Origin of the sequence: Streptomyces sp. NPDC048612 (assembly GCF_043199295.1) — a bacterium.
GTDB lineage: Bacteria > Actinomycetota > Actinomycetes > Streptomycetales > Streptomycetaceae > Streptomyces.
The window spans coordinates 1-45,392 of the sequence record NZ_JBICVV010000038.1 but is presented as its reverse complement, the minus strand read 5'-3'; the positions used below and the strand labels follow the sequence as shown (position 1 = coordinate 45,392).

37 protein-coding genes are annotated in these 45,392 nt (G+C 72.9%); 20 read left to right on the top strand and 17 right to left on the bottom strand.

Annotated features, from left to right (window positions below; genetic code table 11):
• Positions 1-190: 190 nt before the first annotated feature.
• On the bottom strand, positions 191-559 hold the full coding sequence (locus tag ACGFN2_RS34380; RefSeq protein WP_362610331.1) for a VOC family protein: 369 nt from the start codon (positions 557-559) through the stop codon (positions 191-193).
• A 74-nt stretch (positions 560-633) separates the two neighbouring features.
• On the opposite strand from ACGFN2_RS34380, the gene ACGFN2_RS34375 reads away from it, so the two are divergent.
• The gene (locus ACGFN2_RS34375) at positions 634-1,194 is read left to right on the top strand and encodes a CGNR zinc finger domain-containing protein (protein ID WP_393366771.1); all 561 of its coding nucleotides are present in this window, start codon (positions 634-636) and stop codon (positions 1,192-1,194) included.
• Positions 1,195-1,198: 4 nt separating this feature from the next.
• Here ACGFN2_RS34375 and ACGFN2_RS34370 read toward each other — a convergent pair whose 3' ends face one another.
• Positions 1,199-2,539: a UDP-glucose/GDP-mannose dehydrogenase family protein gene (locus ACGFN2_RS34370; RefSeq protein ID WP_362610336.1), complete on the bottom strand. Its 1,341-nt coding sequence runs from the start codon at positions 2,537-2,539 to the stop codon at positions 1,199-1,201.
• 258 nt (positions 2,540-2,797) lie between these two features.
• Here ACGFN2_RS34370 and ACGFN2_RS34365 point away from each other — a divergent pair, with 258 nt between their 5' ends.
• Entirely contained in the window at positions 2,798-3,973 is a 1,176-nt protein-coding gene (locus tag ACGFN2_RS34365; RefSeq protein ID WP_362610338.1) for an acyl-CoA dehydrogenase family protein, read from the top strand.
• Between the two features lie 63 nt (positions 3,974-4,036).
• Here the strand turns inward: ACGFN2_RS34365 and ACGFN2_RS34360 are convergent, their stop codons facing one another.
• A complete protein-coding gene (locus ACGFN2_RS34360; protein WP_393366768.1) occupies positions 4,037-5,323 on the bottom strand; it encodes an LCP family protein in 1,287 nt (428 codons plus the stop codon).
• A gap of 274 nt (positions 5,324-5,597) precedes the next feature.
• Between ACGFN2_RS34360 and ACGFN2_RS34355 the strand changes: the two genes are divergently transcribed.
• Positions 5,598-6,152, top strand: coding sequence for an acyl-CoA thioesterase (locus tag ACGFN2_RS34355; RefSeq protein ID WP_362610342.1), 555 nt, complete (start codon positions 5,598-5,600; stop codon positions 6,150-6,152).
• Here ACGFN2_RS34355 and ACGFN2_RS34350 read toward each other — a convergent pair.
• The 3 genes from ACGFN2_RS34350 to ACGFN2_RS34340 form a co-directional block, all read right to left on the bottom strand.
• Positions 6,103-6,684 (bottom strand): VanZ family protein, encoded by a 582-nt coding sequence (locus tag ACGFN2_RS34350; protein WP_362610343.1) that lies wholly within the window; start codon positions 6,682-6,684, stop codon positions 6,103-6,105. The two genes, ACGFN2_RS34355 and ACGFN2_RS34350, sit on opposite strands and share 50 nt — an antisense overlap.
• A 47-nt stretch (positions 6,685-6,731) precedes the next feature.
• Positions 6,732-7,190, bottom strand: a complete 459-nt coding sequence (locus tag ACGFN2_RS34345) for a hypothetical protein (protein ID WP_362610344.1) — start codon at positions 7,188-7,190, stop codon at positions 6,732-6,734.
• Positions 7,191-7,278: 88 nt separating this feature from the next.
• A complete protein-coding gene (locus ACGFN2_RS34340) occupies positions 7,279-8,742 on the bottom strand; it encodes an LCP family protein (RefSeq protein ID WP_393366765.1) in 1,464 nt (487 codons plus the stop codon).
• A gap of 271 nt (positions 8,743-9,013) precedes the next feature.
• On the opposite strand from ACGFN2_RS34340, the gene ACGFN2_RS34335 reads away from it, so the two are divergent.
• On the top strand, positions 9,014-10,045 hold the full coding sequence (locus tag ACGFN2_RS34335) for a glycosyltransferase family 2 protein (RefSeq protein ID WP_362610348.1): 1,032 nt from the start codon (positions 9,014-9,016) through the stop codon (positions 10,043-10,045).
• A gap of 382 nt (positions 10,046-10,427) precedes the next feature.
• On the opposite strand, the gene ACGFN2_RS34330 is transcribed toward ACGFN2_RS34335, so the two are convergent.
• The 4 genes from ACGFN2_RS34330 to ACGFN2_RS34315 form a co-directional block, all read right to left on the bottom strand.
• The gene (locus ACGFN2_RS34330) at positions 10,428-12,134 is read right to left on the bottom strand and encodes an LCP family protein (protein ID WP_393366763.1); all 1,707 of its coding nucleotides are present in this window, start codon (positions 12,132-12,134) and stop codon (positions 10,428-10,430) included.
• A 67-nt stretch (positions 12,135-12,201) separates the two neighbouring features.
• Positions 12,202-13,971, bottom strand: a complete 1,770-nt coding sequence (locus tag ACGFN2_RS34325; protein WP_362610353.1) for an LCP family protein — start codon at positions 13,969-13,971, stop codon at positions 12,202-12,204.
• Positions 13,972-14,194: 223 nt separating this feature from the next.
• A complete protein-coding gene (locus ACGFN2_RS34320; RefSeq protein ID WP_393366761.1) occupies positions 14,195-15,433 on the bottom strand; it encodes an LCP family protein in 1,239 nt (412 codons plus the stop codon).
• A 162-nt stretch (positions 15,434-15,595) separates the two neighbouring features.
• On the bottom strand, positions 15,596-16,357 hold the full coding sequence (locus tag ACGFN2_RS34315) for a TIGR03089 family protein (protein WP_393366759.1): 762 nt from the start codon (positions 16,355-16,357) through the stop codon (positions 15,596-15,598).
• A gap of 129 nt (positions 16,358-16,486) precedes the next feature.
• On the opposite strand from ACGFN2_RS34315, the gene ACGFN2_RS34310 reads away from it, so the two are divergent.
• The 3 genes from ACGFN2_RS34310 to ACGFN2_RS34300 all read left to right on the top strand — a co-directional run bounded on the left by ACGFN2_RS34310 (position 16,487) and on the right by ACGFN2_RS34300 (position 20,430).
• Positions 16,487-17,824 (top strand): peptidoglycan recognition protein, encoded by a 1,338-nt coding sequence (locus ACGFN2_RS34310; RefSeq protein WP_393366775.1) that lies wholly within the window; start codon positions 16,487-16,489, stop codon positions 17,822-17,824.
• 371 nt (positions 17,825-18,195) lie between these two features.
• Positions 18,196-19,278, top strand: coding sequence for an NDP-sugar synthase (locus ACGFN2_RS34305; protein WP_362610361.1), 1,083 nt, complete (start codon positions 18,196-18,198; stop codon positions 19,276-19,278).
• 246 nt (positions 19,279-19,524) lie between these two features.
• Positions 19,525-20,430, top strand: a complete 906-nt coding sequence (locus ACGFN2_RS34300) for a DNA-3-methyladenine glycosylase family protein (protein WP_393366757.1) — start codon at positions 19,525-19,527, stop codon at positions 20,428-20,430.
• 18 nt (positions 20,431-20,448) lie between these two features.
• On the opposite strand, the gene ACGFN2_RS34295 is transcribed toward ACGFN2_RS34300, so the two are convergent.
• Genes ACGFN2_RS34295 through ACGFN2_RS34285 form a run of 3 tightly spaced genes read right to left on the bottom strand, consistent with a single transcriptional unit; the run spans position 20,449 to position 23,276 of the window.
• On the bottom strand, positions 20,449-21,780 hold the full coding sequence (locus ACGFN2_RS34295) for a coenzyme F420-0:L-glutamate ligase (RefSeq protein ID WP_393366755.1): 1,332 nt from the start codon (positions 21,778-21,780) through the stop codon (positions 20,449-20,451).
• Positions 21,777-22,733: a 2-phospho-L-lactate transferase gene (cofD, locus tag ACGFN2_RS34290; protein ID WP_362610368.1), complete on the bottom strand. Its 957-nt coding sequence runs from the start codon at positions 22,731-22,733 to the stop codon at positions 21,777-21,779. Before cofD ends, ACGFN2_RS34295 begins: the two co-directional genes overlap by 4 nt.
• Positions 22,734-22,766: 33 nt before the next feature.
• Positions 22,767-23,276: a cysteine dioxygenase gene (locus ACGFN2_RS34285; protein ID WP_393366752.1), complete on the bottom strand. Its 510-nt coding sequence runs from the start codon at positions 23,274-23,276 to the stop codon at positions 22,767-22,769.
• A gap of 716 nt (positions 23,277-23,992) precedes the next feature.
• Between ACGFN2_RS34285 and ACGFN2_RS34280 the strand changes: the two genes are divergently transcribed.
• The 4 genes from ACGFN2_RS34280 (at position 23,993) to ACGFN2_RS34265 (ending at position 29,921) form a co-directional block, all read left to right on the top strand.
• Positions 23,993-24,256 (top strand): WhiB family transcriptional regulator, encoded by a 264-nt coding sequence (locus ACGFN2_RS34280; RefSeq protein ID WP_003983763.1) that lies wholly within the window; start codon positions 23,993-23,995, stop codon positions 24,254-24,256.
• Between the two features lie 2 nt (positions 24,257-24,258).
• Positions 24,259-24,393 carry a hypothetical protein gene (locus ACGFN2_RS34275; RefSeq protein WP_362610372.1) on the top strand — a complete coding sequence of 45 codons (135 nt, stop codon included), beginning with the start codon at positions 24,259-24,261 and terminating at the stop codon, positions 24,391-24,393.
• Positions 24,394-24,570: 177 nt separating this feature from the next.
• The gene (locus ACGFN2_RS34270; RefSeq protein ID WP_393366750.1) at positions 24,571-28,335 is read left to right on the top strand and encodes a glycosyltransferase; all 3,765 of its coding nucleotides are present in this window, start codon (positions 24,571-24,573) and stop codon (positions 28,333-28,335) included.
• Positions 28,332-29,921: a DUF5719 family protein gene (locus ACGFN2_RS34265; RefSeq protein ID WP_393366748.1), complete on the top strand. Its 1,590-nt coding sequence runs from the start codon at positions 28,332-28,334 to the stop codon at positions 29,919-29,921. Before ACGFN2_RS34270 ends, ACGFN2_RS34265 begins: the two co-directional genes overlap by 4 nt.
• Before the next feature lie 34 nt (positions 29,922-29,955).
• On the opposite strand, the gene ACGFN2_RS34260 is transcribed toward ACGFN2_RS34265, so the two are convergent.
• Positions 29,956-30,414, bottom strand: a complete 459-nt coding sequence (locus ACGFN2_RS34260) for a metallopeptidase family protein (RefSeq protein WP_362610379.1) — start codon at positions 30,412-30,414, stop codon at positions 29,956-29,958.
• Between the two features lie 259 nt (positions 30,415-30,673).
• On the opposite strand from ACGFN2_RS34260, the gene ACGFN2_RS34255 reads away from it, so the two are divergent.
• From ACGFN2_RS34255 to ACGFN2_RS34230, 6 genes are all read left to right on the top strand, one after another.
• Complete coding sequence (locus tag ACGFN2_RS34255) at positions 30,674-31,114, top strand: DUF3499 domain-containing protein (protein WP_362610381.1); 441 nt, start codon at positions 30,674-30,676, stop codon at positions 31,112-31,114.
• 147 nt (positions 31,115-31,261) lie between these two features.
• Entirely contained in the window at positions 31,262-32,620 is a 1,359-nt protein-coding gene (locus ACGFN2_RS34250; RefSeq protein WP_393366745.1) for a phosphomannomutase/phosphoglucomutase, read from the top strand.
• 145 nt (positions 32,621-32,765) lie between these two features.
• Complete coding sequence (locus ACGFN2_RS34245; RefSeq protein ID WP_362610386.1) at positions 32,766-32,963, top strand: Trm112 family protein; 198 nt, start codon at positions 32,766-32,768, stop codon at positions 32,961-32,963.
• A 75-nt stretch (positions 32,964-33,038) separates the two neighbouring features.
• Positions 33,039-34,175, top strand: coding sequence for an SIS domain-containing protein (locus ACGFN2_RS34240; protein WP_393366743.1), 1,137 nt, complete (start codon positions 33,039-33,041; stop codon positions 34,173-34,175).
• A gap of 73 nt (positions 34,176-34,248) precedes the next feature.
• Positions 34,249-35,499 carry a mannose-6-phosphate isomerase, class I gene (gene manA, locus ACGFN2_RS34235; RefSeq protein WP_393366741.1) on the top strand — a complete coding sequence of 417 codons (1,251 nt, stop codon included), beginning with the start codon at positions 34,249-34,251 and terminating at the stop codon, positions 35,497-35,499.
• A gap of 188 nt (positions 35,500-35,687) precedes the next feature.
• Positions 35,688-36,644: a cation diffusion facilitator family transporter gene (locus tag ACGFN2_RS34230; protein WP_362610392.1), complete on the top strand. Its 957-nt coding sequence runs from the start codon at positions 35,688-35,690 to the stop codon at positions 36,642-36,644.
• A gap of 588 nt (positions 36,645-37,232) precedes the next feature.
• Here ACGFN2_RS34230 and ACGFN2_RS34225 read toward each other — a convergent pair.
• On the bottom strand, positions 37,233-37,385 hold the full coding sequence (locus ACGFN2_RS34225) for a PTS sugar transporter subunit IIA (RefSeq protein ID WP_393366738.1): 153 nt from the start codon (positions 37,383-37,385) through the stop codon (positions 37,233-37,235).
• Positions 37,382-39,580, bottom strand: coding sequence for a fructose-specific PTS transporter subunit EIIC (locus tag ACGFN2_RS34220; RefSeq protein WP_393366774.1), 2,199 nt, complete (start codon positions 39,578-39,580; stop codon positions 37,382-37,384). Before ACGFN2_RS34220 ends, ACGFN2_RS34225 begins: the two co-directional genes overlap by 4 nt.
• 525 nt (positions 39,581-40,105) lie before the next feature.
• Between ACGFN2_RS34220 and ahcY the strand changes: the two genes are divergently transcribed.
• Positions 40,106-41,563 (top strand): adenosylhomocysteinase, encoded by a 1,458-nt coding sequence (ahcY, locus tag ACGFN2_RS34215; protein ID WP_393366736.1) that lies wholly within the window; start codon positions 40,106-40,108, stop codon positions 41,561-41,563.
• Positions 41,564-41,737: 174 nt separating this feature from the next.
• Complete coding sequence (locus ACGFN2_RS34210; protein WP_362610398.1) at positions 41,738-42,352, top strand: hypothetical protein; 615 nt, start codon at positions 41,738-41,740, stop codon at positions 42,350-42,352.
• Positions 42,353-42,755: 403 nt separating this feature from the next.
• On the opposite strand, the gene ACGFN2_RS34205 is transcribed toward ACGFN2_RS34210, so the two are convergent.
• Complete coding sequence (locus ACGFN2_RS34205; RefSeq protein WP_393366734.1) at positions 42,756-43,877, bottom strand: RDD family protein; 1,122 nt, start codon at positions 43,875-43,877, stop codon at positions 42,756-42,758.
• Positions 43,878-43,989: 112 nt separating this feature from the next.
• Here ACGFN2_RS34205 and ACGFN2_RS34200 point away from each other — a divergent pair, with 112 nt between their 5' ends.
• Complete coding sequence (locus ACGFN2_RS34200) at positions 43,990-44,997, top strand: stage II sporulation protein M (protein WP_393366732.1); 1,008 nt, start codon at positions 43,990-43,992, stop codon at positions 44,995-44,997.
• The last annotated feature ends 395 nt before the right edge of the window (positions 44,998-45,392 follow it).

Here is a 45,392-nt window from a genome sequence, read left to right as displayed (position 1 = left end):
CAGTCCGGAAACCCTGCCCCGGAGGCCCGTCACCGCACCCGACACCCACCCGCCCGCCGCAGGCGCAACGGCGGAGCCACCCGCAAACACCACCCCAGCCCACGCCCCGCGCAGCGGACCCGAAACAGCGCGAGGTCCCACGGCGGGAAAGCCGACAACGTGGGCCGAAAGCAAAGCGCAGCCGAAACGGCTACTTGAGGCAAAGGCAGAACGGATGCCCCGCCGGGTCCAGGTACACCCGGAAGTCGCGGAGTCCCTCGTCCCGTTGGACGAGTTCCGCGCCGAGGGCGAGGACCTTCCGCTCGGCCTCGTCGATGTCCGCGCGGGAGACGTCGAAGTCGAGATGCAGCTGCTGCGGCACGTCCTGGCCGGGCCACTGCGGTGGGCGGTAGCCGGTGACCGCCTGGAAGGCCAGCGTGCGGCCGGTGGGGCCGGCGATCTCGATCCACTCGTCGTCGCCTCCGGTGACCTGCCAGTCGAGCATCTCGGCGTAGAAGTTGGCGAGCGCCCGGGGGTCGGGGCAGTCCAGTGCGACGACACCGAGCTTGATCAGGCCCATGGCGTTACCTCCTGATGGCTTCAACCAGTAACCTCGTTACCGCATGATGGCGGGATGTCGGTAACGTGGCAAGGGTGACTTCCCGAACGGCGCCGGAATCCCTGCGCGCGGTGCAGGATCTGGTCAACACCCTCGATGTCGAGACCGGCGAGGACGCGCTGACCGCCGACGGCGGTCCCGGCGCTTTTCTGCGTGCGCAGGGTGTGGCGGAACCCGCCCCGGGGCGGGGGGAGCCGGCGGTGCTCGGGGAGCTGCGGGAGGCGCTCCGGGAGGTCTGTCTGGCGCACACCGCCGGGACCGCCGTACCCGCGGAAGCGGCCGGGACGCTGGACCGGCTGCTGGCGGCCGCGCCGCTCGTCCTGGCCATGGCGCCCGACGGCGGCGCCGCACTGCGCCCGGCTCCGGGGCTCGGCGCCGTCGCGCAGTTCACCGCCCGGATCGCCGCGGGGATCGCGGCCGCGGTCGCCGACGGGACGTGGGTCCGGCTCAAGGCGTGCGAGGCGCACGACTGCCGCTGGGTCTTCTACGACAGGAGCCCGGCCGGCCGCAGCCGCTGGTGCACCATGGCGGTCTGCGGCAGCCGGGCGAAGATGCGGACCTACCGCGCCAGGCGCGGCAGGTCCGAGTCCGGGTAGCGGGCTACGCCTGGGGGCGGCCCAGTGCGCGGTAGGTCCAGCCGGCCTTGCGCCACAGCGCCGGGTCCAGGGCGTTGCGGCCGTCCAGGATGCGGCGCTCGGCGACCACCTCACCCAGGGCGGCCGGGTCCAGCTCACGGAACTCGCGCCACTCCGTCAGATGCAGCACCGCATCCGCGCCGCGCACCGCCTCCAGCGCACTGTCCGCGTAGGCCAGCGTCGGGAAGAGCCGCCGGGCGTTCTCCATGCCCTTGGGGTCGTAGACCGTGACCTGGCCGCCCTGCAGGTGGATCTGGCCGGCGACGTTGAGCGCGGGGGAGTCGCGGACGTCGTCCGAGTCCGGCTTGAAGGTCGCACCCAGGACGGCGACGCGCTTGCCGAGGAAGCCGCCGCCGACCGCGTCGCGGGCCAGCTCGACCATGTGGCCGCGGCGCCGCATGTTGATCGAGTCGATCTCGCGGAGGAAGGTCAGGGCCTGGTCGGCGCCGAGTTCGCCGGCGCGCGCCATGAAGGCCCGCAGGTCCTTGGGCAGGCAGCCGCCGCCGAAGCCGATGCCGGCCCGCAGGAACTTCTTGCCGATCCGGTCGTCGTGCCCGATGGCCTCGGCCAGCTTCACCACATCGCCGTCGGCGGCCTCGCAGACCTCCGCCATCGCGTTGATGAAGGAGATCTTGGTCGCGAGGAAGGAGTTGGCGGAGGTCTTCACCAGCTCGGACGTCGGGTAGTCCATGACGATGAACGGCGAGCCCTCGGCGATCGGGCCGGCGTACACCTCGCGCAGCAGCTCCTCGGCCCGTGCGCTCGCCACGCCGGCGACGATCCGGTCCGGGTGCAGGGTGTCCTTGACGGCGAAGCCCTCGCGCAGGAACTCCGGGTTCCAGGCCAGCTCGGCGGCCTCACCCGCGGGGGCGGCCGCGGCCAGCCGCTCGGCGAGCCGGGCCGCGCTGCCCACCGGCACCGTCGACTTGCCGACCACCAGCGTGGGCCGGGTCAGATGCGGCGCCAGCGCGTCGAAGGCGCTGTCCACGTAGCTCATGTCGCAGGCGTACTCGCCGTGCTTCTGCGGGGTGTTCACGCAGACGAAGTGGACGTCGCCGAAGGCCCCGGCCTCCTCGTAGGAGGTGGTGAAGCGCAGCCGGCCGCTCGACCCCTCGATGCCGGCGACATGGCGGCGCAGCAGGTCCTCCAGACCGGGCTCGTACATCGGGACCTCGCCCCGCTGCAGCATCTCGATCTTCTCGGGGACCACATCGAGCCCCAGCACCTCGAAGCCCAGCTCGGCCATGGCCGCGGCGTGGGTGGCGCCGAGGTAGCCGGTGCCGATCACGGTGATCTTGAGGGGCATGGACGCTCCAAACAGGCGGTGCGGCGCGAAGTGCCGGCTTGAGGGGCGGGGGGTGACGGGTGGGCATGGAGAAAACGGCGCTGGCCGAGCATAGTCGGGAGGGGAATGACCGCCCCAGCTGTGCGGGCGGTGCCGGTGTAACTGTCGGCAACCTCACGTATCCGCAGCCGGGATCGGCGCCTAGAATCCGGAGAGGTAACGGGGTTACTTAACGGTAGTTAGCACACTGGTAGTCAGCTCACAGGGGAGTGAGAAACCTTGGCGGGAACCGCTGATTTCGATCTGTACCGGCCGTCCGAGGAGCACGACATGCTCCGCGAGTCGGTGCGCTCGCTCGCCGAGGCGAAGATCGCGCCGTTCGCCGCCGCGGTGGACGAGGAGGCCCGCTTCCCGCAGGAGGCGCTCGACGCGCTGGTCGCCAACGACCTGCACGCCGTCCACGTACCGGAGGCCTACGGCGGGGCCGGTGCGGACGCGCTGGCGACCGTCATCGTGATCGAGGAGGTCGCCCGCGTCTGTGCGTCGTCCTCCCTCATCCCGGCAGTCAACAAGCTCGGCTCGCTGCCGGTGATCCTCTCCGGCTCCGAGGAGCTGAAGGCGAAGTACCTGGGCCCGCTGGCCAAGGGCGACGCGATGTTCTCGTACTGCCTGAGCGAGCCGGACGCCGGTTCGGACGCGGCGGGCATGAAGACCAAGGCCGTCCGCGACGGCGACCACTACGTCCTCAACGGCGTCAAGCGCTGGATCACCAACGCCGGCGTCAGCGAGTACTACACGGTGATGGCCGTCACCGACCCCGAGAAGCGCTCCAAGGGCATCTCGGCGTTCGTCGTCGAGAAGGGCGACGAGGGCGTCTCCTTCGGCGCCCCGGAGAAGAAGCTCGGCATCAAGGGCTCCCCGACCCGCGAGGTCTACCTCGACAACGTCCGGATTCCCGCCGACCGCATGATCGGCGCGGAGGGCACCGGCTTCGCCACCGCCATGAAGACCCTGGACCACACCCGCATCACCATCGCGGCCCAGGCGCTCGGCATCGCCCAGGGCGCCCTGGACTACGCCAAGGGCTACGTCCAGGAGCGCAAGCAGTTCGGCAAGCCGATCGGTGACTTCCAGGGCGTCCAGTTCATGCTCGCCGACATGGCCATGAAGGTGGAGGCGGCCCGTCAGCTCACCTACGCCGCGGCCGCCCGCTCCGAGCGGATATCGGCCGGCGGCAAGGGCGAGGACCTGACGTTCTTCGGCGCGGCGGCCAAGTGCTACGCCTCGGACGCGGCCATGGAGATCACCACGGACGCCGTCCAGCTGCTCGGCGGCTACGGCTACACCCGTGACTACCCGGTCGAGCGGATGATGCGCGACGCCAAGATCACGCAGATCTACGAGGGCACCAACCAGGTCCAGCGGATCGTGATGGCCCGCAACCTGCCGCAGTAAGCCCGTACGGACGGCAGAGGGCCCCGGACCGCAGCTGCGGTCCGGGGCCCTTCGTGCGTGCGGTCAGCTGCTGCTGACGGTGACCTTCTCGTCGTTGTTGAGCTGCTGCACCAGCTGCTGGAGCTTGGCCTTGTCCCAGACCAGGTTGCCGCCGTTGCTGCCGGAGGTGGGCATGTTCATGGACTTGCCCTCGCCGCCGGTGACGCCCTTCATCGCGAAGAACATCTCGCCCAGGCTCCACAGGCTCATGTCCTTGTCGACGACGAGCGTGTCCAGGCCGGCGCTCATCGTCGGGTAGAGCTTGAAGGGGTTGAGGACCGTGGCGGGGGTGGCGGTCTGGCTCGCCAGCGTCGCCAGGAACTTCTGCTGGTTCTTCGTGCGGTCCAGGTCCTGCTGGGCGAAGGCGTGCCGGGTGCGGACGTAGGCGAGCGCCTGCTGGCCGTTGAGGGTCTGCTTGCCCGCCGGGAAGTCGGCGCCGGAGTCCTTGTCCTTGATCGCCTTGGGCAGGTCCATCTCGACGCCGCCGATGGCGTCCACGATGTTGGCGAAGCCGGCGAAGCCGATCTCGACGTAGTGGTCGATGTGCAGCTTGGTGTTGTACTCGACGGTGCGCACCAGCAGCTCGGGGCCGTCCTCGGCGTAGGCCGCGTTGAGCTTGGTGTGGCGGCCGGTGCCCGGGTACTTCTTGCCGGAGTCCGAGCCGACGAAGGACGGTATCTCCACGTCCGAGTCGCGCGGCAGGGATATCAGCGTCGGGCCGTTGCTGCCGTCGTGCAGGATCATCATCGAGTCGGTGCGCTTGCCCTCGGCGGAGCCGGTGTGCAGCTTGCGCTTCTGCTCGGCGGTCATGCCCTCACGGCTGTCGGAGCCGACGATGAGGTAGTTCGTGCCGTCGCCGGTCTCCGGACGGTCGATGACCTTGCTCAGGTCGACCTTGCGGCGGAGCTTGCCGTCGGCCCAGAAGTAGGTGGCGACCGAGGTCACCGCCAGTACGGCGACCAGGGTGATGACCGTCCACTTGATCCGCTTGCCCCAGCGGGGGCGCGGCCGGCCGCCGCCCGCGCCGTAGCCGTCGCCCTGGCGGCCGCCGCCGCCCCGGCCACCGCCGTAGACCTGGCCGGTGTTGTAGCCGTCGTCGTAGGAGTCCTCGTAGCCCTGGGACTGCTGCGGCGGGACGGTCGCACCCCTGCGCGGGGACATCGACGCCGGCATCGGAGGCTCGTTCCGCTGATAGCCGGGGCCTGCGTCGCGCCGCACCTGGGGCATGGAGCGCGCACCCTCCGGCTCGGAGCTGCCGCTGCCGTATCCGTACCGGTTGCCGTTCTGGTCGCCGTTGGGCCACTCATTCATACGGGGAAGTGTGCCTCCCGCGACGGGCTGCTCCATAGAGCGGGTGCGGGATCGGGCCAGTGCTGTTGCAGAGCTGATGCAAAGCCACGGCGCCCTTCCGGCGCATACCAGAAGCGGACATGACCATTCCGACCTGCACGAATGGAAGCAACCATTCCGGATGGATTCCGGCGGGGACGGTGAGACCTGTGTCACGGACCTGCGCAAACGGCGAGACCAGTCTCACGATCCGGGTGGGACGGGTGCCTCACCGGTGCCGCTTAGGCTGGTTCGCATGACCGAACTCGTCACCGACACCCCCGAGGACGAGGCGGTGGGCAAGCCCACTTCCGTGTCCCGCATCACGCTCAGCCACATCATGACGGCCGGCGACACGAACCTTCTGGGAACGGTGCACGGCGGCGTGATCATGAAGCTCGTCGACGATGCCGCGGGCGCGGTGGCCGGACGCCACTCCGGCGGGCCGGCCGTCACCGCCTCCATGGACGAGATGGTCTTCCTCGAACCCGTCCGCATCGGCGACCTCGTGCACGTCCGCGCCCAGGTCAACTGGACCGGCCGCTCCTCCATGGAGGTCGGCGTACGGGTCCTGGCCGAGCGCTGGAACGAGTCCACCCCGGCCCAGCAGGTCGGCTCCGCCTACCTCGTCTTCGCCGCCGTCGACGAACAGGGCAGGCCCCGCCGGGTGCCGCAGGTGCTCCCCGAGACCGAGCGGGACAAGCGCCGCTACCAGGAGGCGCAGATCCGCCGGACGCACCGCCTCGCCCGGCGCCGCGCGATCATGGAGCTGCGCGAACGGCGCGCCGCGGAAGGCCTCGACGACGCATAGCGGCCACCCCGCGCTGCGCGGCCAGCGCCAGCCCCGTACCGATCGCGGTGCCGGCCGCCGCGCAGATCACATCGTCGACATCGGCGATCCGCCCGGCCCGCATCAGCAGCTGCGCCGTCTCGATGGCCAGGCACAGGCCCACGCCCATGAGGAAGGTGCCGGCCGCCGAGGTGCGCGGCGCGGCGAACCGCAGCAGCAGCGGTGCGGGCACGAACAGCGCCGCGTTGGCGATCTGCCGCCGCACCAGCATCGCCAGCTCCCCGGGCTCCAGCTGGGCGCCCAGGTCGAACAGCCCCTCACCGGGCCGCCACCACACCGTCGCGTCCCCGGAGCCGACCGGCTGGCTGGGCGCGAGCGTCGCCAGCAGGAGCAGCAGCAGCCAGCCGCCCAGCAGCACGCGGGCCGTGGTGCGCGGGACCCCACTGTCGGGGACGAGCGCCGCCCACAGGGCGAGCGCCGCCGCCGCCCCCAGCGCGAGGACCAGGAAGAGCGCCACCGTCGCGGGGGTGATGCCCAGCACAACCTGCCACACAGTGCGCCCCTTTCAGGACATCGCGAACTTCCCGGGCGTCCCGGACATCAGCTGCAGCTCCATTTCGTGACGTAGAACGTCTCGCCGCGCTCCATGACGCCCCGGATGCACTCGTCCGCGAGCATCTCCACCCGGCCGCTCAGCGCGACGGCGCCGCCCTGGGTCCGCCGGGTGCCGAACCAGCCGGGGAAGGCGGTGATCCGGTCGTTCTTGCGCTGGTAACCGAGCCGCACGATGATCTCGTCGGCACCGGCCGCCGGCCCGTGCCGCCGGTAGGTCGCGGCGTACATCCCGTCGGCCCCCACCGGCCCCCGCAGACACAGCTGGCCGTTCACCAGCTCCCCGCAGCCGGTCGGCGCGGGGGGCGCCGGCGGCGCCGCGGCGACGGTGACCGCGACCAGGAACAGCGCGGCGGCGGCCACCGTGACCCGGCGGGCACGGCCGCGGGCGTCCGCACGGCGGGCGGGCGGCCCGGGCAGGGTGCGGCGGGGCGCGGGGACACTCATGCCGGCGCCCCGCTCCGCCCGGCCCGGCGCGCGCCGGGCGGGCAAGGTCCGCTGACGCGCCCCCGCCGGACCCCCGTGCTGCGCTCGCTCATGGGCACACCGCCTCGTCCCCGGTGATCGCCGAGATCCGGCCCGGCTTCTGCGGTGGCTCCTCGGCCCGTACCCGCTGCACCCCGGCGTGGTTCCGGCCGACCGTCACCTGCATCACCGGCCCCCGACCGGCCGCCGGACGCAGCTCCGCGCCCGGCAGCGCGGCGGCCAGCGAGCGGGCCGAGCGGTCCCAGCGCGGGTCGTAGACGATCACCGTGCGGGGCACCGCGCCGAGCGCCGAGTTGCCGGGGGCGCCGGTGGTCGCGAAGCCGGTGGCGCGCAGCTCGCCGGCGACCGTCGCGGCCTGCCCGGCCCGGCCGCTGCCGTTGTCGACCCGCACCTGGACCTGGCCCGGCGGGATGTCCACCACCCTGGCTCGCGGCTCCTCCCGGTCCCGGGGCACGGCGATCGGCCGGTCCTCGCGGATCGCCCGGAAGAGCTTCGGCGCCTGCACCGGGTCCCAGCGCACCGTCGAGCCGACGCCCGGCACCGGCTGGGCCACGTCGCCCAGCGGCACGGACGTGAACTCCGAGGACGACGGGGTGAAGCCGCGCATCGCCTGCCCGAGGTCGACCAGGTCGTTGGCCCCGAAGCCGGAATCGGCCCGTACGGACCGGAGCATCGTGTCGGCGACGTCCCTGAAGCGGATGGGGTTCATCAGCACTCCGGAGGAGGTGAGCTTGTGGATGAGGGCGGCCAGGAAGCGCTGCTGGCGCTGCATCCGGCCGAGGTCCGCGGAGCCGTCCACATGCCGCGCACGCACGTACTGGAGCGCCTGGCCGCCGTTGAGCCGCGACCTGCCGACCGGCAGATTCAGTCCGGTGAAGCTGTCGCGCAGCGGCCGCACGGTGCAGATCTCCACCCCCCCGACCGCGTCCACGCTCCGCATGAAGCTGGTGAAGTCGACCTCCAGATAGTGGTCGATGTGCACCCCCGTCATGTGCTCGACGGTCCGCACGGTGAGGCTGGGGCCGCCCTCGGCGTAGGCCGCGTTCAGCTTGATGGGGTGCTGGGCGCGCTGCCGGCCGGTGACGGCGTCCCGGTGCGCGGGGACCTCCGCGTAGGAGTCGCGGGGCAGGCTGACCACGCTGGCGCGGTCCCGGTCGGCGGAGAGGTGCACCAGCATGAGGGTGTCCGTGCAGTGACAGGGCGCGCCGCCCAGGTGGTACTTCTGCTTCTCCGCCGCGGTGAGCCGGTCCCGCCCGTCCGTGCCGACGACCAGGAAGTTCAGCCCGTCGCCGCCCCCGGGCCGGTTGCTCATGCCCTTGAAGGCGTCCACCCGGCCGATGCCGCTCTCCACGCCGGTGACCACGGCGTGCCCGACACCGCTCGCGGCCAGCAGCAGCACGGACGCGACGGCGCCGATCCGCACCCCCCAGCGCGGGCCCGGCGGGCGCCGGCGCACACCGGGCCGGGCGGCCCGGCGCCGGGCCGGACGGGGGGAGCGGAACGGCGCGGTCACGGGGGACACCTCCGCGGCTGGACGGGCGTACTCGGGGCCCGGCGGGGGAGCGGGGCAGGAAAAGGGGAGAAACAGTGATCAATCCGACGAGGGCACCGTAGGTCGATACGATCGGCTGCACAGCGTCACACGCCGGGCACCCGGCGCCCGGCCACCCGGCTGCGTCCGGAGGCGTCGCCCATTCGCGGTAACGTGAGGCGCGATTCTGCAGTCTCCCGGCGGGCGCTGCCGCCGCTGGCGGCTCCGCCACGGGCCGTCCCCCCGAGGAACCATGCCGCAGCAGCAGCCCCCGGCCGTCTCCGTGATCATGCCGGTGCTCGATGAGGAACGACACCTGCGCAATTCGGTCCGGCACATCCTGGAGCAGGAGTACGCCGGTGAGATGGAGGTGGTGATCGCCCTCGGCCCGTCCACGGACCGTACGGACGAGATCGCCGCCGAGCTCGTCGCCGAGGACGCCCGGGTGCACACCGTGCCCAACCCCACCGGCCGCACCCCCGCCGCGCTGAACGCCGCGATCAAGGCGTCCCGGCACCCGATCGTGGTGCGCGTCGACGGCCACGGCATGCTCTCGCCGAATTACATCGCCACCGCGGTGCGCCTCTTGGAGGAGACCGGCGCGGCGAACGTCGGCGGGATCATGCACGCCGAGGGCGAGAACGCCTGGGAGGACGCGGTCGCCGCCGCGATGACGTCCAGGATCGGCGTGGGCAACGCCGCCTTCCACACCGGCGGGCAGGCCGGTCCCGCCGAGACCGTCTACCTCGGGGTGTTCCGGCGCGAGGCGCTGGAGCAGCAGGGCGGCTACAACGAGGAGTTCATCCGCGCCCAGGACTGGGAGCTGAACTTCCGCATCCGGGAGGCCGGCGGGCAGATCTGGTTCTCGCCCGAGCTGCGGGTGCAGTACCGCCCGCGGCCGAGCATCAAGGCGCTGGCCAAGCAGTACAAGGACTACGGCAAGTGGCGCCATGTCGTCGCCCGCTACCACGCCGGTTCGATCAACCTGCGCTACCTCGCGCCGCCGACCGCGGTGTGCGCCATCGCGGCGGGCCTGGTGATCGGTGCGGCCGTCACCCCCTGGGGCCTGGTCGTCCCGGCCGGCTACCTCGCCGCCATCACCGCGGGCTCGGTGCCGGCCGGCAAGGGCCTGTCGCTCAAGGCCCGCGCACAGATCCCCCTCGCCCTGGCGACCATGCACATGGCCTGGGGCACGGGCTTCCTGACCAGCCCCCGCTCCCTCGCCAAGAAGGTCATCGCCAGCCGCCGCCCGGCGGTCATGAGCGCGGCGGCGGGCGCCGAGTAGCCGGGCGCCGCAGGCTCGTGGGGGCGGCCGCCAGGGCCGCTTGCAGCGCCGTCACGGCCGGGCCGCGGAGGCTCTCACGGCCGGCCGCGGAGGCTCTCGTGCCCGGCCGCGGAGGCCGTCCACGGCCCTGCGCCGATGCGTCGGCGCGGAAACCTCCCCTCTACACCCGCCCACCCCCCGAAGGGGGGTGGGCGGCGGGGAAAAAACCACCCCGGGAAAACCCACCCGGGGAAAGCGGGGAAAGCAACGAGCAGCGCCGCCCGCAACCGAGCGCCCGCCCGGAACGAGCAACACCCGCCCGGAACGGACAACACCCGCCCCGCGCCCGCGCCCCGCCCAGAAGGCGGACGCCCCCGCCCAGAAGGCGGACGCCCCCCCTCGCCTAGAAGGTGTACGACGGATTCACCTTCATGCAGGCCTTGGTGTCCTCGCCGTTGAGCGCGTCCGCGCTGTCCGGGGCCTTGTCCGCGCCCTTCTCGTCACCCTGCTCCGGGTACGCCGTACCGGTCCGCCAGTCGTTGCCGACCACCAGCCGCATCCCGGTGGCCGAACTCGACTCCCGGACCGCGCTCTTGGGCAGCCCGAGCGCCTTCGCCAGCGCCAGGGCGTCGCCCCGCCGCTCCTTGTCCCGGTACGTGAGCGTGGTGTCGGCCTGCGTGGTGAGCGCGGGGTCGGTGCCGGCCGCCGCGTAGCCCAGGCCGGCCAGCTGCTGCTGGACGGCCGACGCGCGGCCGGAGACCGGGCCGTTCACCGTGCTGTTGGTGCCGTTCTGCACCATGACCTTCAGCTGGTCCTTGGGAGTTGACGGCTCGGGGGCCGGAGTGGGCTTCTTCTTCCTGTCCTTGCCGTCCAGCGCGGTGTCGTTGCGCAGCAGCCCGAAGGTCGCCTCCGCGTCGCCGGGCTTGGGGACGACATACGACTCACCGGGGCCGTACTGCCAGGGCATGGTGACCATCGTGATGCGCTTGGTCGGCACCCGGCTGAGGTCGCCGCCGAGGTCGTAGAGCTTCTTGACGGTGTCGAGCCCGTCGTCGACGGTCAGCGCCTTGGTCGCGGCCTCCGCCAGGTCACGCAGCTGGCCCGGGTCGGAGAGCTTGGTGCCGGCCTTGAGCTGGCGGACCATCGAGTTCATGTACATGTGCTGGGCCTTGGCCCGGCCGATGTCGGTGTTGTCCTCGAAGCCGTAGCGGGTGCGCAGCCACTGGAGGGCCTGGACGCCCTTGACGGAGTGGGTGCCCTTCTTCAGCCGCAGTCCGCTGCCGTGGCCCTTGCTGTCGTGCGAGTAGATGTTGTTGTCGACGCACACCGGGACACCGCCGATGGCGTCGGCCATGTCCACCACACCGCCGAAGTCGACCATCATGAAGTGGTCGACGTAGATGCCGGTCAGCTCCTGCCAGGTGGCGAGGGTGCAGCCCGGACCGCCGTGCTGGAGCGACTGGTTGATGGCCGCGGAGGTCTGCGGGAAGACTTCGTGGGTCTTCGGGTCGGTGCAGCGGGGGATCGTCACCCGGGTGTCGCGCGGGATGGAGATCACCGACATGTTGCTGCGGTCCGCGGAGACGTGCACCAGCATCTGCACGTCGGCGAGCGGCTTGCGGTCCGCGTCCTGCCGGGCGCCGCCGAGTTCGATGTTCTTGGCGTTGTTCCGGCCGTCGGAGCCCAGCAGCAGGATGTTCAGCGGGCTCTGTCCGAAGGCGTTGGGGTCCGGCTTCTTCAGGCCGCCGCCGCCCAGGGAACGCGGGGCCTTGCGGAGGTTGGCGTTGAGGTGCTCGTAGTACCAGTACCCGGCACCGGCGCCGCCCGCTATCAGGACGGCGACGGTGAGGGCGGTCCAGCGCAGCGCCTTGCGGCCCTTGCGGCGCGGCTTCCCGTCGGCGGGGTGCCCGGGGTGCCCGCCGTCGGCGGGCACGTCAGCGTCGCCGGCCCCGTCCGCTGCGGGCACGGCGACGCCTTCCGGAGGCGTCCAGCCGGGCGCGTCCGGGGGCAGCCCCTTGTCCTCGTAGAGGCTGCCGTCCCGTTCCGGTTCCTGCCCGTCGGGCGTGCGTCTCCGACGCGACCGGTCTCCACGCACACTGCTCTGCCCCATACGGCCCTCTCCCCGTTGTCCCGGTGGTGCGCTCGGCGCCTCGGCGGGGCGGCCGTTCCCGCTCAATTCACTTTGCGCAGATGTTCTTGTCATCTGCATTGACGTTCTGGACCCCGTCCGGGGTTTCGGTCGGTGCCTCGATCGGCGAACCCGGCGCCTTGAAGTCCTTGCCGAGGACGAGCTTCATCGGCTCGCGGTCCCCGGCGTCCTTCCCGGACTTCTTCAGCGCGCTCTTGGGCAGCCCCATCCAGTCGGCCAGAGTGGCGGCCTGGTCGGCCTGGTTGGGCGCGTACTCGAGGCGGGTGGCGGCCAGCTTCTCCGGCGCGTTGCCGGCGTTGGTGGCGAGCTTGGCGGCCTTGGTGTTCTGCAGCCAGTCCACGGTCTCCTGGGCCGAGCCGATCGGCCCGCCGCCGTTGGTGACGTCGACCCGCACCCGCTCGGCCGGAGCCTTCTTGGCCGGGCCGGACTTCTTCTTGCCCTTCTTGCCCTTGGCCAGGGTGTGGTCCGCCCGCACCATCGCGAACAGCGGGTCCGCCTTGGCCTTGTCCATGATGACGGTGGCCGGGTCGTCCGGGTTGTCCAGCACCGGCACGGTCGCGAAGGTGACCTTGTCGATGTCGACCTTCTTCATGTCGGTGCCGAAGTCCAGCAGCTTGCTCGCGGTGCCGATACCGGTGTCGACGGTGAGCGCCTTGGTCGCCGCCTGGCTGACGTCGTAGAGCTTGCCGGGGCTGCTGAAGGCGCTGGACTTCAGCTTGCGGATCAGCGAGCTGAGGAACTGCTGCTGCAGCTCGATACGGCTGAGGTCACTGCCGAAGCCGACGGTGTGCCGGGTACGGACGAACGCCAGCGCCTGCTCACCCTTGACGGTGTGCCGGCCGGCCTTCAACTTCAGGTGCGACTTGGGGTCGTTGATGTCCTTGGCCGCGCACACCTCGACGCCGTCCACCGCGTTGGACAGCTCCTTGACCGCGTTGAAGTCGGCCATCATGAAGTGATTGATCTTCAGCCCGGTCATCTTCTCGACGGTGCGCCAGGTGCAGCCCGGGTCCCGGCTCTCCTGGCCCAGGCTGGTGTTGAAGCGCACCCCGTGCTCACCGGGGATGTTCTTCGTCGAGCCGTCCTTCTGCTTCGTCGGGCAGTTGGGGATGTCCGTGATCATGTCGCGCGGGATGCTCAGCGCGGTGGCGTTCGTCCGGTCCTTGGAGATGTGCATCAGGATCGTGGTGTCCGCGTGGCCCACGCTCCCGGCGTCGCCGTAGCCCGCGTTGCCCTTCCCGGAACGCGAGTCGGTGCCGATGATCAGGAGGTTCACCGGGCCGTCGGACACCGCGTCGTTCTCCACACCGACATCGACCTTGTTGATGTTGCCGTCGAGCTGCTGGTAGACGAAGTACGCGGCGCCGCAGCCGGCGACGAGCACGAAGCCCACCACACCGGCGGTCCAGTGCAGCGCCCGCTTCTTCCCCGACTTCTGCGGCTTGCGCTTGCGGCGGCTCGCCGGGCCCGCCTCGGCCGCGTTCGCCGTCGCCGTGCGGCTCGCGGCCGCCCGACGCGCGGCGCGGCCGCCGGCCGCCGGCCCGCCGTCGCCGTCCCCGCCGTCCTCGTCCCGCCGCCCACGCTGGGTCGGCAGCGGCCGGGTGTCGGTGTCGCCGACCGCGGCGTCCCGCTTACGGGCGGCGCGTCTGCCGGCCGCCGTGCGGTCGGAGGGCCGAGCGGCGGCTTGACCGGCAGGGTCAAGCCGCAGTTCGTAGTTGCCGGTGTCCGGATCGAACACCCACTGATCGGCGGGATCGACGTTGTTGTCGCCCGCCCGCCCACGGCCTTGCGCGTCCACGGTGCCTTGAGTCCTCCGTCGGTGCCACGCGGCGCCATCCCCTCAAGGCGCTCGGTAGGTCGATCGTGCATTACTCGGTTCATCGGTCGCTTGGTCGAGCGACCGGATCGCTCACACTATCCGCCCAGTTCAGCGCCCCGCGACGCTCGTGACAAATTCCACTTACCTACAACTGGGCAATCCGCCCAATCCCTTCGAGTCGTCGGCTTGTTTTGCGGCATCTTTATTCGCAGATCCCGCGTTCCGCCGTCGTCCCGGGAAAGGTCGGGCCCGAACTCGGCGGGGGCGCCGATGGTTCGTCCGGCCGGTCGTCCGACGCTCCGTTTCCGGTGCGGACCGGTTCCTCCCCGGCGTCGCGCGGGGGCCGCACGGTCACCGGAAGATCCTTGTGCAGCTGCGCGAAGAGCCGCCCGGCGTCCGGCTGCAGCAGCTCATCGCGATTGGGGTCCAGGCGGTACTCCCGCCGCGGCACGGTCATGAACTGGACCTGCCCGGTGGGAATGCGGCGCGCGCTGCGCACCAATTCGTACAGCCCCCTGAGGGAAGCCAGCTCGGTGTCCGTGGTCAGGGAACTCGTCGCGGCATCCAGCACCGGATACAGCCGGGTCGGATTGAGCAGGACACCATTGCTCTGCACTTTCTTCACGAGTGCGCCAAGAAATCGTTGTTGCCTCTCCATGCGCTGCGTATCGCTGCCGTTGCCCAGGCTCTTTCGTGCCCGTACGTAACCGAGCGCGGCCTCACCGTGCAGGGTCTGCCGGCCGGCGGGCAGCGTGAGATCCGCCTCGGGATCGTGGACCGGCCGCGGCAGACAGACCTCGACGCCGTCCACCGCGTCCACCATCTTCGTGAAGCCGACGAAATCGATGATCATGTAGTGGTCGACCCGGATGCCGGTCAGCTTCTCGACCGTGCGGATCGTGCAGGCCGGGCCGCCGGCCGCGAACGCCCCGTTGAACTGGCCCGGCCGCGGCGCGGTCTCCGTGCCGTCCGGCCGCTTGCAGTGCGGCACCTCGACCATCAGATCGCGCGGGATGCTCACCGCGGTGGCGCTCTTCCGGTCCGCCGCGAGGTGCAGCAGCATCGTGGTGTCCGACCGCTGGCCGCGGCTGTGGCCGTATCTGCCGTTGCCGCCGTTCCGGCTGTCGGAGCCGATCAGCAGCACGTTCTCGGCGTTCGGCGGGCCCGCCGGCGGCCGCTCGGACTCCCACTTCCGCAGCTCCCGCTCGGTGGCGCTGTCGGTGTGGATGTTGCCGTTGAGCTTGGCGTACACCGCCCAGCCCGTCCCCGCCCCGGCCAGCACGAAAGCGGTGATCCCGAGCGCGGCCCAGCGGCGCCAGTGCCACCGGTACGGCGGGATGCGCGGCGGCCCCGGCCCGTCCGCTCCCGGCCCCCCGGCCGGGCGTGCGCCCCAGCCGGCGAACCTGGGGGGCTCGGGGGTCTCGGTCACGTGTGCGTCCATCCCTCACGGAGTCTGCGTCGCGCCCGCACGCAGGGCCCGGACGGAACAAGAGACGGACGAAACCCGCGCATGGTTGTACGTACTCAAGATCCTGGCCCGAAAAGGACGTACCGGCCCGCCCCGGGGCCCGTCCGGTCCGCCGGACGGGGGAGCGCGGCACCCTCAGTGCGCCGGCGGCGCCCGGAACGTGGTCTTCTCGCTGTCCTCCCGGCCCGCCACGGCCGCCGCGTCCAGCCGGTCCAGGTGCCGGCACAGCACCACCGAACCGCCGGTCACCAGCGGCCCGTACAGCCCGTACGACAGGCCCTGCCAGGTGTCGTACCCCAGCCCCGACAGCACCCGGGGCGCCGCCGGCAGCCCCGCCGCCCCCGCGTCGGCCAGCGCACGCGCCCCGATCCCGGCCCCGGTCAGCTCCTCGCCGCCGACGGCCAGCGCCACGGCACCCGGGTCCACCGGCGCGAACGGCGCGAACCGGTCACCCTGGCCCGGCACCTCCACCGCGTAGTCGGCGAAGCCCGCCGGCGGCTGCGGGAAACGGCCGCCCAGCGGGCGCAGCGCCAGCGCCACCCGCTCACCGGAACAGGCGAGCGCTGCGTCGAGCCGGTCCGGCCCGGCGACGACGAGGTCGGCGGCGGCCGGATCGCCGTCCACCTCCGCCACCACGCCCACCGACGAGCAGGCCAGCAGCCAGACGGCGGTCTGCCAGTGCGCGGGCAGCAGCAGCGCGAGCCGGTCACCGGGCTCGGCGGCCAGATCACCCTGGAGATAGTTGGCGGTCTTGGCCACCCAATTGGCGAAGGTCGCGACGGACAGTTCCACGCGCTCGCCGGTGGCGTCGTCGTAGAAGGTCACCAGCGGGCGGGCCGGGTCCGCGGCGAGCGCGGAACTCAGCAGGTCGGCGGGGGTGCGATCGGTGGCGTTCATCGCGGCCAGGGTACGCGCGGCGGCAGCCGGCGACGGGCCGGGCCCGGCGGGCCCGCACCACCGGATCGGCCGATGCACCGTCAGATCAGCGTTGGCGCGTTCGCCCCGGCCATGTCCAGGATTCTGACCATGCGCCCCTTCCTCACACTCTGTTGCGGCGCCGTGTGCAGCGCCGCCCTCGCCCTGCCCCTCGCGCCCGGCGCCGGTGCCGCCCCCGCCGCCGCGCCGCGCCCCGCCCACTCCGGTGAGCTGCCGGGCAGCACCCAGTCCCTCCCGGTGGCGGCGCTCGGCGCACCCGCCCCGCACCCCGACTCCCGGGACGCCACGGCGCCCGCCCCCCAGTCCCTGGGCCTGCCGGCCCGCACCGTACGGCCGTTCTCCCTCCTCGGCGTCGTCTGGGACGACGCCGCCGCCGAACTGCGCGGCCGGGTCCAGGTCCGCACCCGCGCCACCGGCCGCGGCGACTGGTCCGGCTGGCAGGACGTCCAGGTCCACAACGACGACGCCCCCGACCTCGGCGCCGCCGAGCGCCGCGACAGCCAGGTCCGCGGCAGCACCGCCCCGCTGTGGGTCGGCGACTCCGACGCCGTCCAACTGCGCATCACCCCCGCGTCCCGCCACCGCGCCCGCGCCGCCCTCCCCGGCGGGCTGCGGCTGGAACTCGTCGACCCCGGCCGGCCCCCGCGCGGCGTCCGCGGCGCACCCGCCGACCCGCCGGCCCCGCTCGGCCCCGAGGCCGGCGCGGCCTCCGCCGCCAACGCCGGGCTCGCCCCGCCCGGCGCCACCGAGATCCCCGCCCTCGACCAGGCCGCCTCCACGGCCGGCCGCCCCGCCGAGGACGGCGCACCGCCCGGCCGGACCTACGCCGGACCGCGCCCGCGGATCGTCACCCGGGCCGGCTGGGGCGCCGACGAGCAACTGCGCGAGAAGGCCTTCACCTACACCCGCACCGTCCGCGCCGCCTTCGTCCACCACAGCGGCTCGGGCAACAACTACGACTGCGCCGAGGCCCCTTCGCTGATCCGCGCCATGTACCGCTTCCACGTCAAGAGCAACCACTGGCGCGACATCGGCTACAACTTCCTCATCGACAGATGCGGCACGGTCTACGAGGGCCGCGCCGGCGGCGTCGCCAAACCCGTCATGGGCGCCCACACCCTCGGCTTCAACACCGACAGCACCGGCATCGCCGTCCTCGGCACCTTCACCGACGACGAGCCGCCCCAGCCCGCCGTCGACGCCATCGCCCGTCTGACGGCCTGGAAGCTCGGCCTCCACAGCGTCGACCCGCGCGCCACCATCCAGATGCTGTCCGGCGGCGGCAACCGCTTCCCCAAGGGGACGAAGGTCCCCCTGCACGTCATCTCCGGCCACCGGGACGGCTTCACCACCGACTGCCCCGGCGTCCACCTCTACGAGAAGCTCGCCGCCACCCGCCTCGCCGCGGCCGCCCTCCAGGGCCGCTGATCCGCTTCCGGCCTGACATGACGGCACGTTCCGGGTTTGCTCGGGTCTGTCACGGTGCAGGCTGCAGGAACCACTCAACCGTTCCCTCGTCCGCACGCCCGAGCCAGCACGACGCCCGCCGTCCCGCCCCGCGCTCCTCCCGTGGCCTGAACGGCACCGGAGCGCCCCACCACCGGGGGAGTTCCGGAGCCCGTCTGCCTACACTGGTCGGCCGATCGGCCGACCCCAGCAGGAAGCAGAGAAGACACCGTGAGCGTCGTATGTGCAGCCGCCGGGCTGTGGTCGACGACGAGAGCCGCACCGCTTGATCCCTCCCTGCCCGCGCCCGGGCAGCAGGGGCCCAGCGGGCGGAGAAGCGAACAGAGGTCTCAGTGACGGAAGCGATCCTCCTGGTCGGCGGCAAGGGCACCCGGCTGCGCCCGCTGACGGTGCATACGCCCAAGCCGATGGTCCCGGCGGCGGGTGTGCCGTTCCTCACCCACCAACTGGCCCGCGCCCGGGCGGCCGGCGTCGAGCACATCGTGCTCGCCACCTCCTACCTCGCCGAGGTCTTCGAGCCGTATTTCGGCGACGGTTCGGAGTTCGGCCTGCATCTGGAGTACGTCACCGAGCAGGAGCCGCTGGGCACCGGCGGCGCCATCCGCAACGTCGCCGCGCGGCTGCACTCCGCCCCCGACGACCCGGTGCTGATCTTCAACGGTGACATCCTCACCGGCCTCGACATCGCCGCCCTCGTCGCCACCCACCGCACCTCCGGCGCCGATGTCTCCCTGCACCTGACCCGCGTCGAGGACCCGCGCGCCTTCGGCCTGGTCCCCACGGACGACACCGGCCGGGTCACCGCCTTCCTGGAGAAGCCGCAGACCCCCGAGGAGATCGTCACCGACCAGATCAACGCCGGGGCCTACGTCTTCAACCGGTCGGTCATCGACACCATCCCGGCCGGCCGCCCGGTCTCCGTGGAACGCGAGACCTTCCCCGGCCTGCTCGCCGACGGCGCCCACCTCCAGGGCATGGTCGACTCCACCTACTGGCTCGACCTCGGCACCCCGCAGGCCTTCGTCCGCGGCTCCGCCGACCTGGTCCTCGGCCGCGCCCCGTCCCCGGCGGTGCCCGGCCGCCGCGGCGAGCGCCTGGTCCTGGAGACCGCCGACGTCGCCGGCGACGCCAAGCTCACCGGCGGCACGGTCGTCGGCCCGCGCACCGTCATCGGCGCCGGTGCCGAGATCGACGGCAGCGCCGTCCTCGACGGCGCGGTCGTCGAGCCGGGCGCCCGCATCCGTGACTCACTGATCGGCGCCGGGGCCCACATCGGGGCCCGTACGGTCCTGGACGGCGCGGTCATCGGCGACGGCGCACGGATCGGCGCCGACAACGAACTGCGCGACGGCATCCGCATCTGGTGCGACGCCGAACTCCCGGCCGGCTCGGTCCGCTTCTCGTCGGATCAGTAGGCGGTGACGGGGGAGCCGGTGGTGGGGGAGCCGGTGTTGGGTGGGCGGCGGCCATGCGCCCCCGCCACCCCCGCGGGGATGCCTCCGCCACCCCCCGCGGGAATGCCGCCCCGCACCACCGCGTTGTGGCCCCGAGGGGGCCCTCGCCTCCCCTACGGGATCTGTTCGCCCACCCCCTACGGCCCACCCCCACAGCCCACCCCGCCGCCCCGCCCCGCTGTCACCCCCATCGCCTAACCTGGCCGCATGCCCGCCCGTACCTGGGACCCGCCCGGCCCGCTCGATCTGCACCGCACGCTGGGTGTGCTGCAGCGCGGCCCCGGTGACCCCGCGTTCGCGGTGCGCGGCGGCGAGTTCTGGCGGGCCTGCCGTACCCCCGAGGGGCCCGGCACGCTCCGCATCGTGGCCCGCCCGGCCACCGGCCAGGTCGAGGCCGAGGCCTGGGGACCGGGCGCCGACTGGCTGCTGGAGCGTCTGCCCGAGCTGCTGGGGGAGTCCGACGACCCGGCGCGGCTGACCGCCCGGCACCGCATCGTCCACGAGGCCCGCCGCCGTCACCCCGGCGTCCGGCTCGCGCGCACCGGCCTGGTCCTGGAGTCGCTGATCCCCTCCGTCCTGGAGCAGAAGGTCACCAGCGACGAGGCCTACCGTGCCTGGCGCCTGCTGCTCCAGCGGCACGGCGAGCCCGCCCCCGGACCCTGGGAGCGGATGCGGGTGATGCCGGAGCCGCGCGGCTGGGCGCTGATCCCCTCCTGGGAGTGGCACCGTGCGGGTGTCGACGCCAAGCGTTCGTCCGCGATCCTGCGCGCCGTGCGGGCCGCCCGCCGGGTGGAGGAGGCCGCGCGGATGGACCTCGCGGACGCCACCCGGCGGCTCATGGCGCTGCCCGGCATCGGCCCCTGGACCGCCGCGGAGACCCTGCAGCGCACCCTCGGCGCCCCGGACGCGATCACGGTCGGCGATCTGCACCTGCCGAAGATCATCGGCTATGCGCTCACCGGACGGCGCGGCACCACGGACGAGGAGATGCTCGAACTCCTCGCGCCCTACGAGGGCCAGCGGCACCGCGCCGCCCGGCTGATCCTGCTGTCCGGCCGCGTCCCGCCGCGCCGCGCCCCGCGCTTCCCGGTGGGGGACATCGCCCGGCTGTGACCGGCGCGCGGGCGCCGGTCAGCGCACGACGACGAAGTCGTCCGCGTTCCGTGCCGGCCGCTCCGGCGGGGCCGCCGCCGGCCGGCCGATGGCCACCGCGCCCATGGGCTCCCAGTCCTCCGGCAGCCCCAGTACGTCCCGGACCACCTCCCGGCAGAACATCGTCGACGACACCCAGGCGGAGCCGAGACGTTCGCCCGCCAGCGCGACCAGGAAGTTCTGGATGCCCGCGCCATGGGCCACGATGAACATCTCGCGCTCCGCCGTGCTCCGCCGCGCGTCGGGGTAGGCATGCGAGCCGTCCGTCACCATGCAGGGCACCGCCAGATACGGCGCGGCCCGCAGCACCTCGCCGCGCCGAATCCGTTTGGCGACCGACTCCTCCGACTTGCCGTCCCGGCGCAGGTCCGCGATCCAGGCGTCCCGCATCGCGTCCAGCAGCCGCAGCCGTGCCTCCGGCGACTCCAGGAGCACGAACCGCCAGGGCGTGGTGTGGTGCGGCGCCGGAGCCGTGACCGCCGCCGCCACCGCGCGCCGGACCGCGCCCGGGTCGACCGGTTCCCCGGTGAAGGCACGGACCGTACGCCGCGTTGTCACCGCTTCCCGTACGGCCTCCGAGGTGCCCAGCCGGAACATGTCGTCCTCGGGGCTGCGCACCATGGCGCGCGCGCCGCCCGGCTCGCCGCTCTCCCCGACGACATGGGCCAGCCCCCGCACCACCGCGACCGGCAGCCCGGCGGCCTTGCCCTTCACCAGGTCGCCCGCGGCGGCCAGTTCGTCGGCGGTGGCCACCACCGTCGCGCTGAGCGGATTGCCGTACGCGTCGGTGCCGCCGCGCAGATCGTCCAGCACCCGCACCCCGGCCGCGCCGATGGCGACATCGGTCAGCCCGTTGCGCCAGGGCCGGCCGAAGGTGTCGCTGATGACCACGCCGACGTCGACGCCGAGCGTGGTGCGCAGGCCGGCGCGCAGCGCGCGGGCCGAGGCGTCCGGGTCCTCCGGCAGCAACAGCACCGTCCCCGACGGGGTGTTGGAGGCGTCGACGCCGGCCGCGGCCATCACCAGCCCCTGCCGGTTCTGCACGATCCGCAGGGCGCCGCGGCGCGCCACCACGCGCACCGTCTCCTGGTCGATCGCCGCCTCGCGGTCGGCGGCCTCGACCACCCGGCCCTCGGCCTTGCTGACGATCTTCGAGGTCACCAACAGCACGTCGCCGTCGGTGAGTCGGGGCATGTTCTCGACGGTGGCCGCCGCCGCGATCAGCTTGACGAGGTCGTCGCCGGGCCGCACCTCGGGCATTCCCGGCAGTGCCCACACCCGGTAGGCGGGCGCCCCGGCGGCGTCGTTCACGCCCGGACCTCCTCGGCCAGCTCCAGCGCCTCGCGCACCATCGCGGCCGTGGCGTCCAGGTCCGTCATCATCAGCGGCACCGCCCGGCAGCGGATGCCGGCCGCCTCGACCTCGGCCACCGACCCCGCGTCGACGGAGTCGACCAGCCAGCCGTCCAGCAGTCCGGGCCCGTAGTGGCGGGCGACGGCCCCGGCGGTCGCCTCCACCCCCACCGCGGCCAGCACCTTGTCGGCCATGCCGCGGACGGGGGCGTCGCCGACGATCGGCGAGAGCCCGATCACCGGTACCCCGGCGTCCGCGATGGCCTCCCGGATGCCCGGCACCGCCAGGATCGTCCCGATGCTGACCACGGGGTTGGACGGCGGGAACAGCACCACGTCCGCCTCGGCGATGGCCTCCAGCACGCCCGGCGCGGGTTTGGCCTGGTCGGCGCCGACCGGCACCACGGCATGGGCGGGCACCGAGGCCCGCAGCCGCACCCAGTACTCCTGGAAGTGGACCGCCTTGCGCTCGCCGTCCTCGTCGACGGCGACATGGGTCTCGACCCGGTCGTCGGACATCGGCAGCAGCCGCACACCGGGCTGCCAGCGCGCGCACAGCGCCTCGGTGACGGCGCTGAGCGGATATCCGGCGCCCAGCATCTGGGTCCGCACGATGTGGGTGGCGAAGTCCCGGTCACCCAGCCCGAACCACTCGGGGCCGACACCGTAGGCGGCCAACTCCTCCTTCACCCGGAAGGTTTCGTCGGTGCGGCCCCAGCCCTGCTCCTCGTTGATGCCGCCGCCGAGCGTGTACATCACGGTGTCGAGGTCGGGGCACACCTTGAGCCCGAACAGATGGATGTCGTCGCCGGTGTTCCCGATGACGGTGATGTCCGCGTCCGGAGCCGCTGCCTTCAGTCCCCGCAGAAAGCGGGCGCCGCCGATACCGCCGGCCAGAACCACGATTCGCATGGCCCCAGCATGGCAGGGCGGCGCGACGCGGTGTCAGGGGGCCAGCACTCCGGGCTGCGCGGCCGCGGCACCGGAATCCGCTGTCTGGCCGGGGTGCATGGGCATGTCGGTCAGCCCCGGGAAGTACACGTGCAGGCTGACGGCCGGGGTCAGGGCGTCGTTGACGACCTCGTGGACGTAGCCGGGCGCGAACACCTGCTGGGCGCCGGCCGTGAGCGTACGGGGTCCGTCCCCGGTGTGCTCGGTCAACTCGCCCTCCAGAACGGTCAGCACACCGGAGGACGCCCCGTGGTCGTGCCGCCCGCTGCTCTGTCCCGGCACCCAGCTCAGCAGCCACACCTCGTAGCCGGGCCCGGTGCGGAGGCGGTGGTACCAGCGGGTGGTGGCGTCGTAGCGGACCAGCGGGGCCCAGGCGGCGCGGTCGGCGGCGATCGAGCGGGCCAGCCCGGCGAAGCCGGCGACGGTGGCCGGGTGAGCGGGGACGGGCGGCAGCAGGTGGGGGAGGGCGAGCGGGTCGCCGGCGATCTGGACGTCGCTGTTCATGGGTTTCGGGTCCTCGGCGGAAGTGCTGGGGCGGCGCGGGGGTCCCGCCCAGCGGTGGCTGGGGGAGGGCTGCGGCGCGGCGCGGGCTCTCCCTGTGGGGAGTGCGGCGCGGCAGCGCGGAGCAGGGGTGCTGCGGGGTGGTGCGAGCGGAAAAGCTGGAGCTCAGTGGCTTCGACAGCTGGAACAGCGACAGCGGGCCTGCGCAGCGCAGAGCGACCCGTAGGCACGGGTCAGTCGGAGCGCGAGGGTCGCTGGCATGGGGTCAAGGAGACCGGGTTCGCGGCGCGATGTCAACCGGATGTCTGGTTTGACGTAAATCTTTCACCTCATCCGGTTGCTCCGCCTGGCGAAAGGTTTGTGCGGCGCCGGGGCCGGAGACATCGACCCGCAACCGCGCCTTCAAACGCCGTTGCGATCCCGTGATCCGTCTGTGATCTCCCCCGCTTCGGCGCGCGGGGGTGCAACGTGAACGCCGCTTGGTCGCGTCTTGGTGAGTGAAGAGGACGTGCCGGGTGGCACGCCCAGGGAAGTGTCCTGGTTTTTGCTGATTTGAACACTTTCCGCATCCGCTTGGTTCCGCCGAGTGAATAAGAGGCTCAATAGCAGATCTCGGCTTGACTGGCCCGGATCACCACACTTGTAATTTCACTCGTGTCGTTCAGCCGAAATCGATCACGGCTTGATCACGGGGACGTAAAGACAGACGAGGGGCGCACATGACCGAGCTGTTCCAGGAATTGCTGGTCGAGGAGGCGGACGAGGAGCTCGGCTGGCAGGAGCGCGCACTGTGCGCCCAGACCGACCCCGAGTCCTTCTTCCCGGAGAAGGGTGGCTCCACCCGCGAGGCCAAGAAGGTCTGTCTCGCCTGCGAAGTCCGGTCCGAATGCCTGGAGTACGCGCTCGCCAACGACGAGCGCTTCGGCATTTGGGGCGGCCTGTCCGAGCGCGAGCGGCGCCGGCTCAAGAAGGCCGCCGTCTGACGATGGCAGCGCGACCGGACCCACCGACGGCGCGCGGCCCCCAGGACCACGCCGCCGTACCACCTCAACTCCCCATATCCCCCTATAGCGAACACCCCGCCTCCTGCGACCTGCTCGCCGGAGGCGGACTGCTGTGACGGACCCGGTCGGGGCACCGGCGGGAACCATTAGTGTGGGGCCCCGTCCGAGATGCGCCGCCGCCCCGCCGGGCGCGCGCGTCGCCTCGTAGTCCGTCGCAGTGTCTTCCGGGGGCGGGGCCAGCGCGACTTCGCCGCGGGCCTTCGAACTCCCGGGTCCGGAGGGCCCGTACCTCGATGTCCGTGCACAGCCAGTCGGCCGCCCAGGCCGCCTCACATGCAGCCGCCACCCCAGAGTTCCCGCGGCACGTCGTCACCGCCGTGATCGTCTCCCATGACGGTGCCCGCTGGCTGCCCGACGCGCTCACCGGCCTGCTCGGCCAGGAGCGCCCGGTGCAGAACGTCATCGGCGCCGACACCGGCAGCGCGGACCACTCCGCCCAGCTGCTCGCCGAGGCCATCGGGGACCAGCGGGTGCTGCACCTCGCCCGCCGCTCCGGATTCGGCACCGCCGTCGACGAGGCCGTCCGCACCGCCCCCGTGCTGACCCCCGACGACCTGCCGTATCTGCGCCGGCCCAGCGGCTGGGACCCGGTCACCCGCACCTGGCGCGACGAGGCGTACGAGATGCCGGAGTTGCCGCACGGCGAACCGGTCCAGTGGCTGTGGCTGCTGCACGACGACTGCGCACCGGCCCCGGACGCCCTCGCCGAACTGCTGCGGGTCGCCGACGCCAGCCCCTCCTCCGTCATCGTCGGTCCCAAGCTGCGCAGCTGGTACGACCGCCGGCAACTGCTGGAGGCCGGGGTCAGCATCGCCCGCTCCGGCCGCCGCTGGACCGGCCTGGACCGCCGCGAACAGGACCAGGGCCAGCACGACCAGGTGCGCACGGTGCTGTCCGTCTCCACCGCCGGCATGCTCATCCGCCGTGACGTCTACGAGGAGTTGGGCGGCTTCGACCGCCGGCTGCCGCTGATGCGCGACGACGTCGACCTGTGCTGGCGCGCCCAGGCCGCCGGCCACCAGGTCCTGGTCGCGCCGGACGCCGTCCTGCGGCACGCCGAGGCCTCCGCCCGCGAACGCCGCCCCATCGACTGCGTCGGCCGGTCCGTAGCCAACCCGCACCGCGTCGACAAGGCCGGCGCCGTCTACACCCTGCTCGCCAACACCCGCGGCGCCACCCTCCCCTACGTCCTGCTGCGACTGCTGATCGGCACCTTCCTGCGGGTGCTCGCCTACCTCGTCGGCAAGGTCCCGGGGCAGGCCCTCGACGAACTCGCCGGGCTCTTCGGCACCCTGCTGCGGCCCGGCAAGATCCTCGCCGCACGCAAACGCAGAGGCCGGCCAGCGGTCGAGGCGAACGAGCTGCGGCCGCTCTTCCCACTCCCCGGAGCGACCGTCCGGGCCACCGTCGAACAGGTCGCCGGCAACATCGCCGGGCGCGCCGCACCGGACGTCGCCTCGGCCGGCCGCCACGGCGCGGTGGAGTCCGGGCCCGGCGGGGACGACGCCGACTTCCTGGAGGTCGAGCAGTTCGCCCGGCTCAAGCGGATCGCCCGCAAACCGGCCCCGGTGCTCTTCCTCGTCCTGCTGCTGGTCTCGCTGGTCGCCTGCCGCGGACTGCTCGGCTCCGGCGCGCTGACCGGCGGCGCGATGCTGCCCGCGCCCGGCAGCGTGTCCGACCTGTGGTCGGCGTACCTCGACAGCTGGCATGCGGTCGGTGTCGGCGGCAGCGCCTCGGCGCCCCCCTACCTGGCGATCGTCGCCCTGATGTCGAGCCTCTTCCTCGGCTCCACCGGCTTCACCGTCACCCTGCTGCTGGTCTGCTCCGTCCCGCTCGCCGGGCTCACCGCCTACTTCGCCTCCCGCCCGCTGGTCGCCTCCCGGCTGCTGCGGGCCTGGGGCAGCATCGCCTACGCCTTCCTGCCCGCGGCCGCCGGCGCGCTCGCGGGCGGCCGGCTGGGCACCGCGGTGCTCGCCGTCCTGCTGCCCCTGATGGCCCGCGCGGGGATCGCCGCCGCCGGACTGCGGCTCCCGGCCGGGACCCGGCCCAGCTGGCGCGCCACCTGGGCGTACACCCTCCTGATCACCTTCACCATGGCCTTCACCCCGGTCGTCTGGCCGATCGCGGTGCTGCTCGGCACCGGGCTGCTGGTGCTGCGCTTCCTGGACGGCAGCCGCGACCAGCTGCTCGCCCACGGGCTGCGCTTCCTGGTCGTGACCGTGGTGCCGTTCGTGGTGCTCGCGCCCTGGTCGCTGTCGCTGCTGAGCCGGCCGTCCGCCTTCTTCCAGGAGGCCGGGCTCGACTACGGCGCCGGCTCCGCCTCCGTCCTCGACCTCATCGGGCTCAGCCCCGGCGGCCCCAAGGCCGCCGGCGGGGTGCTGTTCCTCGGCATCGTGCTGGCGGCGCTCGCCGCGACGCTGCGCGACGAGCGGCAGCGCGCGACCCGTACCGCCTGGGCGGTGGCGCTGGCCGGGCTGCTGCTCGCCGCGCTGGGCAACGGCTCCGGCTGGACCGGGCCCGCGATGCTGGTCTACGGCCTGGCGCTGCTGTGTGCCGCGGCGATCGGCGCCGAGGGCATCCGCACCCGGATGGCCAGCCTCGGCTTCGGCTGGAAGCAGCCGGTCGCCGTGCTGATCGCGTTGGCGTCCGTGCTCGCCCCGCTCTACGCCGCGGTCAGCTGGATGATCACCGGCGCCTCCGGGCCGCTGGAGCGGCGCACCCCGGAGCAGGTCCCGGCGTTCGTCGCCGAGGAGTCCGGCACCGCGGACCGGGCCCGCACCCTCGTGCTCGACGGCTCGCCCGGCCATGTCGGCTACACCCTCGTCCGCGGCTCCGGCGCCCGGCTCGGTGACGCCGACCTGGCCGCGGCCGCGGGTGAGGACAAGCGGCTCGCCGGCATCGTCGCCCACCTCGTGGCCGGCTCCGGCGCCGACCAGAGCAACCAGCTCGGCGGCTACGCGGTCCGCTACGTCCTGGTCAGGGACGGTGCGCCGCGCGACATGGGCCGGGTGCTGGACGCGACCCCGGGCCTGACCCGGCTCAGCCAGGACGACGGCAGCGCCCTGTGGCGCGTCGACCGGCGGGTCTCACGGGTCTCGATCGTCCCGGGCGAGGCCAAGGACGGCACCAGCGCGGGCGAGGCCGCCGCCCCCGTCGCCGTACCGGCCGGCCCCGTCGAGGCGCACACCAAGGTGCCCGCCGGCGACAGCGGCCGGGTGCTGCGCCTCGCGGACACCGCCGACGAGGGCTGGCAGGCCACCGTCGACGGCACCCCGCTCAAGCCGGTGACCGTCGACGGCTGGGCCCAGGGCTTCACGCTCCCCGCGGGCGGCGGCACCCTCGACCTCACCCATGAGAACCCCCTCGGCCACACCCTCTGGCTGTGGGCGCAGGGCCTGCTCGCGGTCACCCTGGTGGTGCTGGCGCTGCCGGGCCGCCGCCGGGAGATCGACGACGACCTGCCGGAGGACACGGCCGCCGCGCAGGCCGCCGCGGCGTCCGGCGACGGCCGCCGGGCGCGGCGCCTGCGGGCCCAGGCCGAGGCGGCCGGCGCCCCCGAGCCCGGCGTGCCCGCGGCGCGCGCGGACGAGCCGCCGCATGCCCCGGACGCCGTCCCGGCGGACGCACCGGCCCCCGGCGACCCGTATGCGGCGGTGCCGCAGCAGCCGTCCTACGAGGAGTGGCAGGCCGCCCAGCAGGGCGCACCGGACGGGACCGTGCCCCCGGGCCACCCCGCCGCCCCGCAGCCCTTCGCGCCCGCCGACCCGTACCAGGACGGGCAGTACGGCCCGCCGTACCCGCAGGCCGACCCCTACCAGGCCGCCGACCCGTACACGGACCCCTACCAGGCGGGTGCCTACGACCCGTACGGCTACGGGCAGCAGCAGTACGGCGACGGCGGGCCGCAGCACCAGCAGCCCTACGACGACGGCACCGAGTACCCGGGGTACTCCGGCTCCTACCCCGAGCCGCGCCGTGACGGGAGCGACCAGCAGTGAAGCGCACCATGATGTCCCTGATCGGCGTGGCCGTCGCGCTGGGCGCGGTCACCGGCGTCGGCGCCGTGGCCGCCCCGGACGGCGAGGGCCACGACGCCCCCCGCGGCGGCAGCCGGCTGCCCGTCCAGCGCTCCGCGCTGCTCTGCCCGGCCCCGACCTCCTCCGAGGTCGGCGAGACCGCCTACACCGCCTTCGCCCCCAAGGGCGCCGCGGCCGGTGCGGACGGCAAGAAGGGCACCGCAGAGCTGCTGCCCGCCGGAACGGTGCGGGACGCCGGCGACGGCGCCGACGGCAAGGGGAAGAAGAAGGGCAAGGGCAAGAGCGGGGGCAAGGGAGCCGCTGATCCCGCCGCCGGGCAGACCGTCGCCCCCCGCGACACCAAGCCCGTCGTGCCCCTCCAGGAGGCCGGCAAGCCGGTCACCACGACCACCGACAGCCCCGACGCCCCCGCCCTGGTGGGCGCCGCGGACGGCACCCTCGCGCCCGGCTGGACCGTGCAGCAGACCACCTCCGTCGCCGCCGGTTCGGGCCGCGGCCTCCTCGGGCTGAGCTGCACCACCCCCGACACCACGTTCTGGTTCCCCGGGGTCAGCACCGCCACCGAACGCCAGGACTACGTCCACCTCACCAACCCCGACGCGACCCCGGCCGTCGTCGACCTCGAACTGCACGGCAAGGACGGGGCGTTGGACGGCTCGTCGGGCGAGGACATCCAGGTGCCGCCGCACACCACGGTCCCGGTGCTGCTGTCCACGCTCACCGGCAGCCCCACCACCAACGCCGCGCTGCACGTCGTCGCCCGGGAGGGCCGGGTCGGCGCCGCCGTCCAGGCGAGCGACGGCACGCTCGGCAGCGACTGGCTGCCGCCCGCCGCTGACCCCGCGCCGGGCCTGGTGCTGCCCGGCATCCCGAAGGACGCCACCTCCGTCCGGCTGGTGGCCCTCGCCCCCGGTGAGTCCGACGCCGACCTGAAGGTCCAACTGGCCACCCCCACCGGGCTGATCACGCCCGCCGGGCTGGAGACCCTGCACCTCAAGAGCGGGATGACCACCGCCGTGGACCTCAAGGACCTCACCAAGGGCGAGGCCGGCTCGCTGGTGCTCACGCCCACCGACGGCGAGGCCAAGGCCCCGGTCACGGCCGCGCTGCGGGTCACCCGCGGCAAGGGCGCCAAGCAGGAGATGGCGTTCATCCCCGCGACCCGGCCGGTCGAGAAGCGCGCCACCGCCGCCGACAACGGCGGCAAGGACGCCACCCTCTCGCTGGTCGCGCCGCAGAAGGGCAAGGACGCGAAGGTGAAGGTCACGGCGTCGGCCGGCAGCGGCGGCGGCACCCCGGTCACCAGGACCTACACGGTCAAGGGCGGCACCGGCCTCGACGTCCGGCCGCCCCGCCCGCAGGGCCTGAAGGGGACCTACGCGCTGACGGTGGAGCCGGAGTCCGGCAGCGGTCCCGTCTACGCGGCCCGGATGCTCGCCCGCCCCCAGGGCGGGGTGCCCGCGTTCACCGTCCAGCCGCTGCCCGACGACCGCGGCTCGGTCCTCGTCCCGACCGCGGGCCAGGACCTGTCGGTGCTCACCGACTGACCGCGGACCCGCACCCGGGACCCGCGCGCCGGCCTCACTCCTGGCCGTAGCGCGGGTCCACCGACTCCGGGGCCAGCCCCAGGAGTTCGGCGACCTGCTCGACCACCACCTCGTGGACCAGCAGCGCCCGCTCGTCACGGCCCTTCGTACGGATCTCCACCGGCCGCCGGTAGATCACGATCCGGTCGCGATGTCCGCCCGCGGCCGGCAGCATCCGGCCCAGCGGCACGGTCTCCGCGTCGGCGGCCGCGTCCGGCCCGTCGTCCGGGCCGAACCCGGGCACCTCCAGCACCAGGAAGTCGACCTGGGAGAGCTGCGGCCAGCGGCGCTCCAGCCGGTCCCGGGAGTCGTAGACGAGATCCACGAAGGCCTCGGCGCGGGTCACCGACAGCGGCACCTGGGGCGGCGCGATCGGGCCGCGCATGCCGCGGCCGTGGCGGTCGCGGCGCCGGAGCCGCGGCTCCGGCGGTCGGGAAGGTACGGGGCTGTCCATCAGGACCGAGCGTAGCCGTCAAGGACCCCCGGGCACCGGGGAGCGCGGCAAGACGGGGCATGTCGCTGGCTGACCGGAGCTGTCCGCGTTGTGTTCGTTTGCATCCCTGCATGAGATCGCAGATCGACACCGGAATGGCAGGAAATGCATCGAGTCGTGACGGGATTCCGCACCGCACGCCCTCCGGCCCGGCCCTGCCGGTCCAGGTCAGGTCGAGCGGGTGCAGGTCAGACGCATCGGACGAAGCGGGACGACACGGTTGGGTGAGCCGGGGGAGAGTCGTCGCGGCCCGCTCAAGAGTGCGGTACCGTCCAACGTCGTGAGCCCTGTACGTCGCTGTTCGCGCACTGCGTGCGGCCGCCCCGCCGTCGCAACGCTGACGTACGTCTATGCGGATTCGACCGCCGTGCTCGGACCGCTCGCCACCTACGCCGAACCGCACTGCTACGACCTGTGCGCCGAGCACTCCGAGCGGCTGACCGCGCCCCGCGGCTGGGAGGTCGTCCGCCTCGCCCTCGACTCCGGCCCGGCCCGCCCCAGCGGCGACGACCTCGAAGCCCTGGCGAACGCCGTACGCGAGGCCGCCCGCCCCCAGGAACGCGCCGCCGGCGACACCCACGCCCCCGGCGGCCGCGACACCCACCCCATGGAGGTCGCCCGCCGCGGCCACCTCCGGGTGCTGCGCTCACCGGACTCCTGAACGCCGCGGCCCGCCTCCCCGGCACCGCACCCGCCCGCATCCGGACAACCGCCCCGCCGCGGCGGCCCCTACCCGGGGATACCCGGCTCCCGCACAGCACCGCCCGGTAGGTTGGGAGGACATAGGGACTCTCCAGGAGGGCTTGCTGTGACTGATCTGTCGCAGATCGTGAAGGCGTACGACGTGCGCGGTGTCGTCCCCGACCAGTGGGACGAGCCCCTGGCCGAGTTGTTCGGTGCGGCGTTCGCCGAGGTCACCGCGGCGGACGCGATCGTGATCGGACACGACATGCGGCCCTCCTCGCCCGGCCTGTCGCGGGCCTTCGCGCGCGGCGCCGCGGCCCGCGGCGCGGATGTCACCGAGATCGGCCTGTGCTCCACCGACGAGCTGTACTTCGCCAGCGGCGCCCTGGGGCTGCCGGGCGCGATGTTCACCGCCTCGCACAACCCGGCCCGGTACAACGGGATCAAGATGTGCCGGGCGGGTGCGGCGCCGGTCGGGCAGGACACCGGGCTGGCCGACATCCGGGCGCTGGTGGAGCGGTGGGCCGACGAGGGCGCCCCGGAGCCGGTCGCCGCCACCGGCAGCGTCACCCGGCGCGACGTCCTCGGCGACTACGCGGCCCATCTGCGCGGCCTGGTCGACCTGAGCGGTATCCGTCCGCTGAAGGTCGTGGTGGACGCGGGCAACGGCATGGGCGGCCACACCGTGCCGACGGTCTTCGAGGGGCTGCCGCTCGAACTGGACGCCATGTACTTCGAGTTGGACGGCTCGTTCCCCAACCACGAGGCCAATCCGCTGGATTCGAAGAACATCGTCGACCTCCAGGCGCGGGTCCGCGAGACCGGCGCGGACCTCGGTCTCGCCTTCGACGGGGACGCGGACCGCTGTTTCGTCGTCGACGAGAACGGCGACCCGGTCTCCCCGTCCGCGATCACCGCCCTGGTCGCCGCGCGTGAGCTGGGCAAGCACCCCGGCGGCACGGTCATCCACAACCTGATCACCTCCTGGTCGGTGCCGGAGGTCGTCAAGGAGTGCGGCGGCACGCCGGTGCGGACCCGGGTGGGGCACTCGTTCATCAAGGAGGAGATGGCGAAGACCGGCGCCATCTTCGGCGGTGAACACTCCGCGCACTACTACTTCCGCGACTTCTGGAACGCCGACACCGGGATGCTCGCCGCGATGCACGTCCTGGCGGCCCTCGGCGGGCAGGACGGGCCGCTGTCGCGGCTGGTCGCGGAGTACGACCGGTACGCGGGCTCCGGCGAGATCAACAGCACCGTCGACGACCAGGCGGGCCGGCTCGCCGCGATCCGGGCCGCCTACGAGGGCCGTGCCGGCGTCACCCTCGACGAGCTGGACGGACTGACGGTCACCGGCGGTGACTGGTGGTTCAACGTCCGTGCCTCGAACACCGAGCCGCTGCTGCGGCTGAACGTCGAGGCCCGCGACGCCGCCACCACCGTCCGGGTCCGCGACGAGGCCCTGGCGATCATCCGCGGCTGAACCCCGCCACCGAGGGGGCGGGCGGCGGCGCCGTCCCTGCCGCCCGCACCCCCGTGCACCACCCCGAATCCCCGCCGAGCAGGCCCCCGCACCCCGTACGGCGGTACGCTGGCCACGCCGCAACCGCCCCGAAGGAGCAGTCTCCATGCCGGTCGAAGCCAGCCTGATCCAGATCCTTGCCTGCCCGGCATGCCACGCCCCGCTCCAGGACCGGACCGGAGACTCCTCGGGTCCCGCCGCCGACCCCGAGCTGCGCTGCACCTCCGGCGACTGCGGCCTCGCCTACCCCGTCCGGGACGGCATCCCCGTACTCCTCGTCGACGAGGCCCGCCGCCCCGCCTGACCGGGCACCGCCGGTCCGCCCGGCACCGCCCGGCACACCCCCGCCCGACCCGGCGAATCGGAGGCCGCGCCCACCATGCTCGACGAGTCACTCCTCGACACCCCTGACGCACTGGCGGGCGCCGACCGCTTCGGCCTGCTGCGCGGCGTCGCCGAATCCGGCGCCCGGGTCCGCACCGCCGCCCGCAGCGCCGCCGAGTCCGGCATCCCCGAGCTCACCCCCGACGGGCGGCCCCGCGCCGTCCTCGTCGCCGGCCCCGGCCCCGCTGCGGCCGGTGTGGCGGACCTCCTCAGGGCACTCGGCGGCGGCAACTGCCCCGTCACCCACCTCCAGCCCACCGGCGTCGCCCCGCTGCCCGGCGCCCTGCGCTGGACGCTCCCCGGCTGGGCCGGCCCCCTGGACCTGCTGCTGCTCCCCGGCCCGGACGCCGCCGACCCCGGCCTCGCCGAGCTGGTCGAGCAGGCGGCCCGCCGCGGCTGCGCCGTCGTCGCCGTCACCCCGGCCGGTGGCCCGCTCGCCGAAGCCGTCACCCAGGCCCGCGGCCTCGCCGTCCCCCTGGCGACCACCCCCTACGACGCCGAGTTCGACGTCGAGGGCGCCCCGCCCGCCGCCCCCGGCACCCTCTGGTCGGTACTCATCCCGCTGCTCGCGCTCGCCGACCGGATCGGCCTGCTCAAGGCCCCGCCGGAGACCCTGTCCGCGCTCGCCGACCGCCTCGACCAGCTCGCCGAACGCTGCGGCCCGGCCATCCCCACCTACACCAACCCCGGCAAGACCCTCGCCGCCGACCTCGCCGACGCGCTCCCGCTGATCTGGACCGAAGGCACCGTCGCCGGCGCCGTCGGCCGGCACTTCGCCACCGAACTCGCCGGACTGGCTGGCCGCCCCGCCCTCGCCGCCGAGCTGCCCGAAGCCCTCGCCACCCACCGCACCCTGCTGGCCGGTGCCCTGGCCGCCGGCGCCGACCCGGACGACTTCTTCCGCGACCGTGTCGAACAGCCCGCCGCGCTGCACGCCAGGGTCGTGCTGCTGCGCGACGGCGAGCCCGGCCCGCTGTCCGCCACCCGCGCCGCCCAGGCCCTCGCCGAGGAGCGCGACACCGCCGTCAGCGAGCTGGAGGCCGACACCGGAAGCGACCTGGAGAAGGCCGCTGAGCTACTGGCCATCGTGGATTTCGCCGCCGTTTACCTGGCGCTCGCCGGGACCGAGTGACCTTTGACGGCTGGCCCGCACCCGCGGGCCCGTAGCAGCACAGCACGTCCCACTGTCAGGAAGCAGCCGCCCCATGGACCGCCTCGCCAACACCGTGCGCCCCTACGCCTGGGGCTCCGCCACCGCGCTCCCGGAGCTCCTGGGCACCGCGCCGACCGGCGAACCCCAGGCCGAGATGTGGATGGGCGCCCACCCCGGCGCCCCCTCCCGCATCGACCGCGGCACCGGCCCCGTCTCCCTGGCAGAGGTCATCGACGCCGCCCCCGAGGCCGAACTGGGTGCCGACACCGTCCGCGCCTTCGGCCCCCGGCTGCCCTTCCTGCTCAAACTGCTCGCCGCCGGCTCCCCGCTCTCGCTCCAGGTCCACCCCGACCTGACGCAGGCCGCGGCGGGCTTCGCCGACGAGGAGCGGCGCGGCGTCCCCATCGACGCCGGGCACCGCAACTACAAGGACGCCAACCACAAGCCCGAACTCATCGTCGCGCTCACCCCCTTCGACGGCCTGTGCGGCTTCCGCCACCCGGCGCAGACCGCGGACCTCCTGGAGGGCCTGGGCGTCGACGACCTCAAGCCCTACGTCGACATCCTGCGCGCCAGCCCCGAGGAGGACGCGCTGCGCGAGGTGCTCACCGCCGTCCTCGGCGCCGAGCACCACGCCATCGCCGGGACCGTCGAGCACACCGCCGTCGCCGCCGGCCGGCTGGCCGCCGAGGGCGGCCCGCACGCCGACGCCTACGCCACCTGCGCCGGCCTCGCCCACCACTACCCGGGCGACCCCGGCGTCCTCGCCGCCATGCTGCTCAACCACGTCCGGCTCCAGCCCGGCGAGGCCCTCTTCCTCGGCGCCGGCATCCCGCACGCCTACCTCAGCGGCCTCGGCGTCGAGCTGATGGCCAACTCCGACAACGTGCTGCGCTGCGGCCTGACCCCCAAGCACGTGGACGTGCCGGAGCTGTTGCGGGTGGTCCGCTTCGAGGCCGGCGACGCGGGCGTGCTGCGCCCCGAGGAAACCGACGGCGAGGAGGTCTACGAGACCCCCGTCGACGAGTTCCGCCTCTCCCGCCTCGTACCGGCCCCCGGCGCCGCACCGCACCCGCTCGCCGCCCGTACGCCGCAGATCCTGCTGTGCACGGCGGGCACCGTCGAACTGCGGGACGCCGAGGCCGATTCGGCGACCGGGGCCGGGGCCGGGACCGGGGCCGCGGCCGGGGCCGGTGGTGCCGGGCTGACCCTGGCGCCCGGTGAGTCCGCCTTCGTACCGGCCGGCGAGCGGATCACGGTCTCCGGAGACGGCACGCTGTTCCGCGCGACAGTGGTGGCTTGAGCAGGAGCGGCCGGTGGCCTGAGCCGGAGCGGCCGGTGGCCGGAAAGCCCGTCCGGCCGTCCGGAAACCGTCCGCCAGGTGGCCTCCTGGCAGACGCCCCGCGCCGGGCTGCAACAATGACCGCCGCACGGCATTAAAGGCTCGGTAAAGCGGTGGAGCACCGTCGACGGAAGGGACTTGCGGCACCTATGAGCGCATCAGGCGGGACAAAGGCGATCGTTGCGGCGCTGGGCGCCAACCTGGCGATCGCCGCAGCGAAGTTTGTGGCCTTCGCCTTCAGCGGCTCGTCATCGATGCTGGCCGAAGGCGTGCACTCGGTCGCCGACTCCGGCAACCAGGGCCTGCTGCTGCTCGGCGGCAAGAAGGCCAAGCGCGCGGCGACCGCCGAGCACCCCTTCGGTTACGGCCGCGAGCGCTACATCTACGGCTTCCTGGTCTCCATCGTCCTCTTCACCATCGGCGGCGTCTTCGCGCTCTACGAGGGCTACGAGAAGATCCACGACCCGCACGAGCTGGACAACTGGTACTGGCCGGTCGGCGTCCTGGTCTTCGCGATCATCGCCGAGGGCTTCTCCTTCCGTACGGCCATCAAGGAGTCCAACGAGCTGCGCGGCAAGCAGACCTGGGCCCAGTTCGTGCGCCGCGCCAAGGCCCCCGAGCTGCCGGTCGTGCTGCTGGAGGACTTCGGCGCCCTGGTCGGTCTGGTCCTCGCACTGGGCGGCGTCGGCCTGACCCTCGCCACCGGCGACGGCATCTGGGACGGCATCGGCACCATGTGCATCGGCGCGCTGCTGGTGCTGATCGCCCTGGTCCTGGCCGCGGAGACCAAGTCGCTGCTGCTGGGCGAGGCGGCCGGCCCCGAGCAGATCGCCAAGATCCGCGCGGCGCTCGTCGACGGCGACGTCGTCACCCGCGTCATCCACATGCGTACCCTCCACCTCGGCCCCGACGAACTGCTGGTCGCCGCCAAGATCGCGGTGCAGCACGACGACACCGCCACCGAGATCGCCCACGCCATCAACGCCGCCGAGGCCCGCATCCGCGAGGCCGTACCGATCGCCCGGGTCATCTACCTGGAGCCGGACATCTACAACGAGGCAGCCGCCACGGCGGGCACCGACCCGTCGAAGACCCCGGGCGAGTAGTAGAGCGCGGGGACGGGGCGCGGGGCCGGGAGCGACTCGACCCGAGCTGCCGGGAGCGACCTCACAGGCCCGTCTGCCCGCACCATCACCACAGAGCGCGGCAAGGCCCCCACACTCCTGAGGAGTGTGGGGGCCTTCGCCGTTCGGGGAAGCGGCGGGGGCCTCTGGCGTGGTTGCCATGAGCGTGTGGGCGGGGCTTTGGTCGTACGCCTACGAGTGCGGGGGCTTCGGCCGCACCCCCCCCCGCGAGGGCGAGGGCGTTGGCCTTCCTCCCCGCGACCGGGGTCTTCGCGGTACTGCTTGCGAGCGGGGGAGTCCTTCGAAGTGCTCCCCGCGACCACGGGGGACTTCGCCGCACTTCCTACGAGCGTGAGGGCTTTCGCCGTCCGCCCTACGAGCGGCGAGGTCCCTCGCCGTCCTCCCCACAGGAGCGAGGGCCCCCGCCGTACGCCCCGGCTCTCACCCAGCTTCTAGCCCCGCCCCACCGGCCAACCCCGCGGCCCACCACGGGAATACCGCCCCACCCCCGCGACGTTGTCGGCCCCGAGGGGGCCCGCGCCACCCCTACGGGATGCGTTCGCCCCCGCCCTACTGGATCTCCCCGAGAACCCGCAGAATCGCCGCCTCGTCCTCCGCCTCCTGCAGCCGGGCCCGGAAGTCCGCGTCCATCAACTTCCGCGACAGCAGCGCCAGGATGCGCAGATGCTCGTCCCCGGCCGCCGCCTCCGGCACCGAGATCATGAAGAGCAGCTTGGCGCGTGTGCCGTCGAGCGCCCCCAGTCAATACCGTCCGCGGACCGCGCGAACCCGACGACCGGAGCAGTCACCGCGTCCGTCTTGGCGTGCGGGATGGCGATCTCCTCACCGAGCCCGGTCGTGCCCTGCTCCTCACGGGCCAGCGCCACCCGGACCAGCTCGTCGACGTCCGCCACCTTTCCCGTGCCGGCCACCAGCTCGGCCATCTCCCGTATCGCCGCCTCCTTCTCGTCGGCGTCGAGCTGCGTCTTGACGGTCTGCCCGGTGAGATAGCCGGAGAGCACCTCGGCGCCGTGGCCCGTGCCGAGGCCGCCGCCGTTACCGGAACCCCCGCCGTTACCGTCACCCCCGTCGCTACCGACACCCTCGCCGACGCTGACCTCGCCCGCCGTGACAGCGGTGCCTACAGCCGAGCCCGCCGCCTCCTGCACCGAACCGGCACCGGCCACCGGAGCACCAGCCGCACCGACCGGCCCCGAATCCGCCCCCGCCGGATCTGAACCCACCACCGCAGCAACGGAATCCACCCCCGCCCCCGTACGCGACGGCAACCCAGCACCACCAACGGCTCCAGCGCCACCAACGGCCCCAACACCGCCAACGGCCCCAGCACCGCCAACGGCCCCAGCACCGCCAACGGCTCCGGCACCCCCAGCCACCACCACCGTCTCCCCACCAGCAGCCACAGCCGCCGCCGAGCCCCCGCCGCCGGCAACCCCGGCACCCGCCCCGAGTCCGCCAACGGCACCAGCCGCCACCCGCCCCCCGGCTTTCCGCCGCTCCGCCACGTCCACCAGCGCCACCGTGGCCAGCGCCGTGACCACCGAGCCGGCCACCACGGCGAGGAAGAACGCCGGGACGCCGCCGACCGCACCCAGCACCGCGACGATCGGCCCGCCGTGCGGCACCGCATCCGTCACCCCGGTCATCCCCGCGAGGGCACCGGCCACCGCACCACCGAGCATGTTCGCCGGGATCACCTGCGCGGGCCGCGCAGCGGCGAACGGAATCGCGCCCTCCGATATCCCGAAGAGCCCCATGAACAGCGCCGCCATACCCGTCTCCCGCTCCTGCTCGGAGTAGAGGCGGCGACGGACCAGCGTGGCCAGCCCCTGGCCGAGCGGCATCACCGGGATCGCCGCGGCGCACATGCCCATCACGGTCTGGTTGCCGGACGCGATCAGCCCCGCGCCGAACAGGAACGCGGTCTTGTTGACCGGCCCGCCCATATCGAACGCGATCATGAGGCCGAGGAGCGCGCCGAGCAGAATCGCACTGGACCCGGTCATCCCGCCGAGCCAGCCGGTGAGATGGGTGAACACCCAGGAGATGGGCCTGCCGATCACGTAGATGAAGAACAGCCCGAGCGCCGTCGTCGACACGATGGGGATCACGATGATCGGCATGATCGGCCGGGCGAACTTCGGCACCTCGACCTTCTTGATCCACTGCACCAGATAGCCGGCCAGGAAGCCGGTGACGATCGCCCCGATGAAGCCCGCACCCGCCTTCGAGTCGTACAGCGAGCCGGTGTTGGCTATCCAGCCGCCGATCATGCCCGGCACCAGCGCGGGCCGGTCGCCGATCGCATAGGCGATATAGCCGGACAGCACCGGCACCATCAGCGTGAAGCCGATGACGCCGATGTCGTTGACGTGCTTCCAGAACGATCCGTCGGGGATCACCAGACCGCCGTCGGCCTGCGGATGCCCGCCCAGTGCCAGCGAGACCGCGATCAGCAGACCCCCGACCACCACGAACGGGATCATGTAACTGACGCCGTTCATCAGCGCCTTGTACGTGACGCTGCGCTCCTTGCCGCCGCCGGCACCCCCGGGAGCCGGAGCCGCGCCGGTACCACCCGCTCCGGCTCCGGCGCCCTCGCCCCCGTACACCGGCGCGTTCCGTACCCGCTCCATCAGCCGCTCGGGGTGGCGGATGCCCTCGGCGACCCCGACCGCCAGGACCCGCTTGCCGACGAACCGGCTGCGGTCGACGTCCTTGTCCGCGGCGATGATGACCGCGTCCGCATCCCTGACATCGTTGTCAGACAGTTCATTCTCAGCCCCGATGGAACCCTGCGTCTCCACCTTTATCTCGTGCCCGAGGGCCCGGGCCGCCTGGGCCAGCTTCTCCGCGGCCATGTACGTGTGGGCGATCCCGGTCGGACAGGCGGTCACTGCGAGCAGCTTCAGCCCCCGCCCGCTCGCCCCCGCGCCCTTGAGGGGCTCAGCTGGACTGGTGGTCACGTGGCTCTCCTTAGGAACGTGCGCGCGGTCGTGCAAGTGGTTCCGCGCTCCAGGCATCCTGCATGACCGCGCAGCGCCCGCAAACCCCCTGCGGCACCCCGGTCCGCGGCAGCCGGAACTCCGGCCGCAGACCCCCCGGAACCCCTTATTCACCGGCGGCCCCCGCGTCTTTTCTTGGCCGGGACGGCACCGGACCGGCCCCTCCGGGCTGGGGTTCACCGGGCCGATCGGTGTAGATTCGTGACCAGTGCCAGACGTCGCTGCTGATGGCGGTCGGGCGGTCCGTACCGCGGACCGGCCGAGGGAGAGAGGGCCTCCGACGGACTGCGCTGCGGCCAGGGGGAGAGGTGCGTCCGCTTCCGCGTACGCTCGAACTTCCCCCGTGGTAGCTGGGGGACCCCAGCCCGCGCCGCAGACTGCCCGCCCATCCACCTCGACGCTCGAGGAGCAGCACGCATGACGACAGCAGCCACCGGCCAGGACTTCAAGGTCGCCGACCTGTCCCTCGCCGCTTTCGGCCGCAAGGAGATCACCCTCGCCGAGCACGAGATGCCCGGTCTGATGGCGATCCGCAAGGAGTACGCCGCCGCCCAGCCGCTGGCCGGTGCCCGCATCACCGGGTCCCTGCACATGACCGTGCAGACCGCGGTCCTGATCGAGACCCTGGCCGCCCTGGGCGCCGAGGTCCGCTGGGCGTCCTGCAACATCTTCTCCACCCAGGACCACGCTGCCGCGGCGATCGCGGTGGGCCCGAACGGCACGCCCGACGCGCCGCAGGGCATCCCGGTCTTCGCCTGGAAGGGCGAGTCCCTGGAGGAGTACTGGTGGTGCACGGAGCAGGCGCTGACCTGGCCGAACTCGCCCACCGGCGGCCCGAACATGATCCTCGACGACGGCGGCGACGCCACGCTCCTGGTCCACAAGGGCGTCGAGTACGAGAAGGCCGGCAAGGTCCCCGCGATCGAGACCGCGGAGAGCGACGAGCACCGCGCCATCCTGGAGCTGCTCACCCGCACGCTGGGCGAGTCTCCGCAGAAGTGGACGAACCTGGCCTCCGAGATCCGTGGTGTGACCGAGGAGACCACCACCGGCGTGCACCGTCTCTACGAGATGCACCGCGACGGTGACCTGCTCTTCCCGGCGATCAACGTGAACGACGCCGTGACCAAGTCGAAGTTCGACAACAAGTACGGCTGCCGCCACTCCCTGATCGACGGCATCAACCGCGCCACCGACGTCCTCATCGGCGGCAAGACCGCCGTGGTCTGCGGCTACGGCGACGTCGGCAAGGGCTGCGCCGAGTCGCTGCGCGGCCAGGGCGCCCGGGTCATCGTCACCGAGATCGACCCGATCTGCGCCCTGCAGGCGGCGATGGACGGCTACCAGGTCACCACCCTGGACGACGTCGTCGAGACCGCCGACATCTTCGTCACCACGACGGGCAACAAGGACATCATCATGGCGTCGCACATGGCGCGGATGAAGCACCAGGCGATCGTCGGCAACATCGGCCACTTCGACAACGAGATCGACATGGCCGGTCTCGCGCAGCTCGAGGGCATCGTCAAGGACGAGGTCAAGCCGCAGGTGCACACCTGGACCCACCCGGACGGCAAGGTCCTGATCGTGCTGTCCGAGGGCCGTCTGCTCAACCTGGGCAACGCCACCGGTCACCCCTCCTTCGTAATGTCCAACTCGTTCGCGGACCAGACGCTGGCCCAGATCGAGCTGTTCACCAAGCCCGAGGAGTACCCGACCGACGTCTACGTGCTGCCCAAGCACCTCGACGAGAAGGTCGCCCGGCTCCACCTCGACGCGCTCGGCGTCAAGCTCACCGAGCTGCGCCCCGAGCAGGCCGCCTACATCGGCGTCCAGGTCGAGGGCCCGTACAAGCCCGACCACTACCGCTACTGATTCAGCGGCGGTCACCGGCCGGTCAGCTCCCCTGATCGCCCGGCGACCGGCCCCAGCAGCCGGTGACACCAGGCCCTCGCCCCTCACGGCGGGGGCCTGGCCCGTAAGGTCCCCGTACCGAACCGCCATCCCCGACTCACCGGCCCGCGTCGCCGGCCGAAGGACTGCACCCCCATGCCCCGCGGCCACTACTCCCTCCACGACCCGCACGATCACACCCCCCTCGGTGAAGAGCACTTCCACTGCGCCACCGGCCCCTCCGGCTGGCGCTACGTCTCCCAGATCGTCAACCCCTCCGGCGACCACACCGGCTCCGTCGACCTCACCCTCGACGAACTCGGCCGCCCCCTCCGCCTCGAACTGCACGCCTCCGCCTGGCAGGTCCGCGGCGCCGCCCTGGAGGGCGTCACCTGGGTACGCACCGACCCGACCGGCGAACACGCCACCGAAGGCAACGTCCCCGCCCATGCCTTCACCGGCGCGTCCCCCGCGTTCCTCATCGCCACCGCCCGCCTGCTGCGCCCCGCCCTCGGCGCCGGCGCCGTCCGCACCCGCCTCGTCGCCTTCACACCCCCCGTCCTCGCCCCCCGCACGCTCGACCAGTCCTGGGCCCTGCTGAAAAGCACACCACACGCCACTGACAACGCCCCGCTCATCGCAGACGAATACCAGGTCAACGACCTGGAGACCGGCGAACAGCACACCGTTCACATCGCCGGCGACGTGGTCCTCGCCGCACCCGGCATCGAACTCGAATCCCTCGAGTCCCCACCGTCGACCTTCTCCTGAACCACTGCCCCTGCTCCGCCGCCCGTCCCCTCCCGCGCGCATCGCCAGCGCCACCCCGAACGGGCCGGAGGCCGTGCAGTCGCCGTGACGACGCACGCCACACACCAGCTGAGCGCCGACACGCAGCCACCGCCGTCCCGGCCACTCCGGCCCACCCCCTCGGCAGCCAACTGCGGTCACCCCCTGACCCAACCGAGCCCCCCCGGCCCCTCGCGCCCCCTCAGCTCCACGTACGCCTCAAGAACGGCGGCCCCACCACACCCCCTCAGGGCCAGACACCAGCCTCTACGCGCTCACCGCCGCCCTGCGCGGAAGCGGACAGCGGCCCCATCGCCACGCTCCCGACACACCCCACCGGCACACCTGGCCACGCCCCCTCACCGGCCGCCTGACACCGGCACCCTCACACCGGCGGCGCAAACCCCGTACGCGGCGGCCGCTCACTTCCGCCGCCCCTCTGATCGCCGGCACGGCCCCGCCCCGGCGCCCCCGCGAGCCCGACACCATCACCACGCATCACCCCGTCACCGGCCACAGCCCCCGAGCTGCCCCCGGGCGGAGCCCAGCCCACGCCCCCAGCCGGCGTCACACCCCCACCCCCGGATGCCACGACATCCCCCACCGCCTCCACGGGCGCGGCCGACGTCCACGGCCCACCGGCCCGAGCACCGCCCTCACCGGGCGCACTGTCTCCCGCCCCCACAGCAGCCGCCCCGACGGCCTCCGACGTCCCGCCAAGACCTGCCGACCCACCACCCGCCGCACCCAAGGCAGCTGCCCCGAACGCCCGCTGCGACTCCCGCGCCTGCCGTTCCCCGGCCACCGCCGCCAGATAGGCCGCCGGATGCACCCCCGCAGGCCCCGGCACCCCGGTGAACCCGCGCAAGTCCTCCGCCAGCCGCTCCGCCATCGCCGCGCCGACCTGCGGGTCCAGCTGTCCCGTCCGCGCCAGGTACTGCCGCACCGTCAGCCACCACCCATCGGGCACCCGCGAAAGGTCCAGCGCCCCGAGCTCCGCGACCAGCCACGGCGGCGGTGCCGGCAGCGCCGCCCCGGCCTCCGCCACAGGCATCCGCTCCCGTATGACCAGCGTCCCGGAGAACACGTCACCCAGCCGACGCCCCCGCGCCGACACCAGCGAGGCGATGGCCGCCACCACCCCCATGGTCATCACGATCTCGATGGTCCCCATGGCCCCGCGCACCAGCGCATGCCGGAACCGGATCGGCCCGCCGTCCTCCCGGACGACCCGCAGCCCGCAGAGCAGCTTTCCCAGCGACCGCCCCTGGCTCAGCGTCTCGACGACGATCGGAATCCCGACCTGCACCAGCACGAACGTCGCCACCGATACGGCCGCCATCGCCGCGCTGTCCATGGACGAGGTCGCGCCCACCAGCATCAGCGAGATGCCGATGTAGAGCACCCAGGCCACGGCCACATCGACCGCCACCGCCAGCCCCCGGCTCGGCAGCCTGGCCGGCCGCAGCCCGAGCACCACCGCTTCACCCGTGACGAGTTCCCTCACGCCGTGCCCCACTCCCTCTCGATCCCCGAACTCCCGCCCACCCCACGCCGGACACGGCCAGTCTGCCAAGCTGACCCGGCACTCACCCACGGCGCTGCGAGGAGCGACATACATGGACCTCGATGTCTTCGTCACGGCTCACGGCGCCGAATGGGACCGGCTCGAATCACTGCTGCGCCGCAAGCGCCGCCTCACGGGAGCCGAGGCCGACGAACTGGTCGCCCTCTACCAACGCACCACCACGCACCTCTCCCTCCTCCTGTCCAGCGCCCCCGACCCCGCGCTGACCAGCCGCCTCACCTCCCTCGTGGCCCGCGCCCGCAGTACGGTCACCGGTGCCCGCAAGGCCTCCTGGCGCGACACCGCCCGCTTCTTCACCACGGCCTTCCCGGCAGCCGTCTACCGCCTGCGCCACTGGTGGATACCCACGGCGATCCTCTCCACCGCGATCGCCGCCCTCATGGGCTGGTGGATAGCCGCACACCCCGAGGTCCAGGCAGCCATCGGCGCCCCGGAGGACCTGCGCGCCATGACCCGCCCCGGAGGCCAGTACGAGACCTACTACTCCAGCCACCCGGCCGCGTCCTTCGCCGCCCAGGTATGGACGAACAACGCCCAGGCCGTCGCCCTGTGCCTCGTCTTCGGCGCTTTCGCCGGCCTTCCCGTCCTGTGGGTCCTCTTCCAGAACATGCTCAACCTCGGCGTGGGCATCGGCCTGATGTCCTCAGCGGGCCGCCTCGACACCTTCCTCGGCCTGATCCTTCCGCACGGACTCCTGGAACTGACCGCCGTATTCGTCGCCGCAGGCATAGGCCTCCGCCTGGGCTGGACCCTCATCGACCCCGGACCGCGCACCCGTCGTACGGCCCTCGCGGAAGAAGGCCGCTCCGCCCTCGGCGTCGCCCTCGGACTCGCCGCCGTCCTCTTCGTATCCGGCGCCCTCGAAGGCTTCGTCACCCCTTCCGGCCTCCCCACTTGGGCCCGCATCGGCATCGGCATAGCCGCCGAACTGGGCTTTCTCCTGTACGTCTACGTCGTGGGCGGCCGCGCCGTACGGGCCGGAGCCACCGGCGACGTCGACCTCGCCGACCGCGAAGCCGCTCTCCCGACCGCCGCGTGATGTGCATCCAGCCCTGCTGGCCTGCTAATCTTCCCTTCGCCCCAGAAGCCCGTTGACACAGGCATCAGGGGGAGGTAGATTCGAACGGTTGCAACGAACTGGACAGGTTCATCCGCAACGAGTTAGTCTCTTCTCCGCTTCGGCTGGAACTTCAATTCGGCGAAGCGCAACCGACCACTTACCGGAAGCCCCGGCCCGTTAATTCGGCCGAACTCCTTCTGATAAAGTCGGAAAAGCCAAATGGCAACCCCCTCCGACGGGGATTCGGAAACGAATTCGGACCGGCAACGGAACGAAATCGGATCTGCTAGAGTCGGAAAGGCCGAAAAGCGAAAGCGAAGCGGCCGCCCCGCTCCGACAGGGGCCAGAGACGGAAACGGATCTGGTAGAGTCGG

Coding starts and splice junctions, on each gene's coding strand:
- ACGFN2_RS34335 (WP_362610348.1), top strand. CDS start 9,014: ATGCCGCAGCAGCAGCCCCCGGCCGTCTCCGTGATCATGCCGGTGCTC.
- ACGFN2_RS34370 (WP_362610336.1), bottom strand. CDS start 2,539: ATGCCCCTCAAGATCACCGTGATCGGCACCGGCTACCTCGGCGCCACC.
- ACGFN2_RS34260 (WP_362610379.1), bottom strand. CDS start 30,414: ATGGACAGCCCCGTACCTTCCCGACCGCCGGAGCCGCGGCTCCGGCGC.
- ACGFN2_RS34380 (WP_362610331.1), bottom strand. CDS start 559: ATGGGCCTGATCAAGCTCGGTGTCGTCGCACTGGACTGCCCCGACCCC.
- ACGFN2_RS34320 (WP_393366761.1), bottom strand. CDS start 15,433: ATGGACGCACACGTGACCGAGACCCCCGAGCCCCCCAGGTTCGCCGGC.
- ACGFN2_RS34240 (WP_393366743.1), top strand. CDS start 33,039: ATGCTCGACGAGTCACTCCTCGACACCCCTGACGCACTGGCGGGCGCC.
- ACGFN2_RS34310 (WP_393366775.1), top strand. CDS start 16,487: ATGCGCCCCTTCCTCACACTCTGTTGCGGCGCCGTGTGCAGCGCCGCC.
- manA (WP_393366741.1), top strand. CDS start 34,249: ATGGACCGCCTCGCCAACACCGTGCGCCCCTACGCCTGGGGCTCCGCC.
- ACGFN2_RS34355 (WP_362610342.1), top strand. CDS start 5,598: ATGACCGAACTCGTCACCGACACCCCCGAGGACGAGGCGGTGGGCAAG.
- ACGFN2_RS34225 (WP_393366738.1), bottom strand. CDS start 37,385: ATGATCTCGGTGCCGGAGGCGGCGGCCGGGGACGAGCATCTGCGCATC.
- ACGFN2_RS34280 (WP_003983763.1), top strand. CDS start 23,993: ATGACCGAGCTGTTCCAGGAATTGCTGGTCGAGGAGGCGGACGAGGAG.
- cofD (WP_362610368.1), bottom strand. CDS start 22,733: ATGCGAATCGTGGTTCTGGCCGGCGGTATCGGCGGCGCCCGCTTTCTG.
- ACGFN2_RS34270 (WP_393366750.1), top strand. CDS start 24,571: ATGTCCGTGCACAGCCAGTCGGCCGCCCAGGCCGCCTCACATGCAGCC.
- ACGFN2_RS34300 (WP_393366757.1), top strand. CDS start 19,525: ATGCCCGCCCGTACCTGGGACCCGCCCGGCCCGCTCGATCTGCACCGC.
- ACGFN2_RS34330 (WP_393366763.1), bottom strand. CDS start 12,134: ATGGGGCAGAGCAGTGTGCGTGGAGACCGGTCGCGTCGGAGACGCACG.
- ACGFN2_RS34275 (WP_362610372.1), top strand. CDS start 24,259: ATGGCAGCGCGACCGGACCCACCGACGGCGCGCGGCCCCCAGGACCAC.
- ACGFN2_RS34200 (WP_393366732.1), top strand. CDS start 43,990: ATGGACCTCGATGTCTTCGTCACGGCTCACGGCGCCGAATGGGACCGG.
- ahcY (WP_393366736.1), top strand. CDS start 40,106: ATGACGACAGCAGCCACCGGCCAGGACTTCAAGGTCGCCGACCTGTCC.
- ACGFN2_RS34360 (WP_393366768.1), bottom strand. CDS start 5,323: ATGAATGAGTGGCCCAACGGCGACCAGAACGGCAACCGGTACGGATAC.
- ACGFN2_RS34315 (WP_393366759.1), bottom strand. CDS start 16,357: ATGAACGCCACCGATCGCACCCCCGCCGACCTGCTGAGTTCCGCGCTC.
- ACGFN2_RS34345 (WP_362610344.1), bottom strand. CDS start 7,190: ATGAGTGTCCCCGCGCCCCGCCGCACCCTGCCCGGGCCGCCCGCCCGC.
- ACGFN2_RS34230 (WP_362610392.1), top strand. CDS start 35,688: ATGAGCGCATCAGGCGGGACAAAGGCGATCGTTGCGGCGCTGGGCGCC.
- ACGFN2_RS34210 (WP_362610398.1), top strand. CDS start 41,738: ATGCCCCGCGGCCACTACTCCCTCCACGACCCGCACGATCACACCCCC.
- ACGFN2_RS34285 (WP_393366752.1), bottom strand. CDS start 23,276: ATGAACAGCGACGTCCAGATCGCCGGCGACCCGCTCGCCCTCCCCCAC.
- ACGFN2_RS34245 (WP_362610386.1), top strand. CDS start 32,766: ATGCCGGTCGAAGCCAGCCTGATCCAGATCCTTGCCTGCCCGGCATGC.